Below are 56,717 nucleotides of genomic sequence, written 5' to 3' on the forward strand. Positions count from 1 at the left end.
GGTTCGAGCCTGAAATGGTATCGCCTGACAGCGATTTGTACCGCAGTCATCCTGACTGGTGTCTTCATGTTCCCGGGCGGCGCCGTACCGAGGGGAGAGAGCAGCTTGTTCTTGACCTGTCTAGAGAAGATGTCCGGAATTATCTGTATGACCAGTTAAGCGATATTTACGCTTCCGTGCCTGTGTCTTATGTGAAATGGGATATGAACCGGAACATGACGGAGATTGGTTCAGCGCTTGCGCCCGGCCATAGACAGAAGGAGGTTGCTCACCGGTATATTCTCGGTCTGTATGAGCTGCTGGAGCGCTTGACAGCAAGCTTCCCGCACATCCTGTTTGAGAGCTGCTCCGGCGGCGGCGGCCGCTTCGACCCTGGCATGCTGTATTACATGCCTCAGACCTGGACAAGTGATGATACAGATGGGGCGGAGCGCTTGAAAATCCAGTACGGCACAAGTCTGGTGTACCCGGTATCTACCATGGGAGCTCACGTATCCGCCGTACCTAATCATCAGGTGGGCCGAACGACCCCGCTGTCTTTCCGCGGTGATGTGGCTATGTCGGGTAACTTTGGTTATGAGCTGGATTTGACCAAGTTTACCGAGGAAGAGTGCGAGATTGTTAAATCCCAGGTCGAGGCCTATAAGGAATTACGGGGGTTGGTCCAGCAAGGAGAAATGTACCGTCTGCTTAGCCCATTTGAGGGGAATGTAACTGCCTGGATGTTCGTCAGTCCCGACCGTAGTGAGGCCCTGCTGTTCTATTTCCGTGTGCTGGCTGAGCCGAATGCTCCGCTCTCTCTGGTTAAGCTGCAAGGACTCGATCCTCACCGTAACTATCAACGGGTTCAAGGGGGAGAAGTATATGGGGGTGACCGGTTAATGCATGCCGGCTTACCGATGCATGAGGTTCATGGTGATTTCTCCAGCACCTGGATTCATCTTAAAGCTACCGCCAAGAGCTAACAAAAAAAGCAGATGCGTTCGGTTCACCCGACGGCATCTGCTTTTCAGTTATACATTACATTCAAGTCTAACTTAGAATTTGAAGATATGAATTGTCTTTTGCAGCTGGAATACAGCATTTTTCATAGCTTCTGTCTCTTCACTCATCTTCTGAATTGCCCCGATCTGCTCATTCATTGAAGCGGACACTTGCTCTGTGCCGGCAGCCGACTCTTGAGTAATCGCAGAGATGTTCTGAATCGAGGATGAAATATGATGAGCGCTCTCCAGCATCGATTCACTTTCTTTGGAAAATGCGGATATTTCTTCGGATATGTATTGAACACTCTGGACAATTTCCGCGAAGATACGTTCCGATTCCATAATCATTTCATTCTGCTGGCGCACTACCTCTTCGTTAATTTTAATATTATTGTCAGCCAGCTTGATATCCTGCTCAATACTGCGAACCAGATTGAATACTTCCTTCGTCGAGGCGGTAGACTCTTCAGCCAGCTTGCGAACCTCTTGGGCAACAACTGCAAAGCCCGCTCCGTGCTCGCCGGCCCGTGCGGCTTCAATTGAGGCGTTCAGAGAGAGCAGGTTGGTCTGTTCGGCGATTTCAGATATCGTTGCGGTTATTTTCGTGATGCCTCTGGCGTTTTTGGCAAGCTCCTCAATAGACTCGGCAACCTTTCCGGTCGCTTCAATATTTTTGCGCATGCCTTCAGACTGCATGGAGACCGATTCGCGCCCTTTTTCTACAAGCTCCAGCATATCGATTGAGCGGTTGTTCATCTCCCTTGTGGAATGGGTATAATTACTTACCTTATTTTCAATCTCTCCGATAGAGTCTTTCATGCCGCTGACATCTTCGGAGATTGAATTCGCGCCGAGTGCCAACTCGTTGGAGGACTGGGCCACCTGGGTCATTACACTTGTTAATTCCTGACTCCGATCAGCAATGGAGCGGGTCGAGTCCATAACCTTTTGTGTAATCTCGGAAGTCTCTTGTAAAATTTTGCGTAGCTTGTCCACCATGCTGTTAAAAGCTTTGTTCAAATCCTCCATGCCGCCCGACTCCATGATTCGGCTGGTAAAGTCGCCCTTTGCAATCTTGGCAGAGGCATTGGTAATGTCGCTGAAGGAGCCGAGCAAGGCGCCTTGGACGTAACGGGTAAGCGGATAGGTAAGCGCTGCCAAAATAATAATGACGATCAACCCTATTACGAGCTTGCCGATCAGTGCAAAGACGACAAGCACCGGTACGGCAAACAATGCAGCAACAAGGTAACAAGCAGCAGGGATCTTCTTAGCTAGAGGGAGTCTGTTGAACCATGTCATATGTATGATGCCTCCTTTTGAGATTAGGATATAACTACCATTGATTATAGCATCGTTCTGTGAAAGGGGATACATAAAAAAATCCCGGACAACGTCGAAAATTGTCCGGAATTTGTGTATAATCCTGTCTTATCCGAGCGTGACAAGGACTTGATGCACACCGCCGTCGCCAATCGGCTTGATGATATTGCCTTGCACTTCTTTTCCGTCCACGGTCATGCTCTTAACGCCTTTGCTGACGCGGTCCGGATTTTCAATCTTGATCACGTACGTATCGCCGCGGTAGACCCGGGTAATTTCATATCCATCCCAAGCGGAAGGAATACAAGGATCAACCTTGAGTCCGGTAAAATCAGCCTGAATACCCAAAATAGCTTGTGTAATAGCTACATAGTTCCACGCGGCAGTACCTGTCAGCCATGAGTTTTTAGCTTCTCCATGACGAACCGCATCCTTACCTGCAATCATCTGAGAGTATACATATGGCTCCATCCGGTGAACTTCGCTAATCTCCTCAAGATAGGCCGGAGCAATCTTCGAGTAAATCTCGAAGGCTCTGTCGCCATGTCCAAGCACGGTCTCGGCAATCATAATCCAAGGATTGTTATGACAGAAGATACCAGCGTTTTCCTTATAGCCCGGCGGATACGTCGAAATTTCCCCAAGGTTCAGGTAATACTTCGAGTAGGCAGGCTGTTGAAGCACGATACCGTACTTGGTATCCAGTCTCTCGGCTACAGAGACCATGGCTTTGTCGGCCAGCCCTTCTTCAACACCGATGCCGGCCATGACGCAGATCCCTTGCGGCTCAATGAAAATTTGTCCTTCCTCATTTTCTTTGCTGCCGATTTTCTGACCATAGTGATCATAGGCACGCAGGAACCAGTCCCCGTCAAATCCGTGCTCCAGCGTAATGGCACGCATGCTCTCCATATGGCTTTTCGCTTCGGCGGCTTCCTGATCCAATCCGCGCATCCGGCAAATTTCGATGAAATCGGGGCTTACGTAGACGAACAAACCGGCGATAAACACTGACTCTGCTGTTCCGCCTGCGATATTTTCGGTAGTCTGGAACGATTCGCCCGGCTCCTTGGAGAAGCAGTTCAGGTTCAGACAGTCATTCCAGTCGGCGCGGCCGATCAGCGGCAAGCCGTGAGGTCCGAGATTGTGGATGACATGATAGTAAGAACGCTTCAAATGTTCGAACAGCGTGGCCGTGTTGTCCGGGTTGCTGTCGAATGGAACTTGCTCGTCGAGAATGCTGACATCGCCGGTCTCTTTGATATAGGCAGCTGTGCCGAGCACGAGCCAGAGCGGATCATCATTGAAGCCGCTGCCGACCTCGTTATTCCCTTTCTTCGTCAACGGCTGGTACTGGTGGTAGGCGCTGCCGTCTTCAAATTGAGTGGCTGCAATATCAAGGATCCGTTCTCTTGCACGCTCCGGAATTTGATGGACGAAGCCGAGCAGATCCTGGTTGGAATCCCGGAAGCCCATTCCCCGTCCGATGCCGGATTCGAAATAAGAGGCAGAGCGGGACATATTGAACGTAACCATACACTGATACGGGTTCCAAATGTTAACCATCCGGTTCAGCTTCTCATCGCCGCTGTTAATCTGATACTTGGACAGCAGACCGTCCCAATAGGTAGCCAGCTCTTCAAGCGCACGATCCACGTCGGCATCGGTAGCGAACTGATCGATCATCGCCTGCGCAGGCTTCTTGTTAATCACGCTTGGCGCTTCCCATTTGTCTTCCTCAGGCACTTCCACATAGCCGAGGATAAATACCAGACTTTGCTCCTCCCCAGGGGCGAGGGTCAGCTTTACTTCATGGGAGCCGATGGGGGACCAGCCGCTCGCAACCGAGTTCGAGGCTTTGCCTTCAACAACCACTTGAGGCTCATGAAGACCGTTGTACAGGCCTACAAAGGACTCGCGGTCCGTATCGAAGCCGTCAATCGCGCGGTTCACCGAGTAGAAGGCATAATGGTTTCTGCGTTCACGGTATTCGGTCTTGTGGTAAATGACAGAATCCTTGACTTCAACCTCACCCGTGCTGAGATTGCGTTGGAAGTTGGTCATGTCATCCTGCGCATTCCAGAGACAGAACTCGGCAAAAGAGAAGAGGGAGACAGTCTTATTGGCGGAGCTGGTATTTTTCACTGTCAAACGGTGAACCTCGCCCGTATATCCAAGTGGGATAAAGGCTAATTGCGAGACAGAGATGCCGCCTCTTTCTCCTGTAATAGAGGTGTATCCCAGCCCGTGGCGGCATTCGTAGAAGTCAAGCTCACGCTTAACCGGCATCCAGCCCGGTGTCCAGAAATCGTTGTTGTCATGGTCGCGCAAATAGTAATAACGGCCGCCGGTATCAAGCGGAATATTATTATAGCGGTAGCGGGTAAGGCGGCGCAGGCGTGCGTCGCGATAAAAGGTGTATCCGCCGGCTGTATTGGAGATCAGCCCGAAAAATTGCTCGTTGCCCAGATAATTGATCCAAGGGTAAGGTGTTTTCGGCGTGTTGATTACATACTCTTTACGGACATCATCAAAATTACCGTATTTCATCAAAATACTCTCCCTTCTTTTTGTGAACGCGCGTTTATAATAGACGGAAAAGATTGCCCCCGAAAGGGCAAGGTGAGTGAAACCTGTTGTGATGCGGTTACTCGTGCTCCTTAAGCTCTCTGCAGGATTCCCTGACGATCAGGGCAGTAGGGAAGCTCAGCGTGCTGAACGCCGATTCCTCCGCGTTGCACAGAGCAATGACCTTTTCTACAGCAGCCGTCGCCATTTCATGAATCGGCAGCTTGACAGAGGTAAGCTTGGGATTCATGCGGCCGGCAAGCTCAACATCGTCAAATCCGACCACAGACAGATCATCGGGGATTCGGATACCATGCGCTGTGAAGGCTTCCATCGCTGAAATCGCCATATCATCGTTACAGCAGAACAGGGCGGTAGGCCATATCCCGCTCACGGCAAGCCGCTCGGCCTCTTGGTAGGCGGTTTCCTTCAAGAAATCCCCTTCAAGAATGAATTCCTCCTGAAGCGGCAGCCCATGCTTGCGTAACGTATCTTCATAAGCGACGTAACGCTCTCTGCCAGAAAATGTACTCATTCTTCCCTTCATGATGCCGATGCTCCGGTGGCCCAGCTCGATCAAATACTCAATAGCATGGACTGTGCCCTCATAGTCCATAGAGTTAATGACGGCCAAGTGATTCTTGTTCAAGCGTTCAGCCATAATCTCCGAGATATCGTAATCGATCAGGACAAGAGGAGCCTCTTGGCCAACCATCTCACGGACCAGCTCACTATCCTTCTGGGTGCCGACAAGAATGCCGCCGTCGATCCGTTTCTGTTGGTAAGCCTGCTTGATTTTTTGAAAATCACCGGGAGAGTAAACGGTATGAATGAGTACATAGTAGCCCAGGGAGTTTGCCGTATCGACCACCAGATCGACGATCGGGCCGAAGTAGCTGTTCTGATAGATTCGGCTTGCATTTTCCCGTTCATTCATACTAATGGCGAACAGGCCAATCGTGTCTGTCCGCTTGCCGGCGAGGGCTCTGGCGAAGCTGTTCGGCTCATACTGATACTGCTCGATAATACGCAGCACCTTCGCTTTTGTCGCCTCGGGCACGTTGGCGTAGTTGTTGATGACCCGGGATACCGTGCTGCGGGATACCCCGGCTAATTTTGCAATATCTTCGCTGCGCAATGCTGTTCACCTCTTATAAACGCGCGTTCATAGTCTTATTGTAATGGAAGCGTTCCCTAAATTCAATTCTTTTCTTCGTCTATAAAAACAGGCGCCGTAGGCGCCTGAACTAGCTTTATTCCGAGGCAGGAGTCGTCTCCAGATAACGTTTAATCAACTCAACAGCCTTGTCTTTGTTCTCGGAGTCGATCCGGACCGTCACAATCATATCTGGCAGATACAGCGGAAGCTGCTTGGCCAATTCGCTATCCTTTACCCGAATGCCGTAGATGTGATCCTCAGTATCCTCTTCAGATCTCCCCGTAACGATGGAGTCCTCTTTTAACAGCGGCTTGAGTTCACCGTTCGCGTCTTCGTCCAGGTTCATAAACAGGCCGCTGTTCATCAGCCAGTCTAATGCGTTCTCATCAACAATATATACGTCTGGACGCTCCGTTGAGAGCAGGGCCATCGCTTTCTGCTGAAATGCGATATCCTGGGACCCGATCACATCTGCCTCTTGCGAAGGCAGATAGACGAGCTCCACCTCTGTACGCTGCCAATCCGGCATCGTTGCAGTGAAGGCATCCTCTAGCGCACTATCCCCGCCTTTGCTGTCATCAGCCATGAAGGTGCCAAGGAACATAACGGATAAATCGAGCGGGGGAAGAGCCGCGATTCGGCGTTTCTCCTCCAAGTTGTTCATAATGGCCGTAATTCCAACAATAACAACGATAACTGAGATGATTCCGATTATGATTTTGGTCTTATGAATCCTGAAAAAATCATTGCTTTTTTCTGCGGTGCCGGCAAATCTGCCCCATTTGGAGTAACGCTCGCGGCTAAGCTCTTCGATCTTTTTCTTCTCTTCATAGTCGACAATCGTTCTGTATGCCTTCAGCTTCAGCTCGTATTCATCCGGTTGGTTCTCGGCAGTATTCTGAGCAGGCTTGCGGGAGCGGGATTTGCGGATCAGAATATCAAATTCACGGTCCAATTCCTCCCGGGAAGCGCTCTCGGGAAGGCCCAGAATCTCATAGGCTTTTTTCAGTTCATCCATCGATCATTCGGTCTCCTTGTATATGTATTTAACTAGCTTTAATTATACTGTGGATGAGCATGAATGTGAAATTTGCGCACAAAGCAGGAATAGCCGCCCGGCATTCAATGCCAGAGCGGCCCAGCGGTATCCTTATAGAGACTGGATGACTAGATTCGGCGCATGGACAATATTTGTTCGTTCCAGTATCCCGAATCCAGCGGGCTAATCTGAACGCCGGGATCTCCCCAGGTATGAATGAATTTTCCGTCTCCGATGTACATGCCGACATGACCGGGGATTTTGTCACTGGAGAATCGTCCGGGAACGGTAAAGAAGATCAGATCCCCTGCCTTAAGACTGCTTCGAGATACGGCAGAGCCCCTTTGGGCCTGATCCCGGGCGAGGCGGGGGAGATCAACGCCGAAATGGTCATAGATATGCTGAGTAAAGGAAGAGCAATCAAAGGTTTTGGACGTCGAATAATCCGCGGCTCCAAATTCGTAAGGAACACCTAAAAACCGCTTGGCATAAGACACCATCTCGCTGCGGTCCGATGGAAGACTCTAGATACGGATTTGCCCGGTATCGGACTCTGACTCAATTTCGGTTGCTCCGGAGCCGCCATGGGCCTGTTCGAGCGAAGATACGGAGACCTTGCCGGTCGCTTCATCCCGCTGAATCGAGGTCTGCAGCAAGGCTTCCGCAGATCGCGGGCTGATGTACACCCAGCCGTCATGCCGGATGGGAGCATCAGGGAGCATCACTTGCTTGCCGAAGGACAAGGCCTCCTTGCGTCCGGCTGCCACCTCGAAGATCGGATCCGTGTAGCCCATCTGAATCAGGTTCTTCCGGCTGACAAGCCGCAAATTCATCGAATCGGCCAATTGGTTCATTTGCAGCCAGGTATTCTGGGTGTTGTGCGCCTCGCGCAGGGAGGAGTTGTCTTGAGACCGGAGCGACTGTGCAGTGTAACCATTCGAGGCATCTCCACAGGCGTTCAATATCCCCGTTAGCAGAAATAGAAGCAGGCAAATAGCGGTTGTTTTCATGCGACTGCTGTTCATTGATATAGACACTCCATTTCTTTAGTGAATATTTGAAGTATGCAGAAATGTAGGTTTTTTATGTATGCAATCCGGATTTTCATAACCTGTGCCGGTGACGAAGGGAGCCCGGATTTGATATAATGCGTACCAGAACAGCCTGTCTGTCCTATTAAGGATTAGGAATGTGGCGAAGGGAGATCAAATAATGACGCAGTTCAAAGCTTATGAAACGGTATTTCATGGGGAGCCGGCGATCGGGCTTCAGGCGGGAAAATATGAGGCGATCATGTTGTCGCATGTGGGAGGCAATCTGATTGCTTTCCGCGATAACGAAAGCGGTTACCGCTTTTTGAGGGAGCCGGCGGAGTCGGAAATGGAGAGCTTCAAGAGCAATCCTGGCGTGCACGGAATCCCGGTGCTGTTCCCGCCAAATCGGTATGAAGACGGCCGCTTTCCTTGGAAGGGGAAGGTTCTGAATTTCCCGGTGAATGAGCCGGCGACAGGCAACCACCTGCACGGTTTCCTGCACACGGCAGCCTGGGAGGTTGAAGAATTCGGAGTTGCCGGCCACGAGAGCTTCGTAACGGTAAAAATAGACGTTGATGAACAGCACGCCATTTATCAATACTTGCCATTTCGTTTTACGGTCAAGCTGACCTATTCCTTGGGAGCCGATGGACTTCGTCAGCATCTGTTCGTGAAGAACAATGGGGAGGAGGAGATGCCTTGCCTGCTCGCCTTCCATACAGCTGTTAATGTACCGTTCGCGCAGGGAAGCTCGTCCGAAGATTGTACTGCGAAACTGACAATAGGAAAGAGATGGGCTTTGAATGACCGAATGCTGCCGACCGGTGAGTTCCAGGAGCTGAGCAAGGAGGAACTGTTGCTGCAAGGAGAAGGTATTAGCCCGTTCTTCGCTGCGATGGATAATCACTACACAGCCGCACCTCAGAATGGACGGAACCGGATGGAGCTGACGGACCGCAAAGAAGGCGCCGTGCTGGTATATGATGTGGGAACGTCATACAAGCAGTGGATGGTCTGGAATAGCGGAGCGGCAGGCGGATTCTTCTGTCCTGAGCCGCATGTGAACCTGGTGAATGCCCCGAATGTGGATTTGCCTGCCGAGGAGATTGGTCTCTTCGGTCTCAAAGCGGGGGAGATCTGGGAAGAGACATCCCGCTTCTATGTGAAGCCGGTTTAATGGCAAACTAAAAGAAGCAGCCTGATGCAGCACTTGCAATAAGTGCCGACTGGCTGCTTCTTTCAGATTATTTGCCCGCTTGTTTAAGCAGGAATCAGCCGTTTGATCTCTTCCAGATTACGTCTTGGAACCTGCAAGGTTTTGATTCCGTGAATTTGATCCCGGAACAGAATCTCATTCTCCCGGATCTCGGAGATTTTGGAGAGATTCACATAGCAACTGCTGCTGATGCGGTAAAACGAAGGGTCTGCGATGAGCTTGGAGACTTGTTCCGCGGAGAATCTCTTTTTTATGCTGTAATATCTGCCGTGGAAGCATACCAATCCCTGGACTCCAATCTTGAAGAAATACGTGTCGTGCGGCTCTAAATCCTCGTACACATCGAACACATGATTCTTCTCCTGTCCGACATTCATCATTCCAAATTCCCCCTTTAGAAGATGTTGTGGAAGCGCTTGCAGTATAACATATTTTTCTGGATTTGTGTAGGGGTGCAATTTTAAATTTTAGCTATTCAAGGAAGGATTGCTGGACTTTTCAGGGAATATACGAAAAAATAGAGATTGAATACGGAGTGCAGAAGGAGGAAATTATCAGCATGAAATCAAGTCCAAATCGAACCTTGCTTATCGTTGGCTCCTATGCCGACCCCGAGCAAAACGGAGTATATGTATACGAACTGGATAAAGAACAGGAGACGTTAACCCGTCTGGATGCAGTGTCCGGTATGAAGAACCCGACCTTTGTCGGATTGGATGAGACAAGAGGTCTTGCTTATGCCATTTCCGAAACAACCGAGAATGGAGAGCGGATCGGTGAGATTGTGCCCTTCCGGATCGATACCGAAACCGGCAAGCTTGCAGAATTGGCCCGAATCAAGACGCTTAAGCCCTCGACCTCACATATCGAGATTGACCCTTCCGGCCAGTATGCGGCGGTCTCGGGATATCACGGAGGAAATGTCGGGCTGATCAGATTGTCAGGTACAGACAGTACAGGCAGACTGACTGATGAACAGCAGCATGTGGGGCAAGGAGCCGATCCTGTCCGTCAGGACCGCCCTCACCCTCATTCTGCCAAATTCAGTCCGGATAATCGCTTCCTGCTGGTAGCGGATCTAGGGCTGGACCGGGTGCGCAGCTATGCCGTCGATGTTGCGGAGGGCAAGCTGTCTCCCGTTTACGATGCCGTAACTCCCCCCGGATCAGGGCCAAGACATCTGGCCTATCATCCCGACGGGCTGCATGTGTATTCCATTAACGAGGTAGGCAACTCGATTACCACTTATGAGTATGAAGCAGAGACTGGTAAGCTGACTCCTGTGAATACAGTATCCTCCTTGCCGGACAGCTATACGGGTGAAAATACGACCGCCGAGATTGCAGTGTCTAACGATGGACGTTATCTTTACGGGTCCAACCGCGGTCATGACAGTATTGTCCAATTTGCCATTGAACCGGCCAGCGGGGCATTGTCCTTCGTTCAGCATGTATCCACAGAAGGCGGGCATCCTCGTCATTTTGCGCTGACACCGGAGGGCGATTATCTGATCTGCGCCAACCGGGACAGCAACAATCTGACTTTATTCCGCGTTGACCCTGCCAGCGGCAAGCTGACGTTTACAGGCCAATCTGCTGAAGTAGCCAAGCCAGTATGCGTAAGACCTTTTATATAAGTTGAACTATAACAGCTACGTAGAAAGGGCAAAAGTGTGAAGTGTTACAAGCTTTCTGCAAGAAAGCTACTTCGGGAGCATAAAGCGAATGCGTTCGCCTTTGAGAGTGGATTTCTACCTTGCAATATCTTAGTTCGATTGGAGAAATCCGCGAACAACAGCGATCGTAAGAACACTTTACACGTTGCCCTCAAAACGTAAAATTCAGTAGTTTAACTTATATATTTATCCTTTATTGATGGAAAAGCCCAGAATTGAGTATCCCGCTCCAAAGCTGCTCAAACTGGGGAATATCCAGCTGCTGTGCGGCATCGGACAACGCAGTCTGCGGGTCGGGGTGCACCTCGACCATAATGCCGTCCGCGCCCGCTGCAAGAGCCGCTCTCGCACATGGCAGGAGGATATCCTTTCGCCCGGTGGAATGACTAATATCAACCATCACCGGCAGATGGGTCTCCTGCTTGAGCAGCGGCACGGCGGAGATATCCAGCGTGTTTCGTGTCCACTTCTCGTAAGTGCGGATGCCGCGCTCAATCAGCATGACCTCCGAATTTCCCTTCACGACGATATATTCAGCGGCGTGAACGAATTCTTCCAGTGTAGCTGCAATTCCCCGTTTAAGCAGAACGGGGATTTTGGCTTCTCCGGCTGCCTTAAGCAGCTCGAAGTTCTGCATGTTTCTTGCGCCGATCTGAATAACATCAATGTATTGCTCCGCCAGCTCCATATGGTCCGGGTGCACAATCTCACTGATCGTGACAAGCCCGAACTCATCAGCCACTTCCTTCAGCATTTTAAGACCCTCCACCCCCAGCCCCTGGAAGTCATATGGGGAGGTTCTCGGCTTGAATGCTCCGCCGCGCATGACCTTGATGCCTGCCTGCTTCAAGGCAGCCGCGACCGTGCGAAGCTGGTCATAGGATTCCACCGAGCAAGGACCTGCGACCATAACCTGTGTGTCGCCTCCAATAAGAGTTCCCTGCAAATTAATAACTGTACTTTGTGGCTGCTTCTTGCGGCTAACCAGCAATTGCTGCTTATGGTCCTCCTCCTGAAGGTTCAGCGACGCCTTGAAGATTTCCTTAAAGAGATGCCTAATCTCGGCATCCTTGAACGGACCGGGGTTAACCCGGGTCAGTTCTTCCAGCATAGCACGCTCCCGTACAGGATCGAATTTCGGCACGCCCTGCTTTTCTTTGATCTCTCCGATTTCCCGAACAATGCTTGCTCTTTCATTAAGCAGTCTCAGTAATTCGTAATTGATTCCGTTCAGCTGCTCCCGCAGTTGATCCAACGCTTCTGCCATTGCTCCTATCCCCTTTGCATGTAGTAGTGCGCTGATGTACAAAAAAAGGCTGTCTCTCAAGGGACGGGGTTACCGCGGTACCACCCTTGTTAGACAACCTTTCAGTTACTCAGCTCAAAACACGATAACGGCGTGTTGCCGGAGCTCCCTAATGGACCGATATGGCCGTTCAGGGCTCGACTCGGGAGCGAACTTCGGCAGTGCGGCTCCATCCGGGGTGCTCTCAGTCTGCGGCACCGCCGTCCCTGTCTGGACGCATCTGCGTACTTTTCTCCGTCATGGTCATTATTGCTGTGCTCATTACGTAATTTATTCGAGATTATAGTCTTTTGTGCATAGGATGGCAAGAACATGCGGCCCAGTGAAGCAAGGGTGAAGCTTTAACGCATTGAATCGGATGGAGAGAATTTTTAACAGATCCAAGGAAAAATAAGCGGTCTTGCTTGCTTTTATGAAGCCGGCTCGCGTAAGATGATTTAGTAGGCAGCAATCAAGCAAAAGTTTGACAAGGAAGCGAGTTGTTCTTAATGGCCTTCTTCAGAGAGTTATTCCAGATGCCGGGCTTTCGCCGAGTGATCGCGCTGGTATTTGCCATCATTGTCCTGTACTATTCCCGCAGCATGCTCAATCTGTTTCTGATTACGTTTATCCTGACTTACCTGATCAACCGTCTACATAATTTTACTGTTCGTAATGTAAACCGAATATTCAAGATTAATTCGGTTATCGTCGTGTTGCTTATTTACGCCATTATGATTTCGCTTCTTGTTACGGCCATATACTATTACTTGCCTGTATTCATTGCAGAGCTGACTGATCTGGTCAATCAGGTCATTTCATTCTACGACAATCCCCCGACCAATCTGCCGGATAATATTCTGCTTAATTTCCTTGTAGATTCTTTAAAAGATATCGACTTGTCCTCTTATATTGATAAAGGCTTTACCTTCCTTCTCAGTACATTGACTAATATCGGGGAATGGAGTCTTAATCTGTTCGTCGCCATTATTCTAAGCTTGTTTCTGCTTCTGGAGAAGGAGAAGGTTACGAATTTTACGGCAAAGTTCAAAGAAAGCCGCCTGTCCGGATTGTTCCTTGAATTGGAGTATTTCGGGAAAAAGTTCGTGCATTCCTTCGGGAAGGTCATCGAGGTTCAATTCCTGATTGCGCTTGTTAATGCAGCGCTCTCCACTACATTCCTATGGATTTTCGGATTCCCGAATCTGATCGCATTGGCGATTATGATCTTCCTGTTGGGCCTTATCCCGGTTATGGGGGTCGTTATTTCATTAATTCCGTTATGTGCCATTGCCTTCAAGATTGGCGGACTGATTAAAATCGTCTATGTTCTGATCATGATTGCAGTCGTTCATGCAGTTGAAGCCTATATATTAAACCCGAAATTTATGTCGAACAAAACTCATCTGCCAATCTTTTATACCTTTATGATCCTGCTGGTGTCAGAGCATTTCTTCGGGGTGTGGGGATTGATTGTCGGGGTACCGATCTTCATGTTCCTGCTTGATATTCTGGAAGTGCCGATAAATGTTCCTGAGCGCCGGTTACTGTCCAGGAAGGCGTCTCCACCTCCTGAACAGGACAACGGAACGACCTAAGTGATGAGAGTGTACTCTGCGATGATAGCAGGAGCTCCCCCGAGAACTGCGGAGGAGCTCCTTTTGTGTTGTTCTATTTCTGCTGCGGCTCTGCCCAGTTGATCTGGTTTTGCTTGTAGTCCAGAGCAGGATGGCCGGGTGCAGTTTGATTCCAGGTTCGGTTAATGATCCGCTTAAGCTTGCCTGGGAGGCGTTCTTTCATGCGTGCCGCGTCCTCGGCACTGAGCCTGCCTTCGGCCTGAGCCTTGGCCATATGACTGTTAGCCGATTCGGTTAGCTTCTGGACATATTGCTCCTCGGTCCACCCTTTGCTCGACTGAACGATCTCAAGCAGCGTCTTGCCTTGCTTAAGCTCTTCCACCAGCGCTTGCGGCTTGATCCCGAGCAAATCGGCGGTGTCCTTCACAATATGTCCTCCGTGAACCGGACGGTGATGACCGTGCTTGTGATGATGCTCCTGCTTCTTGCCGTCCTGACCAGTCTCGGCGGCGGGCTTCCATTCGCCTGAAGCGGATACCTGTACCGCGGCGGGAGCAGCGGCGAGACTGAGAGTCACGATGGACAGTAGTGTCAGTTTGCCTAGTAAATTCATGGACTTTCTTCACCTCTTCAGTTAGAATGATTGGGTTTCATCTCTTAGTGTTGACCATAATGAGCTGTTTCTTATCATTTCGGGTAAAAATAACAAGGAGCTTGGACTGCAAACAACAGGAGGAATGAGATGTGACATTTGGTGCCAGAATGCTGAAAACGGGTTTGGCCGTGACCCTTGCTCTATATGTGGTGAGCTGGTTCCAGTTATCTTCACCGGTCATCGCGGCCGTTGCTGCCATATTTGCCATGCAGCCTTCTATCTATAAATCCTGGAGATATTTGATGGACCAGCTTCAGACGAATACCCTGGGGGCTGTCCTTGCGATGCTTGGCGGCATGATTTTCTCCAATGAGCCCATTGCGGTGGGGCTGGTGTGCATCATTGTCATTATGATCTGTTTGCAGTTGAAAATGGGAGAGACGATCGGCATCACGCTGGTTACCGTTATCGCCGTGATGGAAGCCTCCGGGCAATGGGAATTTGCTCTGAACCGTTTCGCCCTCAGTCTGATCGGCATTGTCTCCGCATTTATTATTAATCTGCTGGTGTTTCCGCCCAAGCCGCACGTCCAATACACCCATCAGATTCGTGAGACCTTTGATCATCTGTCATTGCTGCTGCGGACTGCCGTGTCTGACGAGATTAAGGAGACGGTGTTTCGCAGTGAGAAGCGCTCGCTGGAGGATCGGATTAATTCACTTGCTGACAAATACAAGCTGATGGAAGAGGATCAAAAGAAGCTAAAGAGTCCGAAGTTCAAGGATAGCCGGCTGCTCGTGGTGTACAAGCAGATGCTTAGAACCTTGAGAAAAGGCTACAATGTACTGGATGCGGTGGAGAGTCATTATTTTCAGGCGCAGCGGACTCCGGAGATTAATCAAGACTTTGATGCGCATCTGGAGCGCTTGATCAAATTTCATGAGCATATTATGTTGAAGTTTGATGATAAGCTGAAGCCGAACCTGCTTGAAGGCGAAAAATTTGAACAGGATAACGACCGATTTTTACGCGGATTACTGGACAAATACGAAGGACAGCAAGAGGATTTCCTGCGGCTTACGATCGTCTCCGCGGAAATGTATGAGTATGGATATCAGTTGGAAAGATTAAACCGGTTGGCAGACCATCGTTCAACCGTAGAAGTTAATTAAGCTCTACAACGGGGTGATCAAATGAATGTTCAGGATCAAGCTTGGCTTGAGGAACAGCAGAGAGTAGAACGAGTGTATGGTGTAATTACTTCAAGGATAGCAACACTGGAACAGGAAGTTGGCTCGGTTCGCGGCGATGTTGTGGAGATGCGGAAGGATTTCTGGGACGAGGTAACCGTGAACTTCAGCGAGGCCGATGATGTCGGGGAGACCTCGACAAGTCTGCGGCAGCAGTCCCAGGTCTTGTCCGAACGCGAGAAGAGTCATCAGCATGCCTCAGCCGCATTGGGGAAGATGAGAAAGCTGAAGCAATCCCCTTATTTTGGTCGAATTGACTTTGCCGAGGAAGGAGACGCTCCGGAAGCTATTTATCTTGGCATTGCCTCTCTTCTCGAAGACGGCGGCGAGCATTTTTTGATTTATGACTGGCGGGCGCCAATCTCGAACTTATACTATGACAGTGTTCCTGGCCCGGCCTCTTACCAGACTCCCTCGGGACGGATTGAAGGAACGATGTCCCTTAAGCGGCAGTTTGTTATTCGTGACAGCCGGTTAAGAGTGATGTTTGATACGGGCGTTACGATCGGCGACGAACTGCTTCAGGAAGTGCTTGGACGCAGCTCGGACGCGCAAATGAAGGGCATTGTCGCAACGATCCAAAGCGAGCAGAACAGGATTATTCGCAATGACAAAACCCGTATGCTAATCGTCCAGGGCGCCGCCGGCAGCGGTAAAACCTCCGCGGCCTTACAGCGAGTGGCTTACTTGCTTTATAAGCACAGGGGAAGTCTGACTGCGGATCAAATGCTGCTATTTTCCCCGAATCCGATGTTTAACAGCTATGTATCCACGGTACTTCCGGAGCTGGGAGAAGAAAATATGCTGCAGACGACTTTTCAGGAGTACCTGGAACACCGGATCGGCAGGGAGGTTCAACTGGAGGACCCGTTCATTCAAATCGAATATGTGCTGTCTAATTCAGCCGATGCGGATTATGCAGCGCGTGTTGAAGGCATTCAGTATAAGTCCTCCGCACACTTTCTTGAGGCGGTCAACCGGTATAAGCAGCTTCTGGAGCGTGAGCAGATGCTGTTCAAGCCGCTTCGCTTTCAAGGCAAAGAAGTGGTTAGCGCCGCAGCTATTGCCAAGGCTTTTTACGCCTTTGATCCTTCCATTCGTCTTGCAAACCGTTGCGAATTGCTGAAGGAATGGCTGCTTAAGGAGCTCGCCGCATTCGGCAAGCAGGAGCAGAAGGAGCCTTGGGTGGAAGAGCAGATTCAACTGCTGGACAAGGATGAATATCAGCGTTCCTTTCAGCGGATGCGGCGCAAGCAGGGACGGCGCGGTCAATCCTTCAGCGATTATGAGGACGAGAAGACGATCCTCGCGAAGATGATTATAAGCGACCGAATGAAGCCGCTTCGCAGATGGGTTAAATCCCTTCGTTTTGTGGATGTGAACCGCTTGTACCGCCAGTTATTTCAAAAGCCCGAGTTAATGGCAGCGCTTAGTCAGGAACCGCTTCCGAAGGGCTGGGAGGATATTTCCAGGCTAACTTTGCAAAAGATCGGAAATGGCGAGCTGTTTTATGAGGATGCCACTCCTTATCTGTATCTCAGGGAGATGCTTCTGGGCTTCCGTTCGAATACCTCGATCCGGCATGTCATTATTGATGAAGCGCAGGATTATTCGCCCTTTCAGCTGCATTTTCTGAAGCGGCTGTTCCCTAGGGCAAGATTTACTGCGCTAGGGGATTTGAATCAGGCCATCTATGCCCATGCATCCGTATTGCAGGGCACGGCAACCCTGAAGGAGCTGTATGGCGAGGAAGGCAGCGAGTCGATCACGCTGCTGCGAAGCTACCGTTCAACCCGGCAGATCGTTGATTTTACCCGTGCGATGATTCCTGGCGGAGATCAGATTATTCCGTTTAACCGGGAAGGTGAACTGCCGGTAGTCAAGCTTGTAGATAATCTTGAAGACTTGCACAGACAATTGCTGTTGAAGATCGAGCAACTTCGGGGAGAGGGCTATGAAACCATTGCCGTTATTTGCAAAACGGTTGAAGAGAGCGAACAGGCCTTTGCTGCGCTTGCTGCTGGTTTGCCCGTCAAGCTAATCAAGAAGACGACCCTGTCGTTTGAAAAGGGGATCCATATTATTCCCGCTTACTTGGCAAAGGGAGTAGAGTTTGATGCGGTTCTGATTTATAACGGGTCTAATAACAGTTATACGAGAGAAGCGGAGCGGAAGCTCTTCTATACCGCCTGTACCCGAGCGATGCATCTGCTGCATATCTACTCTTTAGGGGAACCAAGCAGATTCGTGAAGGAGGCCTGCGAGCAGCTTTACCGTATGTAAGAAATCCCGGGAATATTTTATGCTGTACCATCCACACTAACTCTGATGGATTCGTTCCTAAGCGATGAAGGGTGGTACATAAATTGAAGAACAAGAAAACCGGGGACTTGGCGGCACTGGCCTCGATTCCATTGATCATGACCTTGGGCAATTCCATGCTCATTCCGATCTTGCCGCAGATTGCCAAGGAAATTCATATATCCTCATTACAGGTTAGCTTTCTAATTACGGCCTATGCCGTTGTTGCGATCCTGCTTATTCCAATCGCAGGCTATTTCTCGGACAAATGGGGAAGAAAAAAAGTGATTATCCCCAGTCTGATTGTTGCGGGTATTGGAGGCGGGGTTGCAGGGGTTGCATCCTGGATCGGCGATGGTGCGTCCGTCTACTGGATTGTGCTGGGGGGACGTGTGCTTCAAGGAATCGGAGCGGCTGGCGCTTTTCCCATCGTACTTCCTCTGGTCGGCGATATGTTCGATAATGACGATGAGGTTAGTCATAGCTTGGGAATTATCGAGACATCCAACACCTTCGGTAAAGTCATTAGTCCGATTCTGGGGGCGTTGCTCGGGGCCTGGGCGTGGTATGTTCCCTTTTTGTCCATTCCGATTTTGTGCGTGCTATCGCTGTTGCTTGTTTTATTTCTAGTACATGAGCCTGAACGGAAGGACTCGGGACAACCGCTGCGGGAATTTGTTAGTTCCCTTAAAAAGGTCTTTAAGGAAAAGGGCAGATGGCTGTATGCCATATTTGCCATCGGTGGAATCTGCATGTTCCTGCTGTTTGGCGTCTTGTTCTATTTATCCGACCAATTAGAGAAAAAGCATGGACTCGAAGGCATTCTCAAGGGGCTTGTTCTGGCCATCCCTTTGGCCGCCCTGTGCCTGGCTTCGTATTTAACGGGGAAAAAGATCGGCAAAAACAAGCTGTTAATGAAGTGGTGCGGGGTAGGCGGACTTGTTCTGGCCACGGGTTCTTTGTTCGGAATCAGCCTGTTCAATAATATTTACTATGTCATTGCCTGTCTGATTCTGTGCGGCGTCGGCATCGGAATCGTATTGCCCAGCTCGGATGCCCTAATCACGGAAGGAATTGAAAAGAAGCTTCGAGGCTCCATCACTTCCATTTACAGCAGCATGCGATTTATCGGCGTGTCTCTGGGGCCCCCGGTCATCTCCTTATTGATAGGTTCCGGGCATATTGCCTTATTCACCGCCGTAGGAACAGTATCACTGATCGGTGTGATTCTTTTGTTAACCCTCGTCAAACCGGAAGCTGGCGCCGGGGAATCAGGCAGAAAACAACAGATTGTGCGGAAGTCTGCCCATCAGCCCTGAGCTTCGAGGAATGACCGGTCTATGGTGATCTTTTTCCTTGACATCCTCTCCATTTATTTCCTAATATTGGGCCACTACATTACATGGAGGGAAATGATGTGACCGGGATAGAATTCACTTTGAAAAGGATGGCTGTACTGCTGCTTGCAGTTGTAGTCTTAACCGCATGCACGGTAAAAAGGGAGGAGCCAAAGGCTGTGTCTCCCGACCTTGGCGCTACCGAGAAGGTGGGCAGCTCAAAGGGCTTTGATCTTGACAACCAGCCTTATCTCGGCGATCCGGATGCGCCGATTCAGATCATCGAGTTTGCGGATTATAAATGTCCTGCCTGCAAACGGTGGAAGGATGAAGTGTTGACTCCGCTGAAAGAGAACTATATTGATGGCGGACAAGCAGTTTATTATTATATCGACCTGCCATTTTTGGCACCGGACTCCACATTGGCCGCTTTGGCGGGAGAAACCTTGTATCAACAGGATCCCTCCTACTTTTGGACCTACTTCAACCTGATGATGGAGCATCAGGGGAAGAAGGATGAGGAATGGGCGAATCGGGAATTTATCATTGGGCTGGTGGCTGATGAGATTCCGCAGGCAGACTTGGAGCGGTTTACGCAGGAACTGGATGAAGCGAAATATCTGCCGCAGATTGAGAAGGACATACGGATTGCAGATGCTCACGAGGTTGGCGGAACCCCGACGGTATTCGTCAATGGGCAGATGGTGGAAGATGTCTCGTACGCAGGGATCAAGGCTGCTATAGGTGGAGAGTAAACCAGGGGACAGTGCATGAATATCGCATTCGCGATGGAATGTACTGTTCTTTTTTAGGTTGGTTTTTGTTAAGATAGCATAAGGTGTAATAAGACTTGCAGGAGGGAACCGGGAAGATGAATGCAAAGCAGGCAGCTGGATATAAAGCCGCAGAATGGGTTCAGGAAGGAATGCTTGTTGGTTTGGGGACAGGCTCTACTGCATACTATGTGATTGAACGAATTGGCCAACGGGTAGCAGAAGGGCTTAAGATCCAGGCCATTGCGACCTCGAAGGTATCGGAGGAGCTGGCGGAGAAATACCGGATTCCGCTCATTAAAGCAGCGGATGTGAGCAAGCTGGATCTTGCCATTGATGGTGCGGATGAGGTCGATCCTGCCCTGGCTTTGATCAAGGGCGGAGGCGGAGCATTGCTTCGGGAGAAGCTGGTCGCCATCAACAGTGACAAGTTTATTGTCATTGCCGATCCGGGCAAGCTGGTTCCGCATCTTGGCGCCTTCAAGCTGCCGATTGAGATTGTTCCATTCTGTTATGAATGGACCCTTGTCCAGCTTAAAAGCCGCTACGATATTGAGTTCCAAATGCGTACCCGTGACGGCGGGCTTTATGTGACCGATAACGGGAATTATATCGTTGATGCTTCGTTCGGGGTGATTAAGGATCCGGGAACTCTGGACGTGGAGCTTAAGCAACTGACCGGCGTAGTCGATCACGGATTATTCGTGAATATTGCGGATATTGTAGTTATTGGACATGAGGACGGTACAACCGAGATGATTGAGAAACCGTAAGCGGATGAAGAGAGAAGGAGGAGATCCCTTGCTGAACCATATTAACAGCGAGCCGGTTGATCCGGCGGTTCGGGAGTTGATGGAGATTGCAGCAGGCTTCGACCCGGAGCAGCAGGAAGAGATGTGGTCCCGTTACCGTTCTGGCAGAGAAGCGGAACTATATGCATATCAGGACAAGGAAGAATGGATCGGCTTGATCGGCATTGAGATGCTGTCTCCGGAACGCATGGACATTATGCATCTGGCCATTCGCCCTGAGGATCGGCTGAAAGGCTATGGCAGAGGTCTTATTTTAGAAGCGATTGTCTTGAAAAAGCCTAAATTAGTCACAGCTGTAACCGATGAGGAGGGAGCCGACTTTTTCCGGAATATCGGGTTTAGTGTAACGGGCTTTTTCGCAGCACCCGGACAGCCGGAGCTCTTCCGCTGCGTGTATGAAGCCGAAGAATAAATATACAAGAATCCTCCTCAAGGTCTGAGTACGACGCTTGGGGAGGATTTTTTGTTGGCTGTTTGACTTTGAGAAAAAATAGCCATATAGTTTTATTGTCGAATAGTTCTATGATCGAACTTGTTGGCGCAGGAACAGACCGGGGGTGAATAGAGGTGAATCTGGAATCACGAATCGTATATGAGCGTTATATGGCCGCATTCTTTAAGGTCACCAAGCGGATGTACAATGAACTGAGGAACAGTCTTGAAGATGAACTGACCTTGGAGCAGTACCAGCTTATTGATTACATCGCAACCAGAGGTGAAGTGACTTCGACGGAGTTAGCGGATGTATTCTCTGTTGGCAAAAGCTCGATAACGGCAATTACGACGCGTTTGACAGATCGGGAAATTTTGAAGCGGAACAGGGATGAGAGCGACCGAAGGATCGTATATTTATCTTTGGCGGAGTATGGGAAGGTACTGCATTCCCGAACCCGAAAGCAAATTCTTGATGTCATTTCGGCATATATGGTTCACTACAGTAAGGACGAAATTGAAGGCTTCATCCAAACGTTTGAGAAGCTGGCGAACATGATGGAAAAAGGGAGTGGAGAATCTTGAGATTCATTATGAAGGCTAGATGGGGAATCGTGGCACTGTGGCTGGTTATAGCTGCTGTGCTTATCTTTACTGCGCCGTCGATGGGGGAGCTGGTACGGGAAAAAGGAGATATTACTGTGCCTGAGGGTTATTCCTCCTCCACTGCGTCCTCAATTTTGAAGGAGATCTCCGATGCAGATGGAGGCGGCAAGGAGCTGCAAATTGCGCTTGTATTCCATAAGGAACAAGGCATGAGTGACGGAGAAAGACAAGAGATCCAGCAAGCGCTGGATGAGCTCAGAACGAACATGAACGAGCTGAGCATCAGCAGCATTACGGATCCCTTCTCTACGCCGGAGGCGGCAGACAAGATGATCTCGAAAGACGGTGCGACCCTGCTGACCTCGCTTAGTGTTCAGCCCGGTGACCGTACGATCAAGGAGCTCGAGCAAGGCATCCGAGAGGTGCTTGATCAGGTATCGGTTGAACATTACATGACGGGTGAAGAGCAGATTAATGGAGATATGATCGACAGCTCGGAGCAAGGCTTGAAGAAATCGGAATATTTCACCGTCATCTTTATCCTGCTGATTCTGGTTGTTGTATTCCGGTCGGCGATCGCTCCATTTGTTCCGCTTCTTACCGTGGGACTTAGTTATGTTGTATCCCAGTCCATTGTGTCGTTCCTGGTGGACCGCTTTGACTTCCCAATCTCAACCTATACACAAATCTTTATGGTTGCCGTTATGTTCGGCATTGGGACGGATTATTGCATTCTGCTGATCAGCCGGTTCAAGGAGGAGCTCCAGACAGCAGCGGATAAGTGGGAAGCAATCGTTCAGACCTACAAAAAAGCGGGTAAAACCGTATTCTTCTCTGGCTTAGCCGTACTGGTCGGCTTCTCGGCGATCGGGTTCTCCCAGTTTGTATTGTATCGTTCGGCAGTAGCGGTTGCAGTCGGAATCGCAGTCATGCTGCTGGCGCTGATTACGATTGTTCCGTTCTTTATGGCTGTGCTGGGCAGCAAGCTGTTCTGGCCGCTTAACAAATCGCTGGAGCACAAGGAGAATCGGTTCTGGGGGGCTATCGGCAGGTTCTCCCTGAAGCGTCCATGGGCAGCGCTGCTGATTGTGGCCGCTGTTACGGTACCCTTCCTCTTTACCTATTCGGGGAATGTATCCTTCAACAGCATGGAGGAAATCGGAGAGCAATTTGAATCGGTCAAAGCCTATAATATTATTTCCGAGAGCTTCGAGCCAGGTGAGACCCTTCCGACCAAGCTGGTTATTCGCAACGATGAAGAGATGGACTCTGCGGAATATATGACGCTTGCCGAGAAAATCTCTCGCGCTATTATGGAGGTGGACGGCGTTGCCAGCGTCAGAAGCTTGAGCCGGCCTGCGGGTGATGAGCTTACGGAGTTTACCCTGAACAGTCAGGTGAAGACGGTGGGGGATGGACTTGGTCAGGGCAGCGAAGGACTCGGCGCCATCCGGAATGGATTGGCTGAAGCAAGTGCGGCACTGAACGAAAATGAGCCTAAGCTGGCAGAGGCGGCGTCCAGCACAGGACAACTGGTAGCGGGCACCGCTGAATTGAAATCAGGCATAAGTCAAATGCAGGATGGATTAACAGCAATTCAGCAGGGGATTCAGGATGGCTCTGCTGGAGCAGGAGAATTGAAGAAAGGCTTGCAGCAGGTGAAGAGCAGTGCACAGCAGCTTGCAGATGCCAATTCCCAGCTTCTTTCCAGTTATCAGCAAATTGGCGGGGGACTAACTGAATTGAATAGCGGGCTCGGGCAAATGAGCCAGCAGCTTGAAGCGGCAACACAAGGCTTTTCTGCTCTCGATGCCCGGTTCATCAGCCTGGAGGGCAAATATCCTGAGCTTGCTGCGGATATGGACTACTTAACGATTCGCGGCACGATTACTGAGTTAGGCGTAGCACTTCCGCAGCTTGCGGCAGGCTTAACCCAAGTTCATTCAGAGCTTGGAAAAGTAGTCTCGGGCATGGATCAAGCCAACCAAGGGTTTGCAACTGCCGTGGCTGGCGGTCAACAGCTTGCAGGAGGACTGGATCAATTCATTGCGGGTCTCGATCAGCTTGAGAGCGGGTTGAACCAAGCAGCGGCCGGACAGGGCCAAGTGATTGGCAATATTCCGGATGTCGTAGCAGGGCTGTCGCAAATAGAGGATGGACAACAGCAGATACAAACCGGCTTCAGCCAGTTTGCCGGACAAATTTCGCTTCTGACAGACGGATTGGATCAAAGCGTCGATGGTCTTGCTCAGGTATCCGATGGCCTGAATACGGCGAAGGAGTACTTGAATGAGGTCGGTTCGTCCGACAGTGAGCTTGCAGGCTGGTACGTACCGGCAGAAGCGCTTGAGAACGAGCAGATTAATCAGGTCTTCGACTTGTATCTGTCTCCTGACCGCAAGGTTATGACTATGGACGTAGTGTTCTCCAGCAATCCGTACGGTACGGCAGCCATCGATGAGATCGATGCGGTTCAGGCAGCAGTGGCCAAGGCTGTTCAAGACACCAAGCTGGAAAATGCGGAGATTGCCGTTGGCGGAGTCACAAGTACGTTTAATGATCTGAAGACCATTTCCGGAGAGGATTACACGCGTACGGTGATCCTGATGCTGGCGGGTATCTTTATTATCTTGGTCCATCCTGCTGCGGTCTTTGATTATGCCGCTCTATATCATTGCTTCACTCGTGCTAACCTTCTATGCCTCGATGGGCTTCTCGGAATGGATCTTCGCGGATGTGCTCCATTATTCAGGCATCAGTTGGGCTACGCCGTTCTTTAGCTTCGTCATTCTTGTCGCACTCGGCGTTGACTACAGCATCTTCCTGATGGATCGCTTTAATGAGCACAAGGACTGGGGAGCAGGGCAGGCGATTCTGCATGCCATGAAAAATATGGGGACTGTTATCTTGTCAGCGGCTGTGATTCTGGCCGGAACGATGGCTTCCATGTACCCTTCGGGCGTGCTGTCCATGCTGCAGATCGCCACGGTCGTCATTACGGGATTGTTCTTGTACTCCGTAGTACTCCTGCCGTTCTTTATTCCGGTCATGGTCAGAATGTTCGGCAGCTGGAACTGGTGGCCGTTCAGCCGTGCTGAATCGGAAGATAACGCTGTAGGATACAATCAAGGCAACCATTATACGATGTAAATTACAGCTGCAAAATAAAGAACGCCCCTTTAAGCCTCTGCGGCTATGGAAGGGGCGTTCTTTATTTTATTCATAGGGTCATCCGCTTGAAGAAACTGCGCAAAGCCCATTTCCGCTCATGTCTTTTCTTGTATTTCGGAAGTGTACGATAGATGGCAATAGACTCATCCAGGCTGGCTCTTGCTTCTTCCTTGCGCCCCAGAGCCTGATACAAGCTGCCCAGCAAATAGCATGCCTCGCTGGAGGAGGATTGGATCGTGCCGAACTGTCCGGCATAGCGGAGCGCCTTCTCCATATCCTTATCCCGGAAAGCCATTGCCAGTGTCAAATAGGGCTGTCCGTATTTAACCCGCTCGTTCAACTCAAGGGCCTTCAGGATATGGGCTTCTCCTTCTTCAATCCGTCCCAATCCGATCACAGCTGTTCCAAGATCATTCCAGAATTCCGCAGAGGCTTCCGAGTGAGCTTCAACCTCTGACAGCAGATCTGCCGCCTCACGAAAGTTTCTTTTCTCCAATAATAGACGCGCTAACTCACGCTTGGAAGAAACATCGAATTGATTCAGCGCAAGCTGTTGTCTAAGCTTGGATATCTGACGTGAGCGCTTGAAGGGCTTGGAGATACTGGGAAGCACACCGACGAATCGCCGGTCCAGAAAATAGATAATCAGAAGTAATACAAGGATTGCCAGGAGCGGATTTCCCAGCAGCCAGGATAATAGGAAGAACAACATGACCTTACTCATAAAAACCTCCACCTGATATTGTATTTTCCAATTATAGCATAAAGGAAAAAGGCGATATACATATTTGTGAGGACGTCTAAGCGGATCGGATGAGCTGTGCATAACCTGGATACTAGGGAGGTGAGAAGATGGACAGGATGGCATTTATCGCGAGGATTGCTCCTGATGCAGTCCGCGATTGGCAGCAGAATCGGATTGCCGCATCTCTAACGATCGCCCAGGCAGCCTTGGAATCCAATTTTGGAGCAAGCGGATTAACGGTGAAGGCTAACAATTTGTTTGGAATTAAAGGGACAGGACCGGCAGGCAGTGAGCAAATGCAGACCACAGAATACAGAGGAGGCTCTCCGGTACGGGTAACCGCATCCTTTCGCAAATACCATTCATGGGCCGAGTCCATTGCGGATCATTCCAGATTGCTGCTCACGAAGCGTTATCAAGCTGTTCCCGGCAAGACAGGCAAGGAGGCTGCGCGGGCCGTGGCAGCGGCAGGCTACGCTACCGACCCTGGCTATGCAGCCAAACTGATTGCGATGATGGATAAATACGAATTATATAAATATGATCTTCAAGGAGGGGATGAGCCGATGACTGCAGAGGAGAAGAAATTATTTCAAGCGCTGCAGGCTACCGTATCGAAGCAAGCGGAGCAAATTGCAGCGCTGCAGCGCTATCATGAGCTTCCAACTCCGGAGTGGGCTAAGGAGGCGATTCAGGCGGCGCTGGATTATGACCGGAAGAACCCTTTGATCCAGAACCCGGAGCAGGGCAGCCTTGATTTTTATCGGATTATTACGGTGTTGCATCGCAGGGGATTATTTAAGAAAAGTGGATAAAGTCGCAATTTTAGGGGCAAATGGTTTTCCAGATCATACCTTTGGGACCATTTGCCCTCATACAAAAGTAACATTTTTGTCATAATTATATATACTTCATGGCTGAATGGAGTTATAATGTAACCAATACATCCATAAAAGGTAACGTTTCTCTAGGTCCGTAATGATATCCTTTGTGATAAGTGCGTTGGACGGAAAGGAGTGTATCTTATGGAGAATATCGAGGAGCTTAAAATTCAATATATGTTGCTGGAAGAGCGAATCCGCAGCTTCATCTTGGTTCACTCCGATCTGGAGTATGTGCAGGGCTCCAATGAAATCGTGGAAGGCGGGGCGTTCACCTGGACGGAATTATCTCCCGAGTCCAAGGCGCTGCAGTTGGAGCTATGGAGAGAATATATTTCAATCAGCAGACAAGCCCGGAAATTTCTGACCGAGACGGACAGCCCCCATCTCGAGCTCTTTGAAGAGAGCTTTCTCGAGGTCAAGACTTGCCTGAAGCAAAACAGCATGCTCTGGGGACCGTGCCTTCAGGATATATTCCGCAATATGAAGAAGGAGCTTGACTTGCAGCGAAGTCTTGTAAGTCAGGTGAATTACTTAAGCAGACTGTAAGTAGACCGCTCATGAGGATGGGCGGTTTTTTAATTCAGGAGGCTTTGAAACTCAAGCCAAGAATGTCACGGTAGATGACCTGAATCGCCTTGATAGGGCTCGGAACTTTAATATCTGAAGCAACGAGTACTCCAAATGTAAGTACCGATAAGAAGATCGCTGAATAGATGGCAAGATTTCGCCACTGTTTGTTTTTAATCATGTCAGGCAGATCCATCCAGGCGATACCGCAAAAAGCTATAATTACCAGAAGTGCCTTCATTCTCTCACCTCCCGAGCTTTGCCAAGCTTTCGCAAGAAGGCGACCAACAAGGACACGGCTGGCAGCAGCAGTTCATAAGTCAGTGAAAAGAAGGGAGCAGTGCTTGCCCCCCAATCTATATTCTCCATCGCGGACTCAAATACAATAAGCGAATAGAAGAATACAAGTGCCGTAGAAATGAGCGTGAGAGGCGGAAAGCTTTTCGGATTTGAGGGTTGATCTGTATTAAATGAAGGATTAGTATGATCCTGATTCGGCAGCGGCTGATTTTTTCTGCCCAGTATATGACTTAACCCCAGTATAAATGCATATAGCAGAATGCAAACTTTAAATAGAAAGAGAAGAATCAGCACCACCGCATAAATACTCTCCATCCGTGTAAGGGTATCCGCAAGGGTCACATAACGTATCGACTCAAAGGATGGCAGCGATACAATAGAGACGAGAGGTCCTAGTGTTAAGATATCACGCAGCATGGCAAACGCCATGGAAAAGGCTGAAAGGAGCAGCCCGAACAGGAGTGGCTTTAGCACTTTTTTCTCTTTTTCCAGCATTGGAGTAATCATTGTAAAGGCGATAATCTCGCCCATCGGGACCGCACCTATAGTAACTGTGCCCTGAATGTAGGTCATGAGGTCCATTTGGAAAAAAGGCTTCAGAAATCCCGGGTTCATGTCATTAAGCACCAGAATAGAATTGATGGCTACTGCACCCGCGACGATTATGCTTAAGCAGATCGATAAATACATGAGGTTTTCAATTCCCTTGCGGAGTGCGTAGGCGCATCCCATCAGGGAAATAAGAAGAACCATCGCTATTGGAGTTTCCGGCATCAAGTAACGCACAACAAAACTTCCAAGATCATGGGCATTGAGTGCTGCGAGCGACAAGAAGAAAAACAGATAGAACGCAGATACAACTTTCCCTATAATCGGGCCGAAAATACAGTCGCTGATCTCAATGAGATTCTTTCCGGGAAATTTACGTAGCAGCGCTGCGTAGATAGCCACGATCGGAATCGCAAACAAAAAACCGGTCATAGCCATCGCCCAGGAGTCCTGCCGGGTCACAGCAATGATATAGCCTGAACGCAGTACAGTAGCCTGTATAAAGCAAAACACTGCAAACATCAGATCTTTAGGAGATATATTTCCGCCTGTGCTCTTCACTGTGCACCTCCTGGAATGACTGGCCGGACCAGACCGCCCGTGGAACTCAGTTTGACATTTACCCGAATGTCAAGTTCAATCTGAGGAAACAGGGTATCCCAGTTGTTCTTCATCTTTTCCCATTCTTTCGGATATTCGCGGCGGATGATCTCGCCAAAACCGAACACATCAGCGGAAAGGGATCTTGCCTGACTTAGTGCATTTTCAATGTCAGACCGGATGGCTTCTTTCATCAGTTCCTTCAGTTTCTCCACGTTTTCCAGACGAGACAGATCCTCTGTGGTCTCATTACTTTGAATGGCTCCTTCCTCATTGACGGTCAGTTCCATACGGATGGCTCCGTCCTTGGTTCTTACCGGCTTCAAACTACTATTAGAATGCAGATACTCCAAAGCAACCTGACCCCACTCTGTATCCACGGTCAACGCGCCGCCCCGGGTCCTGTCCGTTACCCAAAGCAATCCCCTTGTTTGGGACTTATCAAGCTCGCCGATCATCTTCCCCTTTTTGAAAACCGCTGTACCGTAGAGCTTCACCTTATCCTTCTTCATCTCGACGATCGGAACTACGGGGGCGGGAGAACCGCTCAATGTGGCAATATTATAATCGCGTAACGTTACAACTGCTGTTTCAGAATTTAATTTCTGGTTCTCCATCATACCGAAAAGATGAAGGGAGGGCACCTTTTCCAAATCGACGTCTTCCTCCAGGATCTTGAAGGCCTTGCCTTTCGAGATTAGAAGTTGGATATTCATGCGCGACTCATAGTCTCGCGTAAATGTATCCAGCCCTTTGCCCATTCCTAGCTTTGCAAGCTCGCTGCTAATAACAAGCACCTTATTGTGTGAGAAATACAATCTTCGGTTTTGCATATGCGAGATTCCTCGCACGGCAGAAAGCACGCTTCTGTCGGTATAACTCATATTCACGTAGGCCTTACCGCCGGAGCTGCTTTTTTGGGATCCGGCACTGGCTCCCATCTCAGCCGCTTTAACCACTTGTGCAGTCAGTTTCAGGGTATCTGGCTGGTCGCCAATATCCAGGGCAGTCCCCACAACAATGGCTAATTTGCTCAGTTCCCGCTGACTCCAGCAGCCGGTCAGGAATGAGGCTAGCAGTACACAGATCCCAAAAACAGTAATACTGCGGGGTAAAGCCCCCTTACGGATCGTACTGTTGTTCCTTGTCATGATTCCTCACTCCAGTCGCCTTTTCACTGCTCGATGGATTTCTTGGCGGATTTGATCTTAGTCGCTTCAAATCCTGCGGATTGGTTGCACGAGGGCGGGTATGCATAGCCCAGAGCGGAGCACGCACAGCAGTATCCTTTAGATCCCTTCTTTGAAATGGTGCTAGCGGTGCAAGATAATGGGCGCCGAAGGATCTGAGGGAAGAAAGATGGACGAGCAAAATGAACACCCCTACAGTTATACCGAGGTTTCCCATCGTAGAGGCAAGAATCAGCAAAAACCACCTTATAATCGAAACAGCATCCATGAGAAAAGGAATAGCAAAGCTTGACACAGCGGTGATTGCAACGACAATAACTACCGGCGCTCCTACGATTCCAGCTTGTACAGCAGCTTCTCCCATGACCAGAGCACCCACGATACTGATGGTCTGTCCGATTGGCCGGGGCATACGAACCCCCGCTTCCCGCAGAATCTCAAAAATCAGCATCATGATCCCCATTTCCACTGGGGCAGGAAAAGGAATACCTTCACTGGATGCTGCCGTTGTAAACAGCAGTGTGGTTGGAATCAATTCCTGGTGAAAGGTGGTGAACGCGATATATAACGCGGGAGCAAACAGACTGATAGTAAATGCAATTAAGCGCAATATGCGCATTGAAGTGGCATAATGGCTGCGCGAAATATAGTCCTCTGCGGTTTGAAAATTTTCGATAAACAGCATAGGCATCGTCATCACAAAGGGCGTGCCGTCTACGGCAACGGCAACCCGTCCCTCCAACAGCTTACCCGCGACTGCATCCGGCTTCTCACTGCACCAAATTACAGGAAATGGTGTATAGGGGTTATCTTCGATGTACTGCTCCACGTAACCCGTGGCTAGTATTGCGTCGGTATCAATTTTTTTTAAACGGCGTTCCACTTCATCTACCAGGTCAGGATCGACGATTCCATCTATATAAAGCAGGTTTACCTGCGTATGGGTCCGTGCTCCGATGACAGCAGAGCGGATTTTAAGTGAAGGATCTTTTATCTTTCGGCGTATCATGGCCGTATTGGTGCGCAAATTCTCGGTAAAGCCCTCCCGTGGACCGCGAACAGAGGTTTCACTGACAGGCTCGGAAACAGCTCTTTTTTCCCCGCCTTTCGCTCCGATATCAAGGGCTTGGCAAAATCCGTCAGTCATCAGTATTGCATTACCTGACAGACAGGCCTCTATGACCTCGTTAGGGGTATAGATGGTTTTGACCACTCCAACGGACAAGAGCCTGTTCCGGATTAAATCCAAATCTGAGAGATCAGATGCTTCTTCTTCGTAAAGGAGATGGTTGTCGTGCATAAGCGGCTTGATGATGCTATCGTTTATTATTGTAGGGTTGGTCAATCCATCTAAAAAAATCAGTGCGGCTTTAACTTCTTTGTCCTTATTTGTTCCAAAGGAAAATTCTCGAATGACAAGGTCAGAACTATCCTCGAACGTAGCCCTGAGAGCAGCAAGGTTTTTTTTGTAGTTTTGAGGAAAGAAGCTGTAGTATCTCCTCTTCATGCTGTCGAGCGTCTGTCGATGTCCGCCTTTTCTTTTGCCGCTCCTTAAACAGTCTGATTAATTTTGCGGTATAACGCATTTGATCTAGCCCCTCAATGCCTAGATAATATAGACTCTTTTTTTAGGTTTGTGCTGTATAGTTTGGAGTATTTGGAGGGAGTTTATACGGCGCGGCTATAACCTCTGCTGTAATAAAATAAACAAAAGGGCTTTTAGCTCTGTTCACAACTAGAAAAGTTGATTAAGAAGAAAGAAATCTTATAAAAATATCAATGTGATATAGTATGCCACCACTAAACTTACAAGTTATGTGCAAAGAGACAATTATTCGCTTGTATATAATACAACTGTACTATATAATACATTTGTATTATATAGTTTCGTGTATTTCATTATTGTGCACAGTTGCGTTGCCTATGGAATTGTTTTTTGGAATGAACAACGAGCAAGCGGGGAAGGGAGCGAAACGATTTGCCGAAAATAGTTGACTATGCTGCTGAGAGGGCTAGGATTGCCGAAGCCGCTTGGCGCTTGATTCAAAAAGAGGGGATGGAGCGCGTTTCTGTCAGAAAAGTGGCCAAAGAGGCTGGGGTTTCAGCAGGAGCGTTGCAGCACTATTTTCGTTCACAAGATGAGTTGCTGGGTTTTGCTATGAGATTGGTGATTGAACGAGTGGAACAACGTTTTGATGCAGTGAACGACCAACTTGATGAAGTCAGTGTATCAGGTGCTAAGTCTTTACTGTTTGGTCTGCTTCCGCTCGATCAGGAGCGAAAAATAGAGGCGGAGGTTTGGATGTCTCTGTGCGTCAAGGCACTGCATCATGATGGGTTATTCAGTATTAGTCAAAGCGTCCATAAAGCGATGCAGGAACTGATGGTGCTGCTCCTTCAACAACTTGCGGCCGAGCGGTTACTAAAAAGGGGGCTTGATTTAGCAAGTGAAGCTGTCAAGCTCCATCTGCTTTTGGATGGTTTGACCATTCAGCATATGATGCAACCGGCTGTGATGACGCCGGAACAGATGCAAAAGATCATGAATCAACATCTGGATGAATTGATTAGTAGAACAGATGATTAGAGGCGGGGATTAACGTGCAATCACATGAGCTACAAGATGAACTCGGCGATTTATGCGACTGATAAGAAGGGAGATCGTTTCGAAGTGGTCCTTTTTATGAATGAACTGTCAGAAAAGGAAATGGCGAAGCTCTCCCGTCGTCTAAATGAATTTTTATTTCGTTCGCTGACTTCTGATGAATACCAGACCAAGTTATCAAGAGAATTGACTGAGGGGGACATGGAGATTGAACAAGAAGGATAAAGAGCGGAGAAACCGTAAAAAGAAGAATATATGGCATTATACTAAAAAGAGTTTTATAGTTCTGTTGAGCGTGTGCATTCTGATCATTGGAACTGGATTTTTGTATGAAGCTGTTGCGGCAAGGAAGGAAGCCCGATTGTATCCACCACCCGGGGAACTTATAGACGCGGGGGGTTACAACTTGCATGTTGTTAAAAAGGGAAGTGGAACACCAACAATTGTGTTTGAAGCAGGCAGTGGTGAAACCAGCCTTTCTTGGCGCGGAATTCCCGATGCATTGTCCGAAGATGCCACCGTTGTTGTTTACGATCGTGCAGGTTACGCATGGAGTGAGCAGGCTCCAAGTGCACGAAGCGGGGAGAACATTGTGCAGGAATTACATGAGGCTTTACAGAATGCCGAGCTACCGGGACCATATATATTGGTAGGTCATTCACTTGGCGGTATGTACGTGAGGCTCTTTGCTCAAACATATCCTGATCAAGTGACGGGACTCGTACTGGTAGATGCGCGTCCAGAAAATGATGAGCGCGAGAGCAAGCCCATTTTGGAGAAGGAGAACTTTTCAGGCAATCCGTCGGTCTTTACCATGAAGCTGTTAAAGAGTTCAGGGGTTATGCGCATCTTCAAAGACTGGCTGCTTGAAGGGCTGATTCCGAAGGAAGACAGGGATATGTTCGTAAATGTAATAGCCAAATCGACTTTTTTTGAGGCGAAGGACGAAGAAGGCAGGCTTGCTTATATTACGGAGGATAGCATTCGAGGGCGGCATCTTGGCAATCTGCCGGTGCGAATTATAACGCGGGGAATAGCGCCAGATTATGTATCTGCAGGAATATCCGAAGAAGGCGGGCGCAAACTAGAAGAGATATGGCAGACTGGACAGCGCCAATTGCTGGACATTTCGTCGGATAGCGAGCAAGTTATAGCAGAAGCAAGCGGACATATGATCATTCACGATCAGCCTGAGCTGGTCGTAGATAAAATACGGGAACTGCTGCCTTCGCAGCCGTAATTACATTTATCAATAAAAAATATACCCGGACTATTGCGGAATTCAAAATTAGAATTTCGCAAAAGAGTCCGGGTTTTTCTTTATTTGAAGTTCTTTTAACCCAACCTCATCACATATTAACAGACTGGCTAGATTAAACCCTCTGCTATTGTCTTCTCAACCGCCTCTGTACGGCTAGCAACTTGAAGTTTAAGGTAAGTGGACGAAATATAGTTGCGAATCGTACCTTCGGATAAGTGGAGTTTGAGAGCAATCTCCTTGTTACGTAAGCCCTCTACCAAGTATTTAAGCACCTGAATTTCTCGATCCGTAAGCTCATATGGGTTTGATTTTTCTGAGTCGGACTGATTATGAAACAAATGCTGGGCAATTTCCTGAGAAATCAGCGTTCCCCCACCGTGAATGAGGCGAATAGATGCCGCAAGTTCCTTGGGATGAATTGACTTTAGTAAGTATCCTTCTGCTCCTAAATGCAACGCTTGTAAAGCAATGTTCGAGTCTTCAATTGAGGTCATCATGATTATCCGAACTTCAGGCCACGAGGCTTTAATCTGGCGTGCTGTTTCGATACCGTCTTGTTTAGGCATGTGGATGTCCATAAGTACCACATCGGGTTGATGCTTCTCACAGTAGGTGATAGCTTGGAACCCATCTTCCACCACAACAAGTTCAAGATCCTTCTCTTCTCCCAGAAGAAGCCTCATGCTTTCACGAACCAGAGGTTGGTCATCTGCTAACAAAATATGAATGCGCTGATTGCTTGCTTCAAACGAATTGGGAATTGTACATGTAATAATTGTCCCTGAATCCACTTGGGAATCTACAAACAACTGGCCTTGTAAGGGAGTCAGCCGTTCTTTCATACTGTTCAATCCAAAGCCGAAGTGAAGCTCTTCAACTCCTTGACCGTTGTCTTGGATCTGTAACATCAGATGTGTCAGATCATAATGCAGAACAACCTGAATCTTACTTGCGTGACCATGCCGGCTTGCATTGGTAAGGGCTTCTTGAAGACATCGGGATAGAGCTAGCTTAACTTGGATCATGACCGGGAACGGTTCGCCGGAACTTCGAAAAATGACATGAACCCCCGCGTTGGTTACAAACGAATCGATAATTTGCATTAAAGTTCGATCTAGAGGCAAAGCCTCTTCAGGTGAAGCCATTTGATGGACTTGCTTCCTAATATCATCCAATCCTGTGCGAGCGAGTTGAATCAGTTTCTCCGACTTAGTCTTTCCTTCAGGCGAGGATATATATTTGCTCAGTGCTTCCATGCCAAGAATTAATGAGGTGAAGTTGTGACCAATGGTATCGTGTAATTCACGTGCTAATCGATAACGTTCTTCAAGCAAAGTCATACGTTCAATCTGTGAAGAATACTGCTCCAGAATGGCATATTGTTCTCGAATCAAAGAGAGCTTATGGCGGATGGACTCAATACCGCGGCTTCCTTTCTGAAGGGCAAAGCTGAAGCCATACAAAATGACAGCATCGAACAGGGCCTGGTAAAAAACCGGAAAAAAACCTGCCGAATTCACAAGTACGCCGGAGCTTCCAATTAACAGCAGAGCGCTGATTGGAAAAGATATGCCATGGCGAGAGCCGCGTGTGAAGAAGGCGATTGTAAATAAAGATGGAAGAAAAAGCCTGGTCAATCCCCATTCATAAGCCATGAGTATTGAAATGCCGCCGCATAAAACGACCTCAGCAGTCAGATAAAGCCAATATCGGCCTTTTAAAAGCATGAAAGGAATCAGGTTACACAAAATGACCGGTATGAACACCCACCAGAAGGAAAAGGAAGCCTCATCTTGGTACATCAAGATCAGAACGGTAGTGACCCAAAGAACACGAAGTAGGAATAGGGATTTATCCTGCCATGACCAATGGTTGAAAATAGATAAATTCACAATATATAGACTCCTTGTTTATAAAATAAAGCGCTATGTGCTTGGAATATCGCCTGGACAGGATGTCATATTCAAAATATGACATCCTGTCACTCGATTATATGATAAGAGATTTGGTATGTATGGTGGTGCAGGTAAAGCGGGTTTCCATGCAGATAGGGAAATTATAGCTCAATACAAAAATGAATGAAAGGATTGGTGGCATTGCCGTTATTAGAGGTTGTGGGATTAACAAAAAAGATAGGCTCCAAAGCACTTGTTGAAGATGTAACATTTAGCATGGAAAAGGGGGAAATATTAGGTTTGCTTGGTCCGAATGGCGCAGGCAAAACAACAACAATTCGCATGATTGTTGGACTGATGAGCAGAACGGCAGGACAGGCACAGATTAATGGTTTAGACACATTAAAAATGTTCAAAGAAGCGATGAGGCATGTCGGTGTAATTGTGGAAAATCCGGATTTGTATAAGTACTTGTCAGGTTACGATAATTTGTTGCATTTTGCCCGTATGACACCCGGTGTTAGTAAAACTAGAATTCAGGAAGTTATTGAGCTTGTTGGTCTGACTGATCGTATATCGGATAAGGTTGCCGCGTATTCACTGGGAATGCGTCAACGATTGGGGCTGGCTGTTGTGCTCGTCCACCAACCCTCCTTGCTCGTACTTGATGAACCCACTAACGGTTTGGACCCATCTGGTATCCGGGAGTTACGCAATCATTTGAGGCATTTAGCCCATCAGAATGGTGTGGGGGTTCTTGTTTCCAGTCATCTAATGTCAGAGATGGAGATGATGTGCGATCGGGTTGTCGTGTTACAAAAGGGAAGACTGGTGGGTACCCATATGCTCGGCGACATTTCTGGTCATGAGCGCTCACTCATAGGCTTTGAAGTGGATCGAACCGATCTGGCTATGCAATTGTTGCAGACTCTTATGAAGGGTGCGGATATTACAACGGAACAGAATGTTGTCCAGATTATGATTGATAAGTCGCAAATTCCGGAGATTAGTCGAAAACTGATGGATGCTGGCGTAAATGTATACGGAGTTTCCGCTGCTAAAAAAACGTTGGAGGACACTTTTTTGGAAATGACGGGAGGGAAAGAACATTGATTTCACTCATACGAAATGAGAATTTGAAGATTTACAAACGAACTCGGACATGGGTAATGATGGGAATTGCCATCCTCTACGTTGCCTTACAGATTTTTAACATAAACTCGGCTGGGGAAGGTGTGGTGAGAGATAACTGGCAAGTACAGCTTGAACAGGATAACAGGCAACTTAGTAAAGTTGCCAATCAGCTGGATGCCTTGCCTATAGAGATCATACAAGCCGAGAAACAAATCCTTCTCAATCAGTATCATCTTGATCATAATATGCCGCCATCAGTCAGTGGTTGGGCCTTCACAATTGATCAACTACGAAATATTGTTTTTGCGTCATCCTTAATTGCCATCATTATTGCAGGTGAAATTATGGCAGGCGAGTTTGCAGCAGGTACAATCAAGTTGCTTTTGACTCGTTCAGCCAGCCGGACGCAAATTTATTGTTCAAAGTATATCGCCTCGCTGGTATTTGCATTGTTCTTGACAACGATCTGTGTAGCAGTGGCCATGGTGCTTGGTGGTGTGTTTTTTGGATTTGCTGGGCTGACCTCATCCCATCTCTATGTTCAAGATCAGACAGTTATGGGAATACCCGTACTGCAGGCATTATGGTCAGGGTATATTCTGCAGCTTCCCTTTCTGCTTGTCGTAGTGACGTTGGCGTTTATGATATCTGCCGCATTTCGCAGCATTACGTTCTCCATTGTTATTTCTATGTTGATCGCGGTGGCGGGATTTGTGATCTCTATTGCGATGGACGGTTGGGACTGGACACGGTATTTTATTTTTTCCCAGACGGATTGGACACCTTTTGTATATGGTAATCCTTCTGTTGAAGATGTGAGCATGTTATGGGCAGTAGCTTTACTATTATTGCATGTTGTAATTTTGCATTCGATTTCTTATTTTTCGTTTGTAAAACGCGATGTTAAACAATAGAATTCAAAGGGAGTCAAGAACATGAAAAAAATCCAATTCGCAATTCTTGTTTGTCTTTTGCTTGTCCTAGCAGCTTGTGGCACATCTGGGACAGCAGAGACAACAGATACCAAACAGCTTGAATTATCGGCTCAGGAAGTGGCTAAGTTGGTGGTTGACCATCGGAACGGAACAATCAGCGTGAGAAGCGATACTAGTAGCGACTATATTCAGGTTGAGGCAGGCGTACGATCAAATGGGGCGAGTATGAAGAAGCTCGAACTGGATTTAAGAGCAGATCACAACATTGCCTATTTAGATGCCCGTTTTGAAGGACAATTTTTGGCTACCGGCTCAGGAGCTGTTGACTTGGAAGTCACTGTTCCCAAGGGGGTAGATGTAGAAATTAAGTCGCATCGTGATGGTGATATTACACTTAATCAGCTGCAATCCAGTGCATCCATAGATAATATTAATGGTGATATCTTTGTTTCTGGGTTGTCTGGTTCGTTGGAGATTGACAATCGAGACGGGAATGTGACTGTTACGGATATTGCTGAGACGGTTATCATTGATAATTTGAACGGACATGTAGCAATAGAACGCATTGATGGTGCAGTAGAAATCCATGTAGGTGATGGTAGTCTGGCAATTGATCAAGTAAAGAAGGATGTAACGATTACACAAACGGGGAAAGGTGAAGTTTCCATAGGAGAAATAAATGGAAATGTCGTTCACAAAAAATAAACAAGGCTGAATGTGCGGTTTTGATTGACTGAACTTTGTGTATCATAAAATAATATTTTTCTGAAACAAAAAAAGGCACCTATCAATTTTCTTTTGATGGGTGCCTTTTTTGAAATTGCAGCTATTTAATGTTCCGCCCCATGACTATATGGGGAAATTATCGGCGGGTTGGATGCGATTGGCCCAAGAATTACACTAACAAGGCAAAAAACTACCATCACGGATAAATACATTTTCTTCATTACTCAATTCCTCCTTAAGAAGTTGATCAATAATTTGGTAATACCGCGTTTGTTGATCTTCATTGCACTTCTTTCGAGTTGACTCAAAAATGACAGTGAATTTTATAAATGCCCTTGTATCATTAAGAATACCAGATAATTCCAAACCTTGTAAAATTATATCTATTGCAACATGATTTTTATTTCGCACGAGGTAATAGATTGACATTTTATAAAGAAATTTTGTTATGTATAGTGCTCTATTATGTTTATAGTATTCAACAGCTCTTTCAATTTTGTGCTTAAACGACTCTAATAAATCGTCAATTTCAAAATCATACCTCAATGATGAGTTAATAATGTTCAGTAGTCCTGGCATTAACTCATCAATTCGTGATTCTCTCAGAAATTGGATATACTGAAAAGTGTAAAGAAGAAAGAAATCGTATAAAAGGATCAAAATAAATGAATTGTTCAGAAAAATCATCTCTTTATAAGTGAAGAGATGATTTTTTTGATGGTTCAAATTTCCTATTTATCAACTATTTTGAATCTCCGATATAGGGAGTGATACTAAAATACTGAATATGGAAATGGAGGAAAAGTGTATGAGGATCAAGAAAGTACTGCTATCTTGCCTGGCAGTAGTCATGAGTCTTGGCAGTCTGGGTATGGCACCGCGGTTAGCGGCGGGAGCTTCCAAGTTAGCGATTCCGACGGCGTCGGTGTATCGATCCGTTGTGGACGTTGTGGCCGGAAAATCATTCAAAGTTACCCAGCCCACGGTTACGGAGGCTGCATATTCGGTTACGGACAGTGTTTATTTGATGGCGGCAGACAAAATCGAGCTGGTGATTTATCCCGGTCAAAGCGTACAGTTTACCAATGATACGAACAAGCTTTTATCCGTTTCGACAGATGCCAAATCTAGCAACAGTATTCGCTATGACTATGTCTCCTACAATACGGATGGCAAAGTGAGTTCGGACGACATGGAGCATACGGGCAGTGCCAGCGTATACAGCAAGGGCGGCACTACTGTAATTACCGTGGACTATGACTATCCCTTGACCGTCAGCTTCAATTCAGAACTGACCTATACCTATTCTCCGGTTCCTGCGCTGCTGAAGAAGACACTTTCCAAGGGAGAGAGCTACCTATTCTCCAATCAGGCCTATGCTTCCCGGTCGATTATGAGCGATGCAACCTCGTCAAACGGCAAGCGGTATGACTACGCTGTCTACAAGGAAGATGACACTTTGGAAAAATCGAACTTTGATTCTTATACGAAGCCCAGCTTCAGTGTAGGAGACACCGTTATTTTGACTGGCGCCTCCAATGATCCGGTTACAGTTGCTGTCCCATATGAGGGCTTCTTCGGTTATGAGACTGACGAGCCTGCTTATGACAGCATCTCTTTATCGCAGGGGGATAGCTATATTTTTACCAATGTAGGCACCAAGTCGGACCGGGTGGAGCATTCCGGGACAAGTAAAGACAAATTTGATTACGTGGTCTACAACGAGGACGGTACAGAAACTTCTCGTGGCACGAATACCACTACTCTGCCGCTGATGACTGTGGGCAGATATGTGGTGCTTACGTTGATAACTGAGAATCCTCTTCGGGTAGGGGCGCCATATCGGACCTTTATGGGGGGAGACCGGAGGGATGATGCGATCAGCCGGGTGACTCTGTCTCCTGGAACCTCCTACAAATTCACCAATAACGGCACTCTGACCAATCCAGTGAACAATAATGCGAGAAAAGTAGACGGACTTTACGACTATACGGTCTATACGGCCGATGGCAGCTATTACTCACAAGGCTTTGATGCCATCAGCACACCAAGACTGCCAGCGGGCGGCGGCTTTGCCATCATAACGGTGCAGGGCGGGGCGGATGTGACCTTTGATTATACAGACGATTTTACAGCTGAGCCAAGCAGTGAACCCTCGCATTTCAGAGTGACTCTCTCGCAGGGCGAAAGCTACAAGTTTACGAATATCAGTCCCAAGCTCCGGACGCTTAGGACCAACGCTACCTCCAGCAACCGGTTTGACTGGGTGGAATATTACCCGGACGGCACGCAGCAAGCCAAACGCGCTGCAACTTATACTGACCCTCAAGTATCGAGCGGCAACTCTATTGTAGTAACCGCTGTATCAACCCCGGTTACTTTTGGTGCCAATTATCGTATTTTCTCATGGGAAACCAAACCGGGAGAGGCTATTTCCAAGCAACAAGTTTATAAGGATGAGTCCTATCGTTTTGTGAATAACGGCAGCAAGCTGATCACATTGACAACCAACGTTAATCAGGTCGAGGGAGTCATAGATACAGCCGTTTACGACGAAGATGGAAGCGTCCATAGCGCCTCCTTTGAGCATTCAGGCAATGTGGCTGTACCTGCAGGCGGCTATGCTATCATTACAGGCCAATCAGCCATTCCAACGACGGTGTCCTACACAGATGCCATTGCACTGTCTCTTGCCGAGCATCCGGCTTTGTTAAGGGCCACTGTAGCCCCAGGGAGTTCATATACCTACACTAATATTAGCGGAGAAGCTGAGAATCTTTACAGTGATGCAGCTTCAGGCAATGAGTATGCCTATGTTGTTCGGCGTTCTGATGGAACGGTATCTTCAGAGGGTTCTCGTTATACATTACTATCAATTTCTCCAGGCTATTCCATCACGGTAACTCCACTAGTGGGTTCTCTGACCTTCGGAGGTGTATTCACTTCTTTTATAGCTACACCTGGGGAGAATCCAACGATTCATCAAGTGACATTAAATAAGAATGAAAGTTATGTATTCTCCAACCTGAACTCATCCTCGCAAAAGTTGATGGCAAAAGGAAATCCTGGTGCCTGGTTTGATTATGCAATCTACTCTCCAAATGGAGAGGTGAAAGAGGCGGATTACGATCAATTAGCAGACATTTCTGTTCCTGCTGGCAGTCAGGTTGTTGCTACGGTAACAACGGATATCCCTGTAACCTTCACCTATGGGCAGGCTTTTCAAGCGTTTCCGAGTATGGAGTCGGCACTATTGAAGAAAGTGCTGGAGCCGCAGAAGCTCATCGGATTTAAGAATATTGGCAGCTTTGAGGCGAAGCTGGTTACGAATGCGAGCAGCTCATCGGGGCGGTATTTTGATTATACGATATTGGATGCAACCGGAAGCGTTGTTCGCCAAGGAGAGCAAAGCACGGTCTCTTACAATCTTCCTGCGGGTGGAATGATTCAATTAAAGACAACCTCGATGAATCCGGTATTGTTTGCGGCACCTTATCGCAGCTTTGAGTTTGTGGATGTACAGGAGATTGTATTCGAGGATTTACTTCACCGTCAGCTTGTGTACGTGTATAAGGATGCTGGAGAGAACGGCTATTACCGGTTCACGGCTCCAGAGGCAGGGCGCTATCGGTTCGTGACGAAGGAACTGCCGTCCAATACAGCTTTACAGCCGGTATTGTCGTTGTTCGACCAGCCGGATTTGACTCATTCGCTTACGACAAGTGAAGAAGGGGACCAGGAATTTGGTCTGGATTATGCTGTGCTGGAGTGGGAGCTTGAAGGCGGAAAAACATATTATTTGAAGCTCACTGAGTCTAGCGGGCTTCCGCTCGATCTGCAACTGATCGTTTCGATGATGACCGTGACTCCGGAGGCGAGTTATGATTATCGACCGGATGGCCGGCTGAGAGAGATCGTCTTCCCAACAGGAGACAAGCTGGTGTACGAGTATGATTACAACGGAAATTTGAAGCGAAGAACGAAGATCGTATTCCCGTTCCAGTATTGATCCATTGCATAACCAATAACCATTCCCGGGGTGATATATGATGTTAAAGAAGGTTATGAGTCTCGTACTAATCTTGTCGATCCTTACTTCTGGCGTGATGCAATCGCTAACCTTTGCTTCAGGCGCAGAAATTGAAAAATGGGCAACGAGTCCTGCAGTGGATTTGAATTCAGCAGCGGCTTCGGATAAGTTTCTAACGGTTTCGGGAATCATGAATCAATTTCAGGTTACAGAAGAATGGTTGGATAAGCAGTTGTCTCAAGGCTATACACTCTATGAGATTTCCAATGCTCTTCAAGAAGGGCAAGACCATTTTGAAAAGAACATTTCCCGGTACAAGCAAGTTCGGCAGATTGATCAACAGGTACGAAATGAACAATCGGCAGCATTAACGCCGTTGTTAAACACATCTATTGCAGCTTCCAGTTATGATCAGACGGCTCTGGAGCAGCTTGGCTTATCCAATGAAACCTCCGCGTATGAGGTGGCCTATGGTATGGATGCCATTGATGCGTCTACAGGCGAATTGAAGTTGCGTATGACAGATTTGATGTTACCGGGCGCGCTCCCTTTCAGCCTGACCCGAGTTTATGATAGTTCTCGGGCTAGTGAGAAAATCGGGGTTGGCTCGGAGAATGGTGCCTACTTAAACCGTGCAGAAATCAGAAGAGAAGAGAAAGATTCGGCCTTGGGAAGAGGATGGAGATGGGAGCTTCCTTTTATAAAAGAACAAGGCGGCCAATGGATCATGGACTTCCCTGGAATTGGGCGTTATCGGTTATCGGAGAACCTGGAGCTGCAAGGTTATCCATGGAATGATGTGCAAGTGTCCTTCGATGCTAGCCAAACGGTTGATGGTGTAGCTAGTAGTTTCAAGATATCTCTATTGAACGGAAACCATTACTATTTTAGCGCTGCAGGGTATCTCATTTTGATTGGAGATAACTATGGAAATCAAGTGAAACTGCACTACTCCACCCACAATAGCGGCAATGTTCTTTCCCGCATTTCAAACAGTGATGGTAATGAAATAACCTTTGTTTATACCGATGGAAAAATCACCGTATCGCAAACAGGCACGAATAAAAAAGTTGACTATTTTACATCCATAGACAACGAACAGCCGGTCTTGAGCGAGGTCAAGGATGCTATAGGCCGAAGCAGTAAATACTTTTATTCTTTTCAAGAGTCCGGATTCAATCTTTTGGAGTCATTAAAGGACCAGGGAAATTTGCAGGGAACAAAAAAATCGGCGTTGTTGGTTCGAATATTGCATCCTTCTTCGGCAACGACAGAATTTGATTACACTTCCAGCCGCAAGTTCATAGGGCCTTATGCCATAGACACCGTATTCAAGCTGAAGTCGCGTGAGGATGCGTACTCGACAGAGGTTGGAGATGTCGTGCTTCAGCCGGCAGAATTTAGTTACTCTGGCGAGGAGCTTAACAGCTATGGACAAAGTGCAGCGTTCACTACAGTCATTAAGGACGTTCGCTCGCAGGAGACGCTATCGTTCGAAAAGACCTTTCAGGGTGAAGGGCAGCCCGATATTATCTATTTGAAAGAACAGTTAAGCGAAGACGCTACTACAGGCTTAAAACGTCAGTTTACCTACAGTGATACAGCTGGATGGAACATCCCCGTTGCAGTTACAGAAAGCTACCGGCAGGGAGGGTCAGAATCCCAACCTCTGACGATAAACTATCGGTATAATGAGCTGGGTCAAGTGCTTTCGGAAAACTGGAGTACAGGACAGGAAACGATTTACAATTATATGCTTTCCCCGGCTCCATTTTTCTGGTCTCTTCCTGAGCAGGTAGACATCAAAGTGAGTGACGAGAAAAAGCGCATTCAGCGATACAGTTATAACGATCAGGGAGACGTCAAGCAGGTAACGATCCGAGAGAATAGCGCAAGCGGCAAATTACTAGCGCAATCCGATTTGGAATACGATGCGTATGGAAATTTGATTGCCTCAAAAACAAAGGATGACCAACGTACAAACACAGTGAATTATTTCTACGCCTCTCCATACGGTAAGCATCTTCTTTCCGAGCAATCGATGGTGATTCGTGCCATGGATGGCACTTCTAGCGTATCCAAGCAGAGCTTCACTTATAATGCAGCAGGAGAGCTGATCACTTCTACTGATGAGGCTGGAGCTGTTACTGCTTTTGCTTATGATGCGCTTGGGCGGATGGTGAAGACAACCTACAGCGATCAGAGCACCACGACTGTTCAGTATGATGATGAGCAGCGAACCGTGACTACAACCAGTCCTGAAGGAATCACAACTACCCAGCGGTATAGTCCTCACGGGTTTGTCGTTCGAGAAATCGTAGATGATGCGATCTTCCAGTACGGCTATGATGAAGCAGGGAACCTGGATCTTTACAAAGATACGGAAGGCAATCAGACCATCTATACCCACGACGGTTTTAGACGCCAGACAAAGGCGTTTTATGCGGATGGCTCACAGTCTTCTGCTGCCTACGATATGGTTAATCGGACAGTGACAACTACAGATCCTGCAGGTGTGAAACAGCAAAAGACCTTTGACTTAGTTGGCAATACGCTCGCTGCTAAAGAGTGGAAGGACGGGATGTTTGTTGCACTGGCACAGGCTGCGTATGATCTTGCAGGGAATGTGTTATCCGAGACGGACGGGGAAGGGCAACAGACGCAATATCAGTATGATGCGCTTGGTCGGATCATCTCTGTGACGGATGCTGAGCAGCGGGTAACAAGATATACCTATAGTCTTGCGGGTGATTTGACCAGGGTTGAATATCCGGACGGCATAGCTGTTCGATATGAATATGACGAAGCAGGCAAGCTGATACGCCAGATTAACGAAGAGGGCATGGTAGAAGCGTTCTTTTACGATTCTCGCGGAAATCTGACTAAATACCTGGATCATGCCAGTCAAACGACACAATACCAGTACAATAGCGATAATCTTCTAACGAAGATCGTAGCTCCGGGTGAGGAAATTGCCTATACCTATGATTCATTGGGACGGCGAACCGGGATGACGGATTCGACCGGGACAACAACCTACCAATACGATCATGCGGACGGTTCGCTTGTGACGATGGGCTATCCGGATGGGACACGTATTGATTATACGTACAACAAACAAATACGTACTGGATATACATTGACGGATGCCAGGGGACAAGCAGCCGGAGCCAGCTATACGATAGATGTTATGAATCGTGTCAGTACGCTGGCGGTAGTAAAAGGAAATGCTGCTAATGGCGCTAAAACCTCGTCAATAACAGCAGCAGCCCCCGGCTCCCTCGCCACATTGGATCAGATCGCATTTGACTATCAATTGAATGGACTTTTAGAGCAAGGTGTATCCAGCAGTGGGGTGGGTACGGCATATCGTTATGACGGCTATGATCTGACGGGGATGACCGTAAGCGCTGGCGCCTCGAGTGTGACAAGAAGTGCACAAGAGAGAATGGCGGCTGAGGAAAGTCTGGCTACAGCCACAGAGGCAACTTACACACGTGCCAGCTTGAATATAGCAACAGGGTATACATTTAAGTATGACTATGACCTGAACAAGAATATTGTAGGTCGAACTCAAAACGGCGTTACGGATAACTTCACGTATGACCCGCTCAATCGTATTCATACAGAGAGCGGTGAAAAGAACAAGACATATACGTATGATCAACGCGGCAACATCCAGAATATCGAAGGCCGAGAATTACGAGGATTATCCAATGCTGATTTTACCTTCAATAGCTTGAATCGATTGACCAAGGTCAAAACCGAGGATGGAAAAGAAGTCAGTTATACGTATAATGGTGACGGCCTGCTTTATGAGCGGTTGGAAGGAAACAGTAGAACCCGGTATTATTATGATGAAGAAGCAAAGCTGATCGCCGAAGCGGATGTTAGCAGCGGGACACCAAGTATAACCTATACCTACATCTATGATTTAAGCGGACGCTTATGGTCTCGTGTAGATCACAGCAGCAGTCAGGTGCAATATTACCAGCTGAATGGTCACGGGGATGTTGTGGGTCTGACTGACAGCCAAGGACAGCAACTCAACGCCTACACCTACGATATTTGGGGGAACCCGGAAACCGAAGAAGAGACCGTACCGAACGTATTCCGCTATTCCGGCGAGTATTGGGACAGCACAACCGATCTGCAATACCTGCGCGCACGTTGGTATGATCCGAATGCGGGAAGATTTGTATCGAAGGACCCTTATCAAGGCAGTCTTGATAATCCGTTGAGTTTGAATCGGTATTCGTATGTGAGTAATAATCCACTTATTTATGTTGACCCGAGTGGAAATATGCATACTGAAATGGGGATCGTTTATTCTGAAGATGATCGGAACAAGATAAATGCATTTAAAAGGATTTATGAGTATGGATTAAAACAGAATGATATTCGATTAATGCAATCAGCCCACGATGCTGCAAATTTAATTAGAGTACAATATGAAGATGAAGTATATAGAATAACTTATACTGACTATTTTTCAGGAGAGCCTCTCGAAAAGAGAGTTGTAGTGAGCTATACACGAAACATGTATCATGAATTAATGTATGGTAACGCTCGAGAAATTCCACTTATTGATGACCCGATGTTCTATATTCTCGACGGTGGATTTGCTTTGCCAGCAAAATTAGTAACAACTAGCGCTAAAGCAATAAGTAAGAAGGGAGCTAGATATGCTTTAAAACTCGACTTGCAATTGTTTGCAAAAAAAGATATCAAGATGGTTAACGATGCTGCAAAAGATGTTGGAATTGATCGTAATTTATTTGGAGAATATATTCATGAAATTAAAGCACAACTGGGAATGAGGGCCAGTGATAATTTCACCTATAAACAATTGGTTGAATTGGCAAAAGAATTAAAGAGAAGTATGAATTAGTGAGGATATTATTATTTCAATAGATTGAAAGGGGCAACTATATTGAGCATAAGAGGGAATTGTGCACTTTGTTTTACAGACAGTCAGTTGAACCACTCTGAGATCAGCAGAATACTTAAATTAACTCCTTCAACGGTAATAGAGAGGGGGCAGGTTATCAGCGAAGCTTTAAAAAAGAAGTCGGATACAAGTAAATGGATATATAAAGAACCCATTCTTCAAGGCGAGGAAGTCTCTCAAACATTAACTCGACTATTAGAACGATTGGACCACGAAGTAATTAATAACGTTATTAGAAAAAGCAACAATTCATGCATCGCTATTTATATTAATTCTGAAATGGCCCAAATCGGATTTGAGCTTTCAAACAAGGCCATCAATTTACTGAGTAAATTTGACTTGCGTCTAGATATTCATATTCTTTCGTTCGGATTAGCTGAGGACTAGATTACTATTTTAATGACCACTGATTCAGATAAATATCGAGTAAGTTGAATTTAAATTACTTAAAGGAGCCGATTCTTTCGGCTCCTCAGTCTGTAGACAATGTTTCTAGTGAAGTTGGGCTACAGGCTTTTAACGAAATAAGAAAGAAAACCCTATAATAACATGTTTAAATTGCTAAGTAGAGTAGAAATATACGTATGATCAACGCGGCAACATACAGAATATCGAAGGACGAGATCTGCACGGATTGTCCAATGCCGACATTACCTTCGATAGCTTGAATAGATTGACCAAGGTCAAAACCGAGGATGGAAAAGAGGTCAGATATACCTATAACGGCGATGGTCTGCTTTATGAGCGGTCGGAAGGAAATAGTAAAACCCGGTATTATTATGATGAAGAAGCTACCATTAAAAATCTTATAAACCATGAGAAGGTGTTTGAATGACTGATATAATAAAAGAAAATTTCCTTAAAAAAGCTGTTATCTATGATAACATTTGGTTGTACTTTATTAAAACTGCAATAGCAGTAGTTTATGACTGTGAAAAGAACGGGATTGCAATAACGGCAATAGAGGCATTTAAACTAACGGGTGAAGGCATACAGCCATCGCAAGAACATAGCGTATTTTTTAATCCCGGTGAAGACAATTGGAGTAAAGCGATTGATTTCTTATCAAATATTAAAGATACTAGCTATCTATATGAAATTTGGTATGAAGGGTACTAATCGGATTCAGCATAATACCATAATACGTTGAACATGACCTCGATAGGCTTTGTGCCTTTCGAGGTTTTCCTTTGGTGTGGGACTGATCACTGCCGATGAACTCATCATTCAACCAGTTACAGCAAAAGGTATGGTTAAGATAGGAAAATGGTTTGAAGTTAAGGTTATGGGTAAGGGGAAGATTGATTTAACGGTTAAACCTATTGCCGAAAACCAAAAGCTTCAAAATGCAATAAACTAACTATATCCTCCATATGCTACTGTTGGAAATGGAAGTACGATGGACGCAATCAGGCATGAGTTGAATACGGGTCAACTTGTTGGAGGGAAAAGTCATTTGCAAAAAGGTAAAGAGAGAGTAAAGAACTTAGAGAATATACTAAAAAAGGAACAGCTTAGCACTCAAGATAAAGCATTAGCTGAGGCGTTACTCCAAGATTTGAAAGCTGCTCTCTCCGGAAAGTAAGGTGACTAGGTATGGATTATAATAACGTTGTTCAAAAAATGCTCAAGGTAATACCTGAGGTCACTCCGCTATATGAAAAAGAGTTAGAATGGTGGGATGAGATATTACCACATATCGTTTTCGGTGATGTTGTAAATCCCTACATTATTAGATTGTTGCGTGAAGGTAACGACGAACAAATAGCAAAGAATGTTTTCAATTTTCTTGAGCAGATGGCTATTTGTTCGGACGAGAAAGTTCATGAAATATTAGCGGTAACAGTGCTTGAACAACTAGGTGACGACCCGACGATTTTAGAAGAAGCAAGAAGATACATGGGAAATGAAACAAAAAAAATATCCGACGAGGTAGAAAAGGGTTGGGGCAGATAACCTAATACCTCTATTCACGAAACCTTGATTGCCTAAGCCCTGCATTGAAAAATGGCTGGAAAGTTGAAATTCCTAATGGTAAAAAACCTATTGTAGTACAAATTATGAATGAGGGTTCGGGTGGCAGGACACAACCTTATTTTAGGGTAAGTATTGACGGGAAAAGGCTCCTTTACGTTGGATGGAAAACTGACTAACGATAAAGGACTGACGCATATTGATATGACGGACGACTTTTTGAAGCCAATCACAGACATTGTAAATTCTTATACTGGGAAGTGATTGAATGAATTGAAGTTACAATTAAATAAATTATGGGCAGGGACAATCGAAAACCTAAAAATAGACTTACTGAATAGTTCGATCGCTTTGAAAATTCGGGTGATTGAAAACGGGGTCCTTAGTAATTTCGAAGTGATTTTTTATGAAATCTCTACACATTACTTTATTAAAAATAGCGGTGAAAATAGACTTGAGAATATTCAGGTTGAAGAAGGTGGTTACTTAGAATTAACGTCTATTGATTACTTTGAAACTAGTATTTCATCTGCTAATTTTGCATTAGAAATATGGAGTTCAATGCTTTTCATTGAGGCTAAAAAAAATGCCATCAACGGTGTTGTTTTGGATGCTTAGAAGATCAAACTGCAATTAGAAAAATAGACTAAAACCTTGATTGGCTTCGTGTCTTTCAAGGTTTTTCTTTGGTAAGGCTGTTAACTTTCGAACAAACTTAATCATTCAATCAGTTACAAAAATAATCCATGTAATACTCATATATAGATTCGTCATTATGGTTATACGCGAGTAAAGACTTGAATTTTATTCTCTAAATAAAGCTATTTCATTACAGTGACTCTTAGAATTTTGACGTTTTGATGACCTTTGTAAACAAAATTAAATAAGGTACGTCATTATAAATGTATGACCCTTCCTGTGGGGCATTTTTTGTTATTGATGCAGACATATTTTTATTAAGTGCTCTGCTTTTACACTGGGACTTACAATCTAAAGTATTGGGAAAGGATGAATTAGGGAATGAAGCAGTTTTACCGGTTTATTATTATTGTTTTTGCAATTGTAGTTATTGGAGGATGTACGAGTGAGAAGAATTCACAAATTGAACCTCTAAAAGAAAAAAACCAAACTTCCGGTGAACTTCAATCAAGCAAAAATGAAACTAACCACTCAAATGAGGAGGATATTAATAAGTTGGCATCCGAAAATTCGGTAAATCCTTCGCTCTATTATTCAGTGGAGAATACTCCGGAAATCGACGTTACTGATCGCCAAGTTTTATGGAAACAAAAGGATCTTGTTTTTACAGCGGATATTTCAAAGTCGGAGGGAGAACAAGTTTACGAATCCGATACAGTGATCAGTAAGATGCAAATTGATAGTAGCTATGGCACCTATACCATATCTTTGGATAGAAAACCGCTTAGAGTTGAGTCTTTATCTTTATCAAATACTGATTTTTTAGCTGTTCATGTTGACGATCATGAAGGATCGAGACTAATTGTCGTGGATTTGGCTAAAGAGAACCAGGTAATAATAAATGATCTTATACCTGAAGGAAGCGAAGCGATCAATGGTTATAATTGGTCTCCTGACGGCAAGCAGCTTGCTTGCGGCTTTGGCGATCTGGGGTCAAGTTTTTTAGCGATATTTAACATTGAAAACGAAGAACTGCGTGTTGTCTCCGATGAAGATTATGAATATATACCTGCCGTTGTATGGCATAAAGACGGCCTAGGGTTGGATTTTATTTCAATGGGGGGCACTTCAGAGGAAGTACTATTATACCGATATAGGGAGGATTCGATCAAAGAAGTTTTGAAACTTGACGAGAAAGACGAACAAATGATCATGGATAAATTACCTATTTATATTAAATGAGACTTAAAGGCGGGGAATTCTCCCCGCCCTTTTTTGGCAAGTGGATCCAAGTGAGTTTACGCATATGCACGGGGCTGGAGTTGTCTGGGAACTCCCAAGTCAGTAAGGAAAAAGATGGGTGACGGTGCTTACAAAATAGTAGATCTTTACACAATGGGCGAGCTAAGTGATTATGTAGATGTCTCGATAATAGGTCGTATACTGTTGAACATTTTGTTATGGGTAAGGGAAATGCTCTAGTTTTAAGAAACTGGTCGCATTTCCAAGAACACTGCTAACTTAAAGACTTGGGCAGAGAAATGGTTGGGTGAGACAAGATACAGTTGGTGGGTCGAGCAACAGGGAGTAAAGAACGCCGATGGAACATTTAGTTGGAGGCTGAGGTTGAAACCCAAAGCTAGTACAAGGGGAGGACTAGGTGCAGGTAGTAATCAAGCTCGATTTGATGCTAGAGTGAAAATGAAGTTTCGAGAACGTTAGCTAATAATAGTACGATCTTCCAGTGATTTTCTCGCAGTTAGCTCAAATATTGAAACAACAAAATGTATCAACAGAACATAAGACTCTTGATGTTAAAGAAGTAGCAGTTTTTTTAGGGTCTCCACTTGGATGATTTACGAAATGGTACGGAAAAAGAAAATTCCCTTCTTTCGTATCGGTAGTCGGATATTTTTTAGACAAGCTGATCTGGAGATGATGATAAAAGAGCAAGTGCAAGGTAATGTGAATCGAAGATAAATGAGTTCTTTTATTGGGGATTTGGTCCCAAATTGGTCCCAATTCATCGAAAATGCTTGTGTTATATTATTTATTATTACTCTGTATCAGTCTTAAGGTCCTTATATAATATGGGCTGAACAAACTGTTATAATAAAAAAGCGGGGCTCTCTTTCGAGAGCCCCATCATGGGAGAGGAGAAACCGGACGAAGAGCTTATGGGGAAACGTAAGTCTTCTCCGCGGTTGTCTACGACATTTGTGATGTCGATAGCTCCATTGTGTCCCTTCCAGCCAGAATTATACATAGTGTGATGAAAAACTTGTGTGGATTGCATTTTTCAATCCTTATGTGATTGTGGTACGATATCGACAGGCATTTCAGCAAAGAAGGTGTGCAGACAATGAGAGTAATATCAGGTCAAGCCCGCGGGAGAACGTTGAAGTCGGTTCCCGGCATGGGAACAAGGCCGACTACAGATAAAGTCAAGGAGGCTCTGTTCAGTATGATTGGGCCTTATTTTGATGGAGGACAGGCATTGGATCTGTTCGCTGGAAGCGGCGGCTTGGGAATTGAAGCGTTGAGCCGGGGGATGGACAAGGCTGTATTCGTTGATTTGGAGTACAAGAGCATCGAGGTGATCCGCGCCAATTTAAAGGCAACCGGCTTTGAGCAGCAGGCAGAGGTATACAAGAATGATGCGGAGCGGGCGCTAAAGGCGCTTGCCAAGCGCGGTGCTTCGTTCGATCTTGTCTTTCTGGATCCGCCATACCGATTGAAGCATGGAGACATGCTGATGGATATGATGGACAGCCTGAATCTGTTGAATACCGGCGCAACAATAGTGCTTGAATATGAATCTTCCTATACATATCCGGAAAGACCGGGTTCTTTTATCGAGCTGCGCAAAGCACTATATGGTGAAACTGCCGTCTCCATTTACAGCTTTGACAAAGAAGACACGGTCCGGCAAGATGCCGGGCGAGGAGGAGAATAATGGAACAACCTTTTCCAACACCGCGGGTTGCGGTGTACCCTGGGAGCTTCGATCCTGTGACGAAGGGTCACATGGATATTATCCAGCGGGCTTCCCGCCAGTTTGACAAGTTGATCGTGGCCGTACTGAATAATTTGAGCAAGAAGCCGTTGTTCACGGTGGAGGAACGCAAGGAACTGCTAGCCGCTTCGACGAGCCATCTGCCGAATGTGGAGATCGATAGCTTCCGTGATCTGCTGGTCAATTACATGGACTACAAGCAGGCGCATGTCATTGTCCGCGGAATCCGTTCTGTAACCGATTTTGAATACGAGCTTCAGCTGGCTTCGACCAATCATAAGCTGAACAGTGAGGTCGAGACGATCTTCATGATGACCAACCCGAAGTATTCTTATCTTAGTTCCAGCGTAGTAAAAGAAATTGCCTGCTTCAACGGAGATGTGTCGGATCTGGTGCCGTCCGAGGTTGAGCAGGCATTAATAGCAAAATATCAGAAGCCGCAAGGCTGATGCCCAACCACTATGAAATTAGCGGACTCTGAGCCTGCGGAGCCAAAGAGCTATGCAGATGCTTCCTGTCAGTATGGCGGCCAGCAGCAACGATTGAAGCTGGAGCATACCGACTATTTGCTCCCAGGTTGGCAGGGGCGTATAGCCAGTGGTGTCAGGATCAACGGAAGCGGGATTAATCCCTGAGGCGGCCGGCAGTGTGCCTGGGAACCAGTGCATCGCCGGTTTCCATAGCAGCAAGGCGAGCAGACAGGCATAGGCCGCATGGATCATTCGGTAGAGAATAAAGCTGCGGATGCCGATTCCTGCGGGATATAGAATCGAGCGAACCTGAAGCAGCGCACAAAGCCCTCCCCAGCCCAGCATTGCGGAAATCCATGCAGCAAGTACGGATGGCGGAAGGGCCATTTTTGCTGCGGTATAGGCCCCTAAATGAAGCTTCAACAAGCCCGAGACCAGGGCTTGTGGCAAGAAAGAGGGCCATGCGCGGGTTAAGACATGAATGACGACGGCAAATATCAGCATGTAACCGCCGATGTTCATTAAGGTCTGAACGCTTTTACTTACGGCATCCCCCAGAAGCTTTCCGAAGCTGCGCCCGTCCTCCTCTTGCGCCCGTCTCATTTCCGAGAAGACAAGATGCAGGATTCCTTTGTTTTCGGAAGGCTTGGAGGAAGCAGGGAACCTGCTGGAGCTGCCGGGACTGGTTCCGCTGCTCCTCAGAGTCGCTGCTGCGCCGAGTCCTGCGAGCCAATGGATCCCCAGAAGCAGGAGGCCGAGTGCGGGGGAGCCGATGAAGCCCGTGCCAATGACAACGGTCAACAGCATCGGGCTTCCGAAATGAGCCGCGGCGGCCATTCTTTCCGCTTCTTTAGAGGTTACTTTTCCTTGCTGATATAAAGAAGCCGAAGCTGTCGCGGCCGCCGGAAATCCTGCGATCAATCCTAAGGGGATCACATAGCCTGCCAGGCCGGGCAAACCGAGGATGCGGCGGGTGAAAGGCTCCAGGAGCACGCCAAGACCTCGTGCAAATCCGCTTGCGAGGACAATTTCGGTCAGCACGAGAAAAGGAAGCAGTGCAGGAAAGACGATGCGCCACCAGATTGCCAATCCTTGACCGGAGGCCTTAAAGGCTTCACTGGGGGCGTATACGATACAGATCACAAGAATGACGGCGGCCAGCCCGAACAGCAGCGTAGAGCTGAGACGACCGGCCGTTGAGGATTTGCTGGGCAAGGCATTCACCTTCCTTGGCTCTCGTAATGGGTCGCTGTGGTAATCTAACAAGTACAAGTCTTAGCTATACCGAATATATGCTGAAGCTGGGGCAAGCATGACTCTTCAACAGCAAGCGTAGTAACAGAGGAGGACAGGAAATGCGCAGAACCCGATCACCCGTAATCAAGGCGGGCTTATATGTAATTTCTCTAGCTATTCTGGTCTATGTGGTTGTCTATATGCCCACTCCTTATATGGTGAACCAGCCGGGCACGGCGGAGGAAGTGAAGCCGATGGTTACGATCATCGGAGGCGATACAGAGGAGCAAGGCACCTTTATGCTGACTACGGTATCCGTGAGCTATGCTAATTTGGCGCTGCTTTTGTCGGCCCAATTCAAGCCTCATGCTGAGATTGTTCGCAAGGAGCCCGACAGAAATGACGAAGAGTATCAAACCCAGCAGAGATACTACATGAGCACTTCCCAATCCAGTGCGATTATGTCCGCGTACCGACAAGCCGGAATCGAATATGAGGTGGTTCCCGAGTATGTATTCATCGTCGGATTTTCTGAGGCGATTACACCGAAGGGCGACTTTCATCCGGGTGATATTCTCAAGGAGATTAATGGCAGCCCGATCGGCAAGTTTGAGGATTTGTCCGGTCTTCTGAAGGGGATGGCTCCGGGAGAGCAGGTGGAGCTTACGTATGATCGGGGCGGTAAAATAGCTACCCAGAAGGTCGAACTGGTGAAGATTAGCGAGGAAGATGGCAATATCAGAGCCGGCTTGGGCGTGACGGTGGGCGAGGTCCGGAAGATTGAGCCGAAGGATTCGGATAAAGAGGTTCAGTTCGCAGATACTCGAATCGGCGGCCCTTCCGCCGGGCTCATGTTTACACTGGAGATCTATAATCAGCTGACCCCTGGTGATCTGAGTAAGGGCTACCGGATCGCCGGTACAGGAACGATGTCTGAGGATGGCGCCGTCGGCCCGATCGGAGGCGTAAAGTTTAAAATTGTTGCCTCGGATCGGCAGGATGCGGAAATTTTTTTCGTCCCGGAGGGTAATTATAAAGAGGCAGAGACCAAGGCCGACGAGATTAAAAGCGATATGAAGCTCGTGCCGGTTAAATCGGTACAGGATGCGCTGGATTATCTGGATGGTTTGGAGCCAGCGGCATAAGGGTGACTGGGGCCGAACTGCCGCCCCTCATGCCTCGTTGTCACCAATAATTACAGACGGAAGCGGATTGGCGGCTGACGGTATTCTCTCAGCAGAGCTTCTGTCGTTCGAGGACTAAAGCTGTTGGCATATACGGAAGCCGCTTGCAGATCAAGCTCTAGCTGGTCTCCGGTCATTCCTGCGACTCTGGTTAGCACAGGCAGCCGGGCAGTTTTCTTCATTTTACGAAGCAGCTCCCGGCCTGCATCATTGAAACCCAACACGCGCAGGTATTCAGGTCCGGCAGACAGAGAAGACTCTGAAAGCTTGCTCTGGTCATGCTGCAAAAGAATATGAGCAAGAGTGCGCTGCAGCTTTGTTCGGGTATAGCGCTTGGTCTTGATCTGATCGAGCAACTGCTCAACGCTCGGCGAGGTTAGCTTGGGGAGAGCTTGCTTGATACGGTATTCCAGTCCTTCGGTCATGTCATACAGACCGGAGAGCTGCTGGGGCGAAGCCAACAGCAGCTGGTGGAACAGCTGGGGCGCGAAGCTCTCCCAGCTGACCGGCCCGCGGCCCGCGGCGAATTCGCGGGCCAGGATTTGCGCCGTGCTCGGCGGCATGTAGGGCGCTGCGGCCGCGAGGCCGCCGCCCGACAGCAGCGACCGCACGGCGGTAGCGCTGGCGATGTCCGCAGCCTGCGGCGCGGCATCGTGGTACCCCGCGGCATAGCGCCGCACCGTAAGC

52 protein-coding genes and 1 pseudogene are annotated in these 56,717 nt (G+C 47.4%); 35 read left to right on the forward strand and 18 right to left on the reverse strand.

What is annotated here, in order from left to right:
• On the forward strand, positions 1-965 hold a 965-nt coding region (locus tag TX85_RS27365; protein WP_233500633.1), incomplete at its 5' end, for an alpha-galactosidase.
• Positions 966-1,037: 72 nt separating this feature from the next.
• Here the strand turns inward: TX85_RS27365 and TX85_RS06405 are convergent.
• The 6 genes from TX85_RS06405 to TX85_RS27375 all read right to left on the reverse strand — a co-directional run bounded on the left by TX85_RS06405 (position 1,038) and on the right by TX85_RS27375 (position 8,100).
• Positions 1,038-2,288 (reverse strand): methyl-accepting chemotaxis protein, encoded by a 1,251-nt coding sequence (locus TX85_RS06405; protein ID WP_044478268.1) that lies wholly within the window; start codon positions 2,286-2,288, stop codon positions 1,038-1,040.
• Between the two features lie 129 nt (positions 2,289-2,417).
• Entirely contained in the window at positions 2,418-4,859 is a 2,442-nt protein-coding gene (locus TX85_RS06410; protein ID WP_044478269.1) for a GH36-type glycosyl hydrolase domain-containing protein, read from the reverse strand.
• A gap of 97 nt (positions 4,860-4,956) precedes the next feature.
• Positions 4,957-6,015: a LacI family DNA-binding transcriptional regulator gene (locus TX85_RS06415; protein ID WP_044478270.1), complete on the reverse strand. Its 1,059-nt coding sequence runs from the start codon at positions 6,013-6,015 to the stop codon at positions 4,957-4,959.
• 115 nt (positions 6,016-6,130) lie between these two features.
• Complete coding sequence (locus TX85_RS06420) at positions 6,131-7,054, reverse strand: type 2 periplasmic-binding domain-containing protein (protein WP_044478271.1); 924 nt, start codon at positions 7,052-7,054, stop codon at positions 6,131-6,133.
• A gap of 149 nt (positions 7,055-7,203) precedes the next feature.
• Entirely contained in the window at positions 7,204-7,575 is a 372-nt protein-coding gene (locus tag TX85_RS27370) for a C40 family peptidase (RefSeq protein WP_049894835.1), read from the reverse strand.
• A 24-nt stretch (positions 7,576-7,599) separates the two neighbouring features.
• Positions 7,600-8,100: a hypothetical protein gene (locus TX85_RS27375; RefSeq protein ID WP_049894836.1), complete on the reverse strand. Its 501-nt coding sequence runs from the start codon at positions 8,098-8,100 to the stop codon at positions 7,600-7,602.
• A 187-nt stretch (positions 8,101-8,287) separates the two neighbouring features.
• Here TX85_RS27375 and TX85_RS06430 point away from each other — a divergent pair, with 187 nt between their 5' ends.
• On the forward strand, positions 8,288-9,286 hold the full coding sequence (locus tag TX85_RS06430) for an aldose 1-epimerase (RefSeq protein ID WP_044478272.1): 999 nt from the start codon (positions 8,288-8,290) through the stop codon (positions 9,284-9,286).
• An 83-nt stretch (positions 9,287-9,369) separates the two neighbouring features.
• Here the strand turns inward: TX85_RS06430 and TX85_RS06435 are convergent, their stop codons facing one another.
• The gene (locus TX85_RS06435) at positions 9,370-9,705 is read right to left on the reverse strand and encodes a LytTR family transcriptional regulator DNA-binding domain-containing protein (protein ID WP_044478273.1); all 336 of its coding nucleotides are present in this window, start codon (positions 9,703-9,705) and stop codon (positions 9,370-9,372) included.
• A 179-nt stretch (positions 9,706-9,884) separates the two neighbouring features.
• Between TX85_RS06435 and TX85_RS06440 the strand changes: the two genes are divergently transcribed.
• A complete protein-coding gene (locus TX85_RS06440; protein ID WP_044478274.1) occupies positions 9,885-10,961 on the forward strand; it encodes a lactonase family protein in 1,077 nt (358 codons plus the stop codon).
• A gap of 232 nt (positions 10,962-11,193) precedes the next feature.
• Here TX85_RS06440 and TX85_RS06445 read toward each other — a convergent pair whose 3' ends face one another.
• Complete coding sequence (locus TX85_RS06445) at positions 11,194-12,267, reverse strand: bifunctional 3-deoxy-7-phosphoheptulonate synthase/chorismate mutase (protein ID WP_044478275.1); 1,074 nt, start codon at positions 12,265-12,267, stop codon at positions 11,194-11,196.
• Between the two features lie 527 nt (positions 12,268-12,794).
• Here TX85_RS06445 and TX85_RS06450 point away from each other — a divergent pair.
• Positions 12,795-13,883, forward strand: a complete 1,089-nt coding sequence (locus TX85_RS06450) for an AI-2E family transporter (protein ID WP_044478276.1) — start codon at positions 12,795-12,797, stop codon at positions 13,881-13,883.
• A 73-nt stretch (positions 13,884-13,956) separates the two neighbouring features.
• Here the strand turns inward: TX85_RS06450 and TX85_RS25290 are convergent, their stop codons facing one another.
• Positions 13,957-14,475, reverse strand: coding sequence for a hypothetical protein (locus TX85_RS25290; protein WP_049894837.1), 519 nt, complete (start codon positions 14,473-14,475; stop codon positions 13,957-13,959).
• Between the two features lie 131 nt (positions 14,476-14,606).
• Here TX85_RS25290 and TX85_RS06460 point away from each other — a divergent pair, with 131 nt between their 5' ends.
• The 9 genes from TX85_RS06460 to TX85_RS28060 all read left to right on the forward strand — a co-directional run bounded on the left by TX85_RS06460 (position 14,607) and on the right by TX85_RS28060 (position 25,118).
• Positions 14,607-15,629: an FUSC family protein gene (locus TX85_RS06460; protein ID WP_044478277.1), complete on the forward strand. Its 1,023-nt coding sequence runs from the start codon at positions 14,607-14,609 to the stop codon at positions 15,627-15,629.
• A 21-nt stretch (positions 15,630-15,650) separates the two neighbouring features.
• Complete coding sequence (gene helD / locus TX85_RS06465) at positions 15,651-17,990, forward strand: RNA polymerase recycling motor HelD (RefSeq protein ID WP_044478278.1); 2,340 nt, start codon at positions 15,651-15,653, stop codon at positions 17,988-17,990.
• An 83-nt stretch (positions 17,991-18,073) separates the two neighbouring features.
• Complete coding sequence (locus TX85_RS06470; protein ID WP_044478279.1) at positions 18,074-19,327, forward strand: MFS transporter; 1,254 nt, start codon at positions 18,074-18,076, stop codon at positions 19,325-19,327.
• A gap of 98 nt (positions 19,328-19,425) precedes the next feature.
• Positions 19,426-20,100 (forward strand): thioredoxin domain-containing protein, encoded by a 675-nt coding sequence (locus TX85_RS06475; RefSeq protein ID WP_049894838.1) that lies wholly within the window; start codon positions 19,426-19,428, stop codon positions 20,098-20,100.
• A gap of 116 nt (positions 20,101-20,216) precedes the next feature.
• A complete protein-coding gene (gene rpiA, locus TX85_RS06480) occupies positions 20,217-20,891 on the forward strand; it encodes a ribose-5-phosphate isomerase RpiA (RefSeq protein ID WP_044478280.1) in 675 nt (224 codons plus the stop codon).
• Between the two features lie 28 nt (positions 20,892-20,919).
• Positions 20,920-21,342 (forward strand): GNAT family N-acetyltransferase, encoded by a 423-nt coding sequence (locus TX85_RS06485; protein ID WP_049894839.1) that lies wholly within the window; start codon positions 20,920-20,922, stop codon positions 21,340-21,342.
• Positions 21,343-21,497: 155 nt separating this feature from the next.
• Positions 21,498-21,947, forward strand: a complete 450-nt coding sequence (locus tag TX85_RS06490; RefSeq protein ID WP_044478281.1) for a MarR family winged helix-turn-helix transcriptional regulator — start codon at positions 21,498-21,500, stop codon at positions 21,945-21,947.
• A gap of 8 nt (positions 21,948-21,955) precedes the next feature.
• Positions 21,956-24,748, forward strand: coding sequence for an MMPL family transporter (locus tag TX85_RS06495; RefSeq protein WP_316244876.1), 2,793 nt, complete (start codon positions 21,956-21,958; stop codon positions 24,746-24,748).
• Positions 24,654-25,118: an MMPL family transporter gene (locus TX85_RS28060; protein ID WP_316244889.1), complete on the forward strand. Its 465-nt coding sequence runs from the start codon at positions 24,654-24,656 to the stop codon at positions 25,116-25,118. Before TX85_RS06495 ends, TX85_RS28060 begins: the two co-directional genes overlap by 95 nt.
• A 70-nt stretch (positions 25,119-25,188) precedes the next feature.
• Here the strand turns inward: TX85_RS28060 and TX85_RS06500 are convergent, their stop codons facing one another.
• On the reverse strand, positions 25,189-25,863 hold the full coding sequence (locus TX85_RS06500; protein ID WP_044478282.1) for a tetratricopeptide repeat protein: 675 nt from the start codon (positions 25,861-25,863) through the stop codon (positions 25,189-25,191).
• Between the two features lie 128 nt (positions 25,864-25,991).
• Between TX85_RS06500 and TX85_RS06505 the strand changes: the two genes are divergently transcribed.
• Together TX85_RS06505 and TX85_RS06510 are read left to right on the forward strand one after the other, a co-directional pair.
• On the forward strand, positions 25,992-26,699 hold the full coding sequence (locus TX85_RS06505) for a glycoside hydrolase family 73 protein (RefSeq protein ID WP_044478283.1): 708 nt from the start codon (positions 25,992-25,994) through the stop codon (positions 26,697-26,699).
• Positions 26,700-26,909: 210 nt separating this feature from the next.
• A complete protein-coding gene (locus TX85_RS06510; protein ID WP_044478284.1) occupies positions 26,910-27,314 on the forward strand; it encodes a hypothetical protein in 405 nt (134 codons plus the stop codon).
• A 34-nt stretch (positions 27,315-27,348) separates the two neighbouring features.
• Here the strand turns inward: TX85_RS06510 and TX85_RS06515 are convergent, their stop codons facing one another.
• Genes TX85_RS06515 through TX85_RS06530 form a run of 4 tightly spaced genes read right to left on the reverse strand, consistent with a single transcriptional unit; the run spans position 27,349 to position 31,481 of the window.
• Complete coding sequence (locus TX85_RS06515) at positions 27,349-27,576, reverse strand: hypothetical protein (RefSeq protein WP_044478285.1); 228 nt, start codon at positions 27,574-27,576, stop codon at positions 27,349-27,351.
• A complete protein-coding gene (locus TX85_RS06520; RefSeq protein WP_044478286.1) occupies positions 27,573-28,745 on the reverse strand; it encodes a GerAB/ArcD/ProY family transporter in 1,173 nt (390 codons plus the stop codon). The genes TX85_RS06515 and TX85_RS06520 overlap by 4 nt, the downstream gene beginning before the upstream one ends.
• Complete coding sequence (locus tag TX85_RS06525; RefSeq protein WP_044478287.1) at positions 28,742-29,935, reverse strand: Ger(x)C family spore germination protein; 1,194 nt, start codon at positions 29,933-29,935, stop codon at positions 28,742-28,744. The genes TX85_RS06520 and TX85_RS06525 overlap by 4 nt, the downstream gene beginning before the upstream one ends.
• Positions 29,907-31,481 (reverse strand): spore germination protein, encoded by a 1,575-nt coding sequence (locus TX85_RS06530; RefSeq protein ID WP_101781123.1) that lies wholly within the window; start codon positions 31,479-31,481, stop codon positions 29,907-29,909. The genes TX85_RS06525 and TX85_RS06530 overlap by 29 nt, the downstream gene beginning before the upstream one ends.
• 471 nt (positions 31,482-31,952) lie before the next feature.
• Here TX85_RS06530 and TX85_RS06535 point away from each other — a divergent pair, with 471 nt between their 5' ends.
• From TX85_RS06535 to TX85_RS06545, 3 genes are read left to right on the forward strand one after another with little or no spacing between them, the layout of a single operon-like run.
• Positions 31,953-32,561 carry a TetR/AcrR family transcriptional regulator gene (locus TX85_RS06535; RefSeq protein WP_044478288.1) on the forward strand — a complete coding sequence of 203 codons (609 nt, stop codon included), beginning with the start codon at positions 31,953-31,955 and terminating at the stop codon, positions 32,559-32,561.
• A gap of 24 nt (positions 32,562-32,585) precedes the next feature.
• On the forward strand, positions 32,586-32,804 hold the full coding sequence (locus tag TX85_RS06540) for a hypothetical protein (protein ID WP_044478289.1): 219 nt from the start codon (positions 32,586-32,588) through the stop codon (positions 32,802-32,804).
• Positions 32,788-33,819: an alpha/beta fold hydrolase gene (locus TX85_RS06545; protein WP_081671661.1), complete on the forward strand. Its 1,032-nt coding sequence runs from the start codon at positions 32,788-32,790 to the stop codon at positions 33,817-33,819. Before TX85_RS06540 ends, TX85_RS06545 begins: the two co-directional genes overlap by 17 nt.
• Positions 33,820-33,947: 128 nt before the next feature.
• On the opposite strand, the gene TX85_RS06550 is transcribed toward TX85_RS06545, so the two are convergent.
• Entirely contained in the window at positions 33,948-35,732 is a 1,785-nt protein-coding gene (locus tag TX85_RS06550; protein WP_044478290.1) for a helix-turn-helix transcriptional regulator, read from the reverse strand.
• Positions 35,733-35,936: 204 nt separating this feature from the next.
• Between TX85_RS06550 and TX85_RS06555 the strand changes: the two genes are divergently transcribed.
• From TX85_RS06555 to TX85_RS06565, 3 genes are read left to right on the forward strand one after another with little or no spacing between them, the layout of a single operon-like run.
• Positions 35,937-36,848, forward strand: a complete 912-nt coding sequence (locus tag TX85_RS06555; RefSeq protein ID WP_081671662.1) for an ABC transporter ATP-binding protein — start codon at positions 35,937-35,939, stop codon at positions 36,846-36,848.
• Positions 36,845-37,783, forward strand: a complete 939-nt coding sequence (locus tag TX85_RS06560; protein WP_044478292.1) for an ABC transporter permease — start codon at positions 36,845-36,847, stop codon at positions 37,781-37,783. The genes TX85_RS06555 and TX85_RS06560 overlap by 4 nt, the downstream gene beginning before the upstream one ends.
• 21 nt (positions 37,784-37,804) lie before the next feature.
• On the forward strand, positions 37,805-38,509 hold the full coding sequence (locus TX85_RS06565) for a hypothetical protein (protein WP_044478293.1): 705 nt from the start codon (positions 37,805-37,807) through the stop codon (positions 38,507-38,509).
• A gap of 195 nt (positions 38,510-38,704) precedes the next feature.
• Here TX85_RS06565 and TX85_RS06570 read toward each other — a convergent pair whose 3' ends face one another.
• Complete coding sequence (locus TX85_RS06570) at positions 38,705-39,109, reverse strand: hypothetical protein (protein WP_148444342.1); 405 nt, start codon at positions 39,107-39,109, stop codon at positions 38,705-38,707.
• Positions 39,110-39,338: 229 nt separating this feature from the next.
• On the opposite strand from TX85_RS06570, the gene TX85_RS06575 reads away from it, so the two are divergent.
• The 13 genes and pseudogenes from TX85_RS06575 to coaD all read left to right on the forward strand — a co-directional run bounded on the left by TX85_RS06575 (position 39,339) and on the right by coaD (position 53,589).
• Positions 39,339-42,539, forward strand: a complete 3,201-nt coding sequence (locus tag TX85_RS06575; protein ID WP_081671663.1) for an RHS repeat domain-containing protein — start codon at positions 39,339-39,341, stop codon at positions 42,537-42,539.
• A gap of 211 nt (positions 42,540-42,750) precedes the next feature.
• Complete coding sequence (locus TX85_RS06580) at positions 42,751-47,451, forward strand: RHS repeat-associated core domain-containing protein (protein WP_233500635.1); 4,701 nt, start codon at positions 42,751-42,753, stop codon at positions 47,449-47,451.
• Positions 47,452-47,493: 42 nt separating this feature from the next.
• On the forward strand, positions 47,494-47,898 hold the full coding sequence (locus tag TX85_RS06585) for a DUF4279 domain-containing protein (RefSeq protein WP_044478296.1): 405 nt from the start codon (positions 47,494-47,496) through the stop codon (positions 47,896-47,898).
• A gap of 247 nt (positions 47,899-48,145) precedes the next feature.
• Complete coding sequence (locus TX85_RS06590; RefSeq protein ID WP_044478297.1) at positions 48,146-48,346, forward strand: RHS repeat domain-containing protein; 201 nt, start codon at positions 48,146-48,148, stop codon at positions 48,344-48,346.
• A complete protein-coding gene (locus TX85_RS06595; protein WP_044478298.1) occupies positions 48,343-48,630 on the forward strand; it encodes a hypothetical protein in 288 nt (95 codons plus the stop codon). The genes TX85_RS06590 and TX85_RS06595 overlap by 4 nt, the downstream gene beginning before the upstream one ends.
• 76 nt (positions 48,631-48,706) lie before the next feature.
• Positions 48,707-48,871, forward strand: a complete 165-nt coding sequence (locus TX85_RS26730) for a hypothetical protein (protein ID WP_158297309.1) — start codon at positions 48,707-48,709, stop codon at positions 48,869-48,871.
• A 60-nt stretch (positions 48,872-48,931) separates the two neighbouring features.
• Positions 48,932-49,096, forward strand: a complete 165-nt coding sequence (locus TX85_RS06600; RefSeq protein ID WP_158297310.1) for a hypothetical protein — start codon at positions 48,932-48,934, stop codon at positions 49,094-49,096.
• Positions 49,097-49,107: 11 nt separating this feature from the next.
• A complete protein-coding gene (locus TX85_RS06605; RefSeq protein ID WP_044478300.1) occupies positions 49,108-49,467 on the forward strand; it encodes a DUF7674 family protein in 360 nt (119 codons plus the stop codon).
• Positions 49,468-49,749: 282 nt separating this feature from the next.
• The gene (locus TX85_RS06610; protein ID WP_148444343.1) at positions 49,750-50,103 is read left to right on the forward strand and encodes a YxiG family protein; all 354 of its coding nucleotides are present in this window, start codon (positions 49,750-49,752) and stop codon (positions 50,101-50,103) included.
• Positions 50,104-50,505: 402 nt separating this feature from the next.
• Positions 50,506-51,366, forward strand: coding sequence for a hypothetical protein (locus TX85_RS06615; RefSeq protein WP_049894842.1), 861 nt, complete (start codon positions 50,506-50,508; stop codon positions 51,364-51,366).
• A gap of 603 nt (positions 51,367-51,969) precedes the next feature.
• A pseudogene (locus TX85_RS28150) lies at positions 51,970-52,104 on the forward strand (helix-turn-helix domain-containing protein); the annotation flags it as partial.
• A 382-nt stretch (positions 52,105-52,486) separates the two neighbouring features.
• Entirely contained in the window at positions 52,487-53,080 is a 594-nt protein-coding gene (rsmD, locus tag TX85_RS06620) for a 16S rRNA (guanine(966)-N(2))-methyltransferase RsmD (RefSeq protein ID WP_044478302.1), read from the forward strand.
• Entirely contained in the window at positions 53,080-53,589 is a 510-nt protein-coding gene (gene coaD / locus TX85_RS06625) for a pantetheine-phosphate adenylyltransferase (RefSeq protein ID WP_044478303.1), read from the forward strand. Before rsmD ends, coaD begins: the two co-directional genes overlap by 1 nt.
• 18 nt (positions 53,590-53,607) lie before the next feature.
• Here coaD and TX85_RS06630 read toward each other — a convergent pair whose 3' ends face one another.
• Entirely contained in the window at positions 53,608-54,825 is a 1,218-nt protein-coding gene (locus TX85_RS06630) for a nucleoside recognition domain-containing protein (protein ID WP_049894843.1), read from the reverse strand.
• A 140-nt stretch (positions 54,826-54,965) separates the two neighbouring features.
• Between TX85_RS06630 and TX85_RS06635 the strand changes: the two genes are divergently transcribed.
• Positions 54,966-55,991 (forward strand): SepM family pheromone-processing serine protease, encoded by a 1,026-nt coding sequence (locus TX85_RS06635; RefSeq protein WP_044478305.1) that lies wholly within the window; start codon positions 54,966-54,968, stop codon positions 55,989-55,991.
• Between the two features lie 50 nt (positions 55,992-56,041).
• Here TX85_RS06635 and TX85_RS27380 read toward each other — a convergent pair whose 3' ends face one another.
• Entirely contained in the window at positions 56,042-56,710 is a 669-nt protein-coding gene (locus TX85_RS27380; RefSeq protein WP_262362647.1) for a nucleotidyltransferase family protein, read from the reverse strand.
• Positions 56,711-56,717 lie beyond the last annotated feature (7 nt).

Origin of the sequence: Paenibacillus antibioticophila, from assembly GCF_000455265.1 — a bacterium.
In the GTDB taxonomy this organism is placed as follows: Bacteria; Bacillota; Bacilli; order Paenibacillales; family Paenibacillaceae; genus Fontibacillus; species Fontibacillus antibioticophila.

Excerpts from the sequence above, each read along its gene's own strand:
- TX85_RS06405 (WP_044478268.1), bottom strand. The coding sequence starts at position 2,288 with ATGACATGGTTCAACAGACTCCCTCTAGCTAAGAAGATCCCTGCTGCT.
- TX85_RS06410 (WP_044478269.1), bottom strand. The coding sequence starts at position 4,859 with ATGAAATACGGTAATTTTGATGATGTCCGTAAAGAGTATGTAATCAAC.
- TX85_RS06420 (WP_044478271.1), bottom strand. The coding sequence starts at position 7,054 with ATGGATGAACTGAAAAAAGCCTATGAGATTCTGGGCCTTCCCGAGAGC.
- TX85_RS27370 (WP_049894835.1), bottom strand. The coding sequence starts at position 7,575 with ATGGTGTCTTATGCCAAGCGGTTTTTAGGTGTTCCTTACGAATTTGGA.
- TX85_RS27375 (WP_049894836.1), bottom strand. The coding sequence starts at position 8,100 with ATGAACAGCAGTCGCATGAAAACAACCGCTATTTGCCTGCTTCTATTT.
- TX85_RS06430 (WP_044478272.1), top strand. The coding sequence starts at position 8,288 with ATGACGCAGTTCAAAGCTTATGAAACGGTATTTCATGGGGAGCCGGCG.
- TX85_RS06435 (WP_044478273.1), bottom strand. The coding sequence starts at position 9,705 with ATGATGAATGTCGGACAGGAGAAGAATCATGTGTTCGATGTGTACGAG.
- TX85_RS06440 (WP_044478274.1), top strand. The coding sequence starts at position 9,885 with ATGAAATCAAGTCCAAATCGAACCTTGCTTATCGTTGGCTCCTATGCC.
- TX85_RS06445 (WP_044478275.1), bottom strand. The coding sequence starts at position 12,267 with ATGGCAGAAGCGTTGGATCAACTGCGGGAGCAGCTGAACGGAATCAAT.
- TX85_RS06450 (WP_044478276.1), top strand. The coding sequence starts at position 12,795 with ATGGCCTTCTTCAGAGAGTTATTCCAGATGCCGGGCTTTCGCCGAGTG.
- TX85_RS25290 (WP_049894837.1), bottom strand. The coding sequence starts at position 14,475 with ATGAATTTACTAGGCAAACTGACACTACTGTCCATCGTGACTCTCAGT.
- helD (WP_044478278.1), top strand. The coding sequence starts at position 15,651 with ATGAATGTTCAGGATCAAGCTTGGCTTGAGGAACAGCAGAGAGTAGAA.
- rpiA (WP_044478280.1), top strand. The coding sequence starts at position 20,217 with ATGAATGCAAAGCAGGCAGCTGGATATAAAGCCGCAGAATGGGTTCAG.
- TX85_RS06495 (WP_316244876.1), top strand. The coding sequence starts at position 21,956 with ATGAAGGCTAGATGGGGAATCGTGGCACTGTGGCTGGTTATAGCTGCT.
- TX85_RS06500 (WP_044478282.1), bottom strand. The coding sequence starts at position 25,863 with ATGAGTAAGGTCATGTTGTTCTTCCTATTATCCTGGCTGCTGGGAAAT.
- TX85_RS06505 (WP_044478283.1), top strand. The coding sequence starts at position 25,992 with ATGGACAGGATGGCATTTATCGCGAGGATTGCTCCTGATGCAGTCCGC.
- TX85_RS06510 (WP_044478284.1), top strand. The coding sequence starts at position 26,910 with ATGGAGAATATCGAGGAGCTTAAAATTCAATATATGTTGCTGGAAGAG.
- TX85_RS06515 (WP_044478285.1), bottom strand. The coding sequence starts at position 27,576 with ATGAAGGCACTTCTGGTAATTATAGCTTTTTGCGGTATCGCCTGGATG.
- TX85_RS06525 (WP_044478287.1), bottom strand. The coding sequence starts at position 29,935 with ATGACAAGGAACAACAGTACGATCCGTAAGGGGGCTTTACCCCGCAGT.
- TX85_RS06530 (WP_101781123.1), bottom strand. The coding sequence starts at position 31,481 with ATGAAGAGGAGATACTACAGCTTCTTTCCTCAAAACTACAAAAAAAAC.
- TX85_RS06540 (WP_044478289.1), top strand. The coding sequence starts at position 32,586 with ATGAGCTACAAGATGAACTCGGCGATTTATGCGACTGATAAGAAGGGA.
- TX85_RS06565 (WP_044478293.1), top strand. The coding sequence starts at position 37,805 with ATGAAAAAAATCCAATTCGCAATTCTTGTTTGTCTTTTGCTTGTCCTA.
- TX85_RS06570 (WP_148444342.1), bottom strand. The coding sequence starts at position 39,109 with ATGCCAGGACTACTGAACATTATTAACTCATCATTGAGGTATGATTTT.
- TX85_RS06575 (WP_081671663.1), top strand. The coding sequence starts at position 39,339 with ATGAGGATCAAGAAAGTACTGCTATCTTGCCTGGCAGTAGTCATGAGT.
- TX85_RS06580 (WP_233500635.1), top strand. The coding sequence starts at position 42,751 with ATGAATCAATTTCAGGTTACAGAAGAATGGTTGGATAAGCAGTTGTCT.
- TX85_RS06595 (WP_044478298.1), top strand. The coding sequence starts at position 48,343 with ATGACTGATATAATAAAAGAAAATTTCCTTAAAAAAGCTGTTATCTAT.
- TX85_RS06605 (WP_044478300.1), top strand. The coding sequence starts at position 49,108 with ATGGATTATAATAACGTTGTTCAAAAAATGCTCAAGGTAATACCTGAG.
- TX85_RS06615 (WP_049894842.1), top strand. The coding sequence starts at position 50,506 with ATGAAGCAGTTTTACCGGTTTATTATTATTGTTTTTGCAATTGTAGTT.
- rsmD (WP_044478302.1), top strand. The coding sequence starts at position 52,487 with ATGAGAGTAATATCAGGTCAAGCCCGCGGGAGAACGTTGAAGTCGGTT.
- coaD (WP_044478303.1), top strand. The coding sequence starts at position 53,080 with ATGGAACAACCTTTTCCAACACCGCGGGTTGCGGTGTACCCTGGGAGC.
- TX85_RS06635 (WP_044478305.1), top strand. The coding sequence starts at position 54,966 with ATGCGCAGAACCCGATCACCCGTAATCAAGGCGGGCTTATATGTAATT.